This is a genomic window from Pseudomonas mohnii (assembly GCF_900105115.1).
Taxonomy (GTDB): Bacteria; Pseudomonadota; Gammaproteobacteria; order Pseudomonadales; family Pseudomonadaceae; genus Aquipseudomonas; species Aquipseudomonas mohnii.
The window spans coordinates 2380957-2438627 of sequence record NZ_FNRV01000001.1 but is presented as its reverse complement, the minus strand read 5'-3'; the positions used below and the strand labels follow the sequence as shown (position 1 = coordinate 2438627).

The window sequence follows — 57671 nt, the reverse complement described above, 5'->3', positions numbered from 1 at the left end:
GCGAGATCGTTTACCGCGACCAGTTGCGCTACAGCTATCCGACCTTGATCGAACGGGTCGCTCGGTTGGCCAATGTGCTGACAGAGGCCGGGGTCAAGCCTGGGGACACCGTGGCGGTGATGGATTGGGACAGCCATCGTTATCTGGAATGCATGTTTGCCATTCCGATGATCGGCGCGGTCATCCACACCATCAACGTGCGCCTGTCGCCGGAACAGATCCTCTACACCATGAACCACGCCGTGGACCGCTTTGTACTGGTCAACAGCGAGTTCGTGGGGCTGTACAACGCGATTGCCGGGCACCTGACCACGGTCGAGAAAACCCTGCTGCTGACCGACCTGCCGGAAAAGACCGCCGACCTGCCGAACCTGGTCGGCGAGTACGAGCAACTGCTGGCGGCCGCGAGCCCGCAATACGACTTCCAGGATTTCGACGAAAACTCGGTCGCAACGACTTTCTACACCACCGGTACCACCGGTAATCCCAAAGGCGTTTACTTCAGCCATCGACAACTGGTGCTGCACACCATGGGCGTGTCGACCATCATGGGCGCGATCGACAGCGTGCGCCTGCTGGGCACCAACGACGTGTACATGCCGATCACGCCGATGTTCCATGTGCATGCCTGGGGCCTGCCCTATGTGGCGACCATGCTCGGGCTCAAGCAGGTTTATCCCGGGCGCTATGACCCGGAGTTTCTGGTGGAGCTGTGGCGCAAGGAAAAGGTCTCTTTCTCTCATTGTGTGCCGACCATCCTGCAAATGGTCCTCAATGCCAAGGCAGCGCAGAACACCGATTTCGCTGGCTGGAAAATCGTCATTGGCGGCAGTGCACTCAATCGTGCCCTGTACGAAGCAGCGAAGGCCAAGGGCATTCAGTTGACGGCCGCTTATGGCATGTCGGAAACCGGGCCGCTGATCTCCTGCGCGCACCTCAACGACGAGTTGATGGCCGGCACCGAAGACGAGCGCACCACCTACCGGATCAAGGCTGGCGTGCCGGGGCCACTGGTGGAAGCGGCGATCATCGACGCCGACGGCAATTTCCTGCCCGCCGATGGCGAGACCCAGGGCGAGCTGGTGCTGCGTGCGCCCTGGCTCACCGAGGGGTATTTCAAAGAGCCGCAGAAGGGCGCCGAGCTCTGGGCCGGGGGCTGGCTGCACACGGGTGACGTGGCGACCCTGGACGGCATGGGCGTGATCGACATTCGCGACCGGATCAAGGACGTGATCAAGACCGGCGGCGAGTGGGTGTCCTCCCTGGACCTGGAAGACCTGATCAGTCGCCATGTGGCGGTACGCGAAGTAGCAGTGGTGGGCATTGCCGATCCGCAGTGGGGCGAGCGGCCGTTTGCCTTGCTGGTGGTCCGCGAAGGCCATGTTATCGATGCCCGGGAACTCAAGGAACACCTCAAACCGTTCGTGGAACTGGGGCACCTGAGCAAGTGGGCGATCCCGAGTCAGATCGCTCTTGTTACTGAAATTCCCAAGACCAGCGTCGGCAAGCTCGACAAGAAGCGAATTCGCGTCGATATCACCGAATGGCAAGCCAACAACAGTACCTTCCTTTCCACGCTTTAAGCGTGCTCCGGCGTGCCCACAAGGGCACGCCGGCCCCACCAAGCAAGCGCTTGGCTTGTCAAATCAGAAAATTAAGCCATCCTTGCCCTGCCGACGGGCGTCGGTCTGGCAAAAGGACTGTTCCAGAGTGGCTGACAGGTGCAAATCACACTTTAGAGGGATCAAGCACTACTACCTGCTGGCTATAGTCCGCTCAAGGATTTTTAAGAACGGAGCAAACGCACAAAACGGGGCGATGCAATTTTGGAATGACTTCGGGATGCCTTGGCTCCCCGTCATCCACAACGTTTTTAGAAGTGCTCACTGCCATAACAATAAAATGCACATGGAGTAGCGTCGATGACATCAGTAAATCAGTTCTGGCGCCGGGCGAAACTGCCTCTGGCCGTCAGTCTTGCCTCTACGCTCGCCGGGCCAGCATTCGGCGTCAGTTTCAACGTTGGTGAAATCGAAGGCCAGTTCGACTCGTCCCTGTCCATTGGTGCCAGTTGGTCTACCCAGCAGCCGAACAAGAACCTCATCGGCGTCAACAACGGCGGCCATGGCCTGTCCCAGACTTCCGATGACGGTCACCTGAACTTCAAGAGCGGTGAAACCTTCTCGAAGATCTTCAAAGGCATCCATGACCTGGAACTGAAGTACGGCGATACCGGCGTGTTCGTCCGGGGCAAATACTGGTACGACTTCGAGCTCAAGGACGAGAGCCGTCCGTTCAAGGACATCAGCGACGACAATCGCAAGGAAGGCGCCAAGTCCGCTGGTGGCCAGATCCTCGATGCCTTCGTTTATCACAACTATTCCATTGCCGATCAGCCAGGTTCCGTGCGTCTGGGCAAGCAGGTGGTGAGCTGGGGTGAAAGTACCTTCATCGGCGGCGGCATCAACTCCATCAACCCGATCGACGTGTCCGCGTTCCGTCGTCCGGGTGCCGAGATCAAGGAAGGCCTGATCCCGGTCAACATGTTCTACGTGTCCCAGAGCCTCACCGAAAACCTGTCGGCCGAAGCGTTCTACCAGCTGGAATGGGACCAGACCGTCGTTGACAACTGCGGCACCTTCTTCTCTCAGCCGGACATCATTGCCGACGGCTGCGACAACAACCTGCGTGTGCTGAACAAACGTTCGACCATTCCGGCCGCAGCCTTGCCTACGCTGACCCGACTGGGCGTCGACGTCGACAACGAAGGTGTGCTGGTGCGTCGTGCCGGCGACCGCGATGCACGGGACAGCGGCCAATGGGGCGCGTCCTTCAAGTACATGTTCGATCCGCTGGACACCGAATTCGGTGCCTATTTCATGAACTACCACAGCCGTGCGCCGATCTTCAGCGCCACCGGTGCTCCTGCGTCGACCTTTGCCGGGGTGAGGGCGTTGCCGGCGCAGTTGCAAGCACTGGCGCCGCTGATTGTCGCGGGTAACTCGAGCTACTTCGTCGAATACCCGGAAGACATTCGCCTGTACGGCTTGAGCTTCTCCACCACCCTGCCTACCGGTACGGCGTGGAGCGGTGAAGTCAGCTACCGTCCGAACGCACCGGTGCAGCTCAACTCCACCGACATCCTGTTCGCTGGCGTACGTCCTTTGGGCGGCGCGCTGGCCAACGCTTCGCTGCTTTCCGCACCACCGGGCACGGATCTGCACGGCTATCGCCGTAAGGAAATCACCCAGTTCCAGACCACCCTGACGCACTTCTTCGATCAGGTCATGGGCGCCAGCCGTCTGACCCTGGTCGGTGAAGTGGGCGTGACCCACGTCGGCGGCCTGGAAAGCACCTCCGACGTCCGCTACGGCCGTGATCCGGTCTACGGGCCTGGCGAGCTGCCTGCCACCGGCGGCCAGAACACCTGCGTGGCGCTCAACACCAGCACCATCAACGGTGCAGGTCCAGGTGCTGCAACCAACAACCGCAGCCGCAACTGCAACGATGACGGCTTCACTACCGCCACTTCCTGGGGTTATCGCGGTCGGGCCATCTGGGAATACAACGACGTATTCGCCGGCGTGAACCTCAAGCCCAACGTCGCCTGGTCCCATGACGTGAGCGGTTACTCCCCTGGCCCTGGCGGCAACTTCGAGGAAGGTCGCAAAGCGGTCAGCCTGGGTCTGGACGCCGAGTACCAGAACACCTACACCGCGAGCCTGGCTTACACCAACTTCTTCGACGGCAAGTACACCACCGTGGATGACCGCGACTTCGTTGCGCTCAGCTTCGGCGTGAACTTCTAAGCACTGTATTTTCAGGACGAACGCACATATGAAAATAACAAAGAGTCTGTTCCACGCCGGTGTTCTGGGGCTTTCGCTGCTGGCGACCAGTGTCATGGCGGCGGTCCCGGCAGCCGAGGCGGACAAGCTGGGCAAGAGCCTGACCCCCATGGGGGCCGAAATGGCGGGTAACGCCGACGGTTCGATCCCGGCCTGGAAACCCATGCCGAAGAACGCCGGTTCCGTCGACAGCAAAGGTTTCCTGTCCAATCCGTACGCCAGCGAAAAACCGCTGTTCATCATCACGGCGCAGAACGTCGAGCAGTACAAGGACAAGCTCGCCCCGGGCCAGTACGCGATGTTCAAGCGTTACCCGGAAACCTTCAAGATGCCGGTTTACCCGTCCCATCGTGGCGCTACCGTGCCGGATGACGTGTTCGCCGCCATCAAGCGCAACGCCACCAATACCAATCTGGTATCCGGCGGCAACGGTCTGGAAAACTTCGAAACCGCAGTGCCGTTCCCGATTCCGAAAAGCGGCGTTGAAGTCATCTGGAACCACATCACCCGCTATCGCGGCGGCAGCGTAACCCGCCTGGTCACCCAGGCTACGCCGCAGCCAAACGGCTCGTTCAGCCTGGTGTACTTCCAGGACCAGTTCGTGTTCCGCGACAAGATGAAGGACTACGACCCGAAAAACCCGGGCAACATCCTGTTCTACTTCAAGCAGAAAGTGACCGCTCCGGCACGTCTGGCCGGTGGTGTGCTGCTGGTTCACGAAACCCTCGACCAGGTTAAGGAGCCGCGTTCGGCCTGGGTCTACAACGCCGGTCAGCGCCGTGTGCGTCGTGCGCCGCAAGTGTCCTATGACGGGCCGGGTACCGCAGCCGATGGCCTGCGTACCTCCGACAACCTGGACATGTACAACGGTGCGCCGGATCGTTACGACTGGAAACTCGAAGGCAAGAAAGAGATGTACATCGCCTCCGACGCCTACAAGCTCGACGACCCGAATCTGAAGTACACCGACATCATCAAGGCCGGTCACATCAACCAGGACCTGGCGCGTTACGAGCTGCGCCGCGTCTGGCATGTGGTCGCCACCTTGAAGGAAGGTCAGCGCCATATCTATGCCAAGCGTGACTTCTACATCGACGAAGACACCTGGCAAGCAGCGGTGATCGATCACTACGACGGTCGTAACCAACTGTGGCGTGTCGCCGAGGCTCATGCCGAGAACTACTACGACAAGCAAGTACCGTGGTATGCGCTGGAAGCCTTGTACGACCTGCAATCGGGCCGTTACCTGGCATTGGGCATGAAGAACGAAGAAAAGTCCGCGTACGACTTCGGCTTTACGGCCACCACCAGCGACTTCACCCCGGCGGCCTTGCGTCAGGATGGTGTTCGCTAACGTGCACTGAACAGAGGCCGCATCCTCTAGAAACGCCCCGACTGGTTCGGGGCGTTTTTTTGTGCGTTGATAAAGCTGGCGGCCTCATTTCAACGTCGGCGCCATGGAGTGAAACGAGGCTGTGATCTTTTGTTCGTAGACTTTTTGTAGTCATTTGTAGCAACAACCTTCATAACCACTTCGTTTACCGCTAGTCTGCGGACATCTGCAACGCCGCCATCCGCAATTCAAACAAGAGCCGGCCATGACTGATCTGTTCCCTCCACCAGGTCCTGCAAGCGTTGCCGTCGCCACGCTGGCCGGGCGTTTTTTCCGGCCACCCTTGCCCGACGGCCATGTGCTGCGGCCTCGTCTTTGCGAGCGTCTGAGTACAGGGCTCAATGGTCGGCTGTTACTGGTCAGTGCACCGGCAGGGTTCGGGAAAAGTTCGTTGGCGGTGGAGTTCTGTCAGTCGCTGCCGGCCCATTGGCAAAGCCTTTGGCTGGGATTGAGCCCGCGAGACAGTGATCCGGGTCGATTCCTCGAACGCTTGCTCGAAGGCCTTCAGGACTATTTTCCACAACTGGGCAGGCAGTCCCTGGGGCTGTTGAAGATGCGCCAGCGGCATCAGCCGTTTGCTTTTGAGGAATGGCTGGACGGCTTGCTCGACGAACTGGCGGTGCACCTTTCGACAGCGACGCCGCTGTTACTCGTGCTCGATGACTATCATCTGGCCCAGGGGCCGGTGCTTGATCGCTGCCTGCAGTTTTTCCTCAACCATTTGCCCGACGGCTTGCTGGTCATGGTCACCAGTCGCCAGCGCCCTGACTGGCATCTGGCGCGGCTGCGCTTGTCGCGGCAACTGCTTGAGCTGAATGAGCAGGACTTGCGCCTGACCCACGACGAAGCCTTGACCTTGCTCGACCGGCACAGCAGCTCATTGCGCGGTGAGGCCCTGGAGAGCCTGATCCAGCGCAGCGAAGGTTGGGTGGCCGGGTTGCGCTTCTGGTTGCTGGCGGCCTCGGAGGCAGGCAGCCAAGGCGCATTGCCCCAGGCGCTGCACGGCGGAGAGGGACTGATCCGCGATTACCTGCTTGAAGAAGTGATCGATTGCCTGCCCGCCGAGGTTCAGTCGTTCCTTTACGACACGGCCCCCCAGGAACGTTTTTGCAGTGAGCTGTGCGACGCCATTCGCGACGCGCATGACAGCGCCGAGATCCTGCGTTTTCTGGCTGCACACCAGGTTTTTCTGGTGCCACTGGACGAACACGGCCACTGGTATCGTTATCACCATCTGTTCTCCGATCTGCTGCGCACGCGGCCTACTGCACAGCCAGTGGTGCCGGCCGCGAGCCTGCACCTGCGTGCCTGTCGCTGGTTCAATGCCCAGGGTTTGCTCGACGAAGCGGTGGAGCAGGCCTTGCGCGCCGGACACCTGGATGTGGCGGCGAACCTGGTACAAAACCTTTCCGAAGAGCAATTGCTGGCCGAGCAGAACGTCGGCATGTTGCTGCGCTGGAAAATGGACTTGCCCGACAGCTTGCTGATCAGCACGCCGCGCCTGATCGTCCTCTACAGCTGGGCGTTGGGGCTGGCCTGTCAACTGGATGCGGCCGAGGAGCTGTCGAGCCATTTGAGCCGCTTCCTGCCGGCCCCGTCGGCCACGGCGCAGAAATCCATGCTGGCGCAGTGGCTGGCACTGAGCGGGATCATCGCTCGCGGGCGCGGCAACCGCGAGCTAACGCTGCTCTATTGCAGCGAGGCGCTGGAAAGCCTTCCGTGCAAACGCTACGGGCAGCGTTTGATGTGCCTCTCGACCCTGTCCAATCTCGCCATCGCCGATGGCGACTTGTGGCGTGCACGCGAGTTGAACCGGGATTCTCTGGAGTTGGCACAGCGGGTTGGCAATCCGTTGTTCGAAGCGCTGGCCCACTACGACCGCGCCCGAGTGCTGCAGGCGCGCGGGGAAATCCTTCGTTCACTGGATGAAGTCCGTCAAGGGTTGCAACGTCTGCAAGGTTTATCGGCGCAACGGCTTTATGCGGTACGCGCGAGACTGGCCTTGTACGAAGGATTTCTGCTGGCGCAGCGCCTGCAACCACAAGCGGCGAAGGCGCGATTGCAGGTTGGGTTGAGCGAGGCACGTGCATGCCGCGACATCAGCGTGCTGATCGGCCACTGCGTGATCGCGCGGCTGGAAGGCAGCAGTGGCGAGTTCGCCAAGGCCTTTGCCGAGCTGGCCGAAGCCGAACGGCTGATGCACATTTGGGATGTGCCGCCCATCTACTATCTGGCGATGATCACGCTGGTCAAATGCGAACTCTGGCTGGCCCAGGGGCGCACCGATCTGGCCGAAGCATGGCTGACGAGATTGAGTCAGACCTACAACGGCGAACACCCGGCGGCGCCTCCTGAATTCCACCCGCAACTGCCACTGCACATCGAGCTGCAGCAAGCTTTGCTGGAGGTTATTCAGGGCCAACCGATGCTGGCCGAAGGGCGTTTGAATGCTCTGCTCGAACGTGGTCAGCAAACCGGTCGGCAGTTGCTCAGTACGATGGCACTGACGCAAATAACCTCGTTGTTGCTGAGCACTGGACGCGAACCCGAGGCTCGAAAGTCCTTGGGACAGGCCTTAGAGGCGGCTGCCGGTGGCGTGCTGCAACCGTTTGACAGGTTGTTGGCCGAGCACCCGGACTGGCTGCGTGGACAGCTTCAACTCTGCGCGCCGACGACCGTTTGCCAGGACCTGGCCGAGAAACTTCCGACGTCCGTGGTCCGCCCGGCGCTGGAATCCACCGCAGCGGCAGAACAGCTCAGTACGCGGGAACTGTCTGTGCTGCGCCTGATCGCCCAAGGCTGTTCGAACCAGGAAATCAGTGATCAGCTGTTTATTTCCCTGCACACGGTCAAGACCCACGCCAGCCACATCAACAGCAAGCTCGGGGTGGAGCGGCGTACGCAGGCGGTTGCACGGGCGAAGGAGTTGGGGGTGTTGGGTTAAGGGTGAAACTAAAGTTACACAGGGCGGTAAATTGCCGGGCGCCGATTTGTGCGAACATTACCCATCCCTGTTGATTGAGCCCTCTGCGATGTCCCCGCCAACCACCCTCATTCGAGAAACCTTCCCCGTCGGCCCTTTGCAGTGCAACTGCACGATCATCGGCGATCCGGTAACGAAAAAGGCCATTGTCGTCGACCCGGGAGGCAACCATGAGTTGATCCTGGCTCGGCTCGATGCATTGGGCCTCAAAGTGGTCAGCATCATTCACACTCATGCGCATCTCGATCACTTCCTGGCCTCCGGTCAGTTGAAGGAGAAAACCGGCGCCACCTTGCACCTGCACAAAGAAGATCAATTCCTCTGGGACAATCTGGAGATGCAGTGCCAGATGTTCGGCGTGCCCTACACGCCAGTGCCATCACCGGACCGTTGGCTGGCCGATGATGAAGAGTTGGCTTGCGGTTGCGGTGTGGCGCTGCACACGCCCGGGCATACGCCGGGATCCATGAGCTTCTGGTTTTCCGACGCGAAGCTGTTGATTGCCGGCGATACCCTGTTTCGCCGCGGAGTGGGGCGCACGGATTTGTGGGGCGGCGATCAGGCGACTATCGTGCGCTCGATCAAGCAGCGTCTGTACACCCTCGACGAGGAGGCCACGGTGGTGGCCGGCCATGGTCCCGACACCCGACTCGGCGATGAAATGCGCGAGAATCCTTTTGTTCGGGCTTGAATTGTAACGGGCGGAATTTTTGTCCGGCGAGACGATCCAACGCCCGCAATGGTTCGATGCTTAAGTTCGTTGCACCACAGAATGTAAAAAGTAGGAGCTCTACATGTTTACCACGCGTCGTTTGATTATTGTTGCTACAGCCGTGGCGCTGTTGTCCGGTTGTGCCTCGCCCAACCCGTACGACGGCCAGGGTCAGGCGGATAGCGGCTCCACGGGTATGAGCAAAACCGCCAAATACGGTGGTCTCGGCGCTCTGGCAGGTGCTGTGGCGGGTGCGGCCATCAACCACGATAACCGTGGTAAAGGGGCATTGATCGGCGCGGCGCTGGGCGGTGCCTCCGCTGCCGGTTATGGCTACTACGCCGACCAGCAGGAGAAAAAACTGCGGGCCAGCATGGCCAACACCGGTGTTGAAGTGCAGCGCCAGGGCGATCAGATCAAGCTGATCATGCCGGGTAACATCACGTTCGCCACCGATTCGGCGAACATCGCCCCGAGCTTCTACCAGCCACTGAACAACCTGGCCGGCTCGCTGAAAGAGTTCAACCAGAACCAGATCGAGATCGTCGGTTATACCGATAGCACCGGCAGCCGTCAGCACAACATGGACCTGTCCCAGCGTCGTGCGCAGAGCGTGGCGACCTACCTGACGTCGCAAGGCGTGAGCGGTGCCAACCTGAGCGCCCGTGGCGCCGGCCCGGATAACCCGATTGCCAGCAACGGCGACGTCAATGGCCGTGCGCAGAACCGCCGTGTCGAGGTTAACCTCAAGGCGATTCCGGGTCAGCAGTATGGCGGCCAGCAACAAGGCACCGTCCAGCAATACCCTTGATCGCCTGACTGAATCCCAGGCGTGAAAGAGCCGCCCGATCCTGAAAAGATCGGGCGGTTTTTTTTGTCGTTGAATCCGGCCCCATCGCGAGCAGGCTCGCTCCCACAGTTCAAGCGGCCCTTCTGTGGGAGCGAGCCTGCTCGCGATGGGGGCAGGCCGGGCAAAGAAGAGTTCAAAAACAAAAAAAGCCCTCGGACAATCACTCGTCCGAGGGCTTTTTCATACCTGAAACCAGATTACTTCTTCAGGCCGTAATGCTCGTCGAGCATGCCCGGTGCGTTCGGGGCTTTAGGCGCGTAGTCACGCGGTGGTTCCTGATTGCGCGGCGGCGTCAGGCGTTCCCGTGGAGCCTGCGCCGCGTCGGCGTGCAGGGAGGCCAGCAGGCGTTGGCGGGTCTGCTCGTCCAAGGCCAGGCGGTTGGCGCCTTCGGCGAGATGATCCTGCACTTCCTGGTAGCTCTGAGTCAGTTTCTTGACCAGTGTTGCAGTGCTGTTGAAGTGGGTCACCACCTCATTCTGATAACTGTCGAAACGTTCCTGAATATCGTCCAGCTGACGTTGCGTGCTGCTAGGCGCGGCATTCGGCGCAAGGCGAGCGATCAGGAATCCAATGGCGACACCCACAACCAGGGCAAGAGTCGGCAACAACCAAACTAAGAGCGAGTGTTCCACGAGTCCTTCCTCTATAAACGGCTTTGCTTTACGTTAACGGCTCGAACCTGCGCTGTATACCGCGATTCACTCGCAATAGACAGCGACAGACAATTTGCTAGACGAGTCGACCCGATTCGAGGTCACGGAGTTCCTTCCTTGCTTATGCGTGAAACCCCTGTAGTGATTGATGGCCCGGTCGGCCAACTGGAAGCACTTTACCTGGATAACGAGCAGCCGCGCGGCCTGGCGCTGATCTGCCATCCGAACCCGGTGCAGGGCGGCACCATGCTCAACAAAGTGGTCTCGACCCTGCAGCGCACCGCACGCGATGCCGGTTTGATTACCCTGCGTTTCAATTACCGTGGCGTCGGTGCCAGCGAAGGCACCCACGACATGGGCACGGGCGAAGTCGATGATGCCCAGGCCGTGGCCAAGTGGTTTCGGGCCCGGCACCCGGATTTGCCACTGAACCTCTTCGGTTTTTCCTTCGGCGGTTTTGTCGCCGCCAGTCTCGGCGGGCGGCTGGAAGCGCAAGGCGAGCGTCTCAAGCATCTGTTCATGGTCGCGCCGGCGGTCATGCGCCTGGGGGATCAGGATCAGCTGCCGCAGAACGGCGAACTGACCCTGATTCAGCCAGAAACCGACGAAGTCATCGATCCGCAGCTCGTTTACCAATGGTCCGACAAGCTCGAACGTCCCCATGAGCTGCTGAAAGTGGCAGAATGCGGACACTTTTTTCATGGCAAGCTGACCGATCTCAAGGATCTGATCCTGCCGCGTCTTTCGAAATGATTGCAGTCTGACAAGCGATTACCCATGACGACTCGTACCCGTATCCTCACCGGCATCACCACCACCGGCACGCCGCACCTGGGCAACTACGCCGGCGCCATCCGTCCGGCGATCGTCGCCAGCCGTGACAGCAATGCCGATTCGTTCTACTTCCTGGCGGACTACCACGCCCTGATCAAATGCGATGACCCGCTGCGCATCCAGCGCTCGCGTCTGGAAATCGCCGCGACCTGGTTGGCGGGTGGCCTGGATGTGGATCGCGTGACTTTCTATCGCCAGTCCGACATCCCGGAAATCCCTGAACTGACCTGGCTGCTGACCTGCGTTGCCGCCAAGGGCCTGCTCAACCGTGCCCACGCCTACAAGGCATCGGTGGACAAGAATGTCGAGACCGGCGAAGACCCGGACGCCGGTATCACCATGGGCCTGTACAGCTATCCGGTGCTGATGGCGGCGGACATTCTGATGTTCAACGCACACAAGGTGCCAGTCGGTCGCGACCAGATCCAGCACGTGGAAATGGCCCGGGATATCGGTCAGCGCTTCAACCACCTGTTCGGCCAGGGCAAAGAGTTCTTCACCATGCCCGAGGCATTGATTGAGGAAAGCGTTGCCACGCTGCCAGGCCTCGACGGTCGCAAGATGTCGAAAAGCTACGACAACACCATCCCGTTGTTCAGCAGCGCCAAAGAGATGAAGGACGCGATTTCGCGGATCGTCACTGACTCCCGTGCGCCGGGCGAAGCGAAGGATCCGGACAATTCGCACTTGTTCACATTGTTCCAGGCGTTCGCCACACCGGCGCAATCCGACGAGTTCCGCAGCGAACTGCTGCAGGGCCTGGGTTGGGGCGAGGCGAAGAACCGCCTGTTCCAGTTGCTGGACAATGAATTGGGCGAGTCGCGCGAGCGCTATCACCAGTTGATCGAGCGCCCGGCGGACCTGGAAGACATCCTGCAGCATGGTGCGAAAAAGGCCCGCTCAGTGGCGACACCGTTCCTCAACGAACTGCGTGAGGCGGTGGGTCTGCGTTCGTTCGTTGCCCAAACCCAGGTTGCAGCGACCACCAAGAAAAAAGCGGCAAAAGCTGCACGTTTTGTCAGCTTCCGCGAAGACGACGGCAGTTTCCGCTTCCGTCTGCTGGCGGCCGATGGTGAGCAACTGCTGCTGTCGCGCAACTTCGCTGACGGTAAAACCGCCGGCCAGGTGACCAAGCAGCTGCAATCGGGCCAGTCACTGGACGTTCGAAATGAAGACTTGAGCTTCAGCGTCTGGCTGGAAGGCGACTGTGTCGCCCATAGCCAGGCCTTCGCCGACAGCGCTGCGCGCGATGCTGCAATCGAAGCATTGCGGATCGCTCTGACGCCGGTTCAGGAATAATCAACGGCACGGCCCGACCAAGGGCTGATTGCCATTCCCACGGGCCATCGCTACAGTGACGGCCCGTTTTTGTTGCCTTGCTAACGAATTATGACGCCCCTAGAACGATATCAAGCTGATCTGAAACGCCCGGAATTCTTCCATGACGCTGCGCAGGAAACGGCTGTGCGTCATTTGCAGCGCCTGTATGACGATCTGGTCGCAGCCGAGCAGAACAAACCGGGCCTGCTGGGCAAACTGTTTGGCAAGAAGGATCAGACCCCGGTCAAAGGCCTGTACTTCTGGGGTGGCGTGGGTCGCGGCAAGACTTACCTGGTCGACACCTTCTTCGAGGCGCTGCCGTTCAAGGAAAAGTCCCGCACTCACTTCCACCGCTTCATGAAGCGCGTGCACGAAGAGATGAAGACCCTGGGCGGCGAGAAAAACCCGCTGACCATCATCGCCAAGCGTTTCTCCACCGAAGCCCGGGTGATCTGCTTCGATGAGTTCTTCGTTTCCGACATCACCGACGCCATGATCCTTGGCACCTTGATGGAAGAACTGTTCAAGAACGGCGTAACCCTGGTCGCGACCTCGAACATCGTGCCGGACGGCCTGTACAAGGACGGCTTGCAGCGCGCTCGCTTCTTGCCGGCCATTGCGCTGATCAAGCAGAACACCGAAATCGTCAACGTCGACAGCGGCGTCGATTACCGTCTGCGCCACCTCGAACAAGCGGAGCTGTTCCACTATCCGCTCGACGAAGCGTCCCACGAAAGCCTGCGCAAAAGCTTCCGTGCGCTGACGCCAGAGTGCACGGCAGCGATCGAGAATGATGTGCTGATGATCGAAAACCGCGAAATCCGTGCCCTGCGCACCTGCGATGACGTGGCCTGGTTCGACTTCCGCGAACTCTGCGACGGCCCGCGCAGCCAGAACGACTACATCGAACTGGGCAAGATCTTCCACGCTGTGTTGCTCAGCGGTGTCGAGCAGATGAGCGTCACCACCGACGACATCGCCCGACGCTTCATCAACATGGTCGACGAGTTCTACGACCGTAACGTGAAACTGATCATTTCTGCCGAAGTCGAGCTCAAGGATCTCTACACCGGCGGTCGCCTGAACTTTGAATTTCAGCGCACCCTCAGCCGCCTGCTGGAAATGCAGTCCCACGAATTCCTGTCGCGTCCGCACAAGCCGTAGGATATTTCGGAATACAAAAAGGGCCTGCACATGCAGGCCCTTTTTTATCGGCTGGAGATTCCCTGCGGGACTGAATAGGGTTTATGCAGTGTTGTTGAGGTAGCGCGCCAGCTCATTTTCTCGCTGGGAGCCGAGGAGCAACCAGAGCAGGATCCTGGCTTTGCGCGGGCAGAGAAAACCGGCCATCAATGCACCCTTGCGACTCAAGTCCACCTCACCGCCAATAAATCCGTACGACGATTGCGCGGTGGAGCCGGAGCCAGTACGGGTGGCGACTATCACAGGGATTCTTTGAGCGATGCGCTCAATGGCGCAGGCCCAATGCTCCGAGAGATGTCCGGCTCCGAAACCAGCGATCACGAGCCCGTCGTAGCCCAGTTCAAGGATGCTATCCAATAGCAGGGTATCGGCAGAAAGTGACGCCTCCAGCATCGCGACGTTTTGTGTGGTGTGTTGTGGCAGCGGCAAAAGCATGCGCGGCGTTGGCTGCCGTAGATAGCGAACGACGCCTTCGACGAGCAAACCTGTGGGTCCAAAGACCGGGGAGGAAAACGCATGCAGTGCCAGTGAATCGGTTTTTCGTACGTAGCGCGCTTCATGAATCTCTCCGTTCATGACGACCTGAACGCCGCGTTGTCGACTGTTGTCAGCCAATGCGACTCGGCAAGCGTCGAGCAGGTTTGCCGGTCCTTCGGCTCCCGCCTGCTTTGCCGAACGCATGGCGCCTGTCAGGACCAATGGTTCCTGGTGGTCCCACAAGTACTCGAAAAATAGGGCGGTTTCTTCGAGGGTGTCGGTGCCTTGGGTAATGACAACACCAATGACGCCTTGTGCAATCTGATCTTTCGCCCAGGAAAGGACGCCCAGCAAAAACTCGAAACTTAAGGATGCGCTTGGTAACAATCCAAGCGTTTCAACTGACACCCTGGCCAATGTCGTCAACTCTGGTACAGAGGCGAGCAGGGTTTCGCCGCTGACTGTCGGGATAACGGCTTCGCCGGCATTTCTGGCTTGCATGCTCACTGTGCCGCCGAGCGCCGCGATGGCAAGTTCAGGCAGATCCATGTGATACCTCGCGTGTTCGGGAAGAGAAGTGGCTGTACCCGGTTCGAGACGGATACAGCCGAAAGGTGGGTAGCATTTACTCCGCGATAAGAACGCCGATCAGCGGCACGATCAGCGCCGTGCTGATGGCCATGGATAGGACATTGCCGATGTAGGCATGCATGTCGGTCGGCAGTTGCTTGGTAATCGCTCTGGCCAGAGGGGGGGCGATTAACGCCCCCAGCAATGCACTTGAACCGATCACTAGCCAACTGCCACCATGGGTCAGGATCGCGGCTGGCACCACTGACACCAGGGGAACATAAGTGGGATACCAGCCGTGTAGCTTCCATTGTCGACGCCAGATCAGCACGCCGATGGCCGAGGTCAGTGCCTGTGCAGCGATAATGTGCAGCAACAGGCCTGAACCGTACGCCGGGCTCATCGGGTTCATGGTGTAAGCCAGCAGTACCCCCAGTAACAAGCCGAGGCTAGCCAGTTCGTTACCGAAAAATGGCGCTTCGGAAAAATCTGCCAGGACCCGGCGTATGCTCCAGATGACCCCGTAGTCCGGGGCATTGGTGGCGGGTGCAGGGGGCGAGGAGGGCGGTGTCTTGGGGTGTTCGGACTTCATCAGGCTCGGCCAGTAGCGGTAGAGCAGAAATGCCATGACACTGGCAACTGCCATCCCCAGAACATTTCCGATCACTGCCGGCAACCCCAGCGGGTTACACACGTAATTGACGATCAGCAGGCACATTGGTGTGACGAATACGGCACCCATGATTGCGCCGTTGATCGTGACCTTCCAGCCGCCGCCAAACATCAGCACCATAGCCGCTGGTAGCGAAACGAACGCGGCAAATGTCGGTTGCCAACTGGTGGTGGTCACTGTCCACCCCCACAGTGCGTTGCTCAGCAGTAACCCGAGTAGCGAACTGGTGATCAGCCACGGCCATAGCCCTGTGCCATAAGAAATGCTGAAGCCTTGCCAAGATCTCCTCGTTCGATTCGCCCAGTAGGCGAGATAGGCGCCCGCCAACAGTCCTATTGAGGCGAATTCGTGTTTATAGAATGCCACCTCGCTGATGTCGCCCATCAGCCAGCGCAGCCAGGCACTCGGCTGGGGAAGGCTCGATACCATATCGCTGTAACTCGGCCAATGGGCGGACCAGAACGAACGATAGGTGAGTGAAAGCCAGATAATCAGCAGTGTCGTGCCGATCATCAGCAGGAGGACGGCTACATCAAATGGTGATCTGGGGGCAGACTGGTTTTTATCGGTTGTGGTTACCATGAGTCAGGTCCCCCTCATCAGCGCGGGAGGCATGGGTGTTGGGTGTAACCGAGCATTTGATCGTAGAGATCGGCTCGACGATCACGATGCAAGTCGTTCAGGTTGTTCCAAATAGGGGCGCTGCGAGAGGCTGTCAGGTCAATATCGGCAAACAGGATTTCCTGCTGGTCTGCCGATGCTACCGCGCCAATCGGCCAACCATTGGTCCCGGCAATCAGTGAGCAGCCCAAGTAGCGGGCACCTCGTTCTTCACCGATTCGGCTGGCAGCTGCAATAAACACATTGTTGACGTGGGCTGCTGTCATCGTGAGGTACGACGCCATGCACTTGCCGGCATCATCGAACAGCGGCGGAGGTGTCCAGACCCAGTTGTTGAGACTGCAGATGATGTCGGCGCCCTGTTGGCTCAGAATGCGCGGCACCTCGGGGAACCAGATATCCCAGCAGATCAACATTCCGATACGGCCAATGGGTGTATCAAAAACCGGAAAACCGAGATCGCCCGGTGTGAACCAGAGTTTCTCCAGATTCCATAAATGGGCTTTTCGATACTTGCCGATAAAGCCGCCAGGGCCGACCAGCATTGCGGTGTTAAAGAGCTGCATGCCGTCGCGCTCCGCCAAGCCGGCTACGAGGTACACATTGTGCTCGGAGGCGAAGTCGATCCAGAGTTGTGCGCATGGCCCGCCGGGAATCAGCTGCGCGTGTTCAAAGGCATCCTGCCTATTGCTGAAGAAATAGCCGGTGCTGGATAGCTCAGGCAGAACGATGAGGTTCGCACCGCCGGTTACCGCCTCCAACGCCAACTCCTGGCTGCGACGCAGATTTGCATCACAATTCTCGATACCGACTTGTGGATCGAATTGCACGACTGCTACACGAACGGGGCTTGTTGGCTCGCTCATTTCGGGTGACCTCTTTTTATTGTTATTCACGCTGTTTAATTGCGTGTTTATAAGAGTCCAAAAGCCAGCTGGCGTAAGTCGGATGCTTCCGGTATGGCTGTAGCCTTTATCCGAAGATGTATGAGCGAGGCGTTTTTGTTCGTCGGCCTGGTCAGGGGGAAAAGCAGAGCCAAGCCAGACCTGCATGGCTCTAAACGGGGGGGATCAGGTTTTGAGTTTGTAGTGTGGATAGTCACTCATGGAAAAACCGCCATTGAAAATGGCTGCGGTTTTGTCACAGATGTGAATAACCGCATCAACAGCCGTCCGAAAGCAAGGTTCCGTCCAGCCAGCGTCGACTGAAAATGACTCACCAGAAAAATACAGGCCTGAAGTACGCGCAAAGTCCCTGTTGTACTTCATCAGGCTCACGGCATCGTAATAGGTCCCGGGCCGGTAGAGCTTTGCACAACCCAAGGCGTTTTTGTCCGTTATCCAGCGTTGAACCACTGCCTGCTCAATGCCAATGTAAGGGGAAATTTTCTCCTGAATATTGGTGGCGTTCATCAGGATGCGATCAAGCTCTTTGGCGCACTTGGTAACCAATTCCTTGTCGGTGAATGAGGCAAGTTTTGTTGCGTCATCCTCCCATGTATAACTCAACAGGATGCAGTCATAGCTGTAGTGATCGTTGTAGCGATAGGTGTAGACATCGTGGATAAAACTATCGGTAACGATGGTTTGCGGAATTTTGTGGTTTTTCGAAAGAAATGATTTTTTCAACGGTGCATAGACTTTGCAGCTGGTTTCCCAGTGTGCCGTTTTGTAGGCGTTGATTATCTCGAATGGCAGCATCTCCTGAGTGAAGTTTTTCAGTTCGATTCGAGTCTCTATTAACCAAGACGGTAGGGTCATGATGACCGAATCAAAGTCTTCGAAGCGCTCCTGGGTTTGCTCGGCCTGACTGTGTTTCCAGTTGAAGTAGACGCGTATCTTCTGATTAGTCAGTTTTTTTAGTTTTGTAACGGACGAATCTGTGAGGAGGCCATTGCTTCTTTCGAGACTGTGTTCATAAACGGATTTTCCGGTTTCGGCGGTTTTCAGGAACATCAGAGATTCGTCCAAAGCGGCGAGTCCGATGTAGCGCGGGGCATCGAAGCTCAATCCCGCCGAGTCAGAAACTGTGTTGCTGTGGAGGTAGGGTGAGGCTAGTGGGTCTCCGGCAGCGTTTACCCGACCGTGGATCAGTTGCAACTGACTGCTGAACCCAAAAATGGCAGTTCGCAGTGGATAAAGGCAGCAGACGTCATAAAAAGCTCCCCAGCTCCCGTCACCGATGCCGATTGCATAGAAAATCGCGGATTCTTCTGCAGACATTCCCATTCCGCCAAAGTCACCGGGCGAACGTTCATCCCAGGTTGTCAGGGCCGGCATACTGACCAGATCGCGAAATGAGACGCCCTCGTACTTTTTAACGATTGCAGCCCACATGCTTTCCCATTTCTGACTGGCGTAAATTTCTGCAACATGTTTTGTCATGCGATCGGCGAAATCCTTCCACTTGGCATAGACCTTCTGCAGATCCTCGCCGGGAGGTGGGGTCAAGCCATCGGCATTTTTCCAAATCAACATCTGCGGCGTCCCGCTGTTGCCCACGCTACCTTCTCTGAGATAGATGCCGGTCGAGCGAACCCACTGACTTCCAGGATTGGCAAAGTCTGAAAACGACAACTCAAACGCCTTGGCGTAGTAAGCCATTAGAGACCTGCCATCTGTTGGTGGCTCGTCTGCCCGGTTGAAAAAGGGCATGCGCATTGCCCCCAGTTCAAAGGGAGTATGACTTTCCGTGGAGTTAGGGCTTCCCGGGATGGTTAAGTGCCTGCCCCCTATGCGGCGGGATTGTTCTATGAGGGTGATATTGGTGAAACCGCAGCGATACAGTTCACGGGCGGCGGTTAGTCCGGTTACGCCTGCACCGATGATGCAAATTCGGTGATCGAGGGAAGTAGCCTTCGCTATTCCGTTTGCCTGTTCAACCAGTGATCGATAGTCGAAACACAAGTCTGGTGGATTGGGAAAGCGGGCAGCCCATTTGTTGTCAGTCGAGCGCTTTGTTCGAGTGGTTTCCTTGGCTGCGAATGAAGGGTAGTTGTAGCTTGAACCTATAGTCATTGTGATCTTCCCTGACAGTACTGATGTTTTTTGCAGGGACGATGTTGAAGTTTGGAGCGCGTAGCGTATATCAGCCAAGTCGGGTGCTGAGGTGCTCCGCTTTCCGCTTTTTTTGTAGGCAATGAATGTTCAATGAAAAAAGGGTCTGCGATGCAGACCCTTTTTTATCCAATTACGCCGCCTGCTGAAACTGCTGCCGATACTGGTTCGGCGACAGCTCAGTGTGCTGGCGGAACAGGCGTGCGAAGAAGCTCGCATCGTCGTAGCCGACTTCGTAGCTGATGGTCTTGATGCTCTTGCGGCTCCCGGACAGCAGCCCCTTGGCGGTTTCGATGCGCAGGCGTTGCAGGTAGTGCAGGGGCTTGTCGCCGGTGGCGGTCTGGAAGCGGCGCATGAAGTTACGGATGCTCATGCCGTGTTCGCGGGCGACATCTTCGAAGCGGAACTTGTCGGCAAAGTGTTCTTCGAGCCAATGCTGGATCTGCAGGATGATCACGTCTTGATGCAGCTTTTGTCCGCCAAAGCCGATGCGACCCGGTGAGTAGCTGCGCTGGACTTCATAAAGAATGTCCCGTGCCACGGCCTGGGACACATTGGCGCCGCAGAAACGCTCGATCAGATAGATATAGAGATCACACGCCGATGTGGTGCCGCCGGCGCAGTACAGGTTGTCAGCGTCGGTCAGATGTTTGTCCTGGTTGAGCTGGACCTGCGGGAAGCGTTCGGCGAAGGCATTGAAGAAGCGCCAGTAGGTGGTTGCTTCCTTGCCGTTTAACAGTCCGGCCTCGGCCAGCCAGAACACGCCGGTCGCTTCGCCGCAGAGCACCGCGCCACGGGCATGTTGCTGGCGCAGCCAGGGCAGGACCTGTGGATAACGTTTGCTCAGGGTGTCGAAATCGTCCCAGAAGGCCGGAATGACAATGATGTCGGCATTTTCCAGGCCGCCGTCTACCGGGATCTTCACATCACTGAACGTGTTGACCGACTGGCCGTCGGGGCTGACCAGGCGTGTTTCGAACGCCGGTGTCAGGCCGTGGCCCAGCTGTTTGCCGTAGCGCAGGCTGGCGAGGTGGAAGAAATCCTTGGCTTGCATGAGGGTGGAAGCGAAAACCCGGTCGATAGCCAGGATGCTGACGCGCCGCAGGGGCGTGGAGGCTTGGTTAGACATAATTCAACTTTATTCTTATAGGGGAAAGTGGTCACCAGACGGCTGGATCGTCTTATTTTTTGTCGGATGTGTCCAGTGTCCTGTATCGGACTCGGGGCTTAGTCTCTGAAGGTTCATTCCTGCCAATACCAAGAAAGGTGCCGCATGATTCCCAGAACCTTGTTCAGTTCCGAGCACGAACTTTTTCGTGACAGTGTGCGAACGTTCCTCGAAAAAGAGGCCGTGCCGTTCCACGGACAATGGGAAAAACAGGGCTACATCGACCGTCAACTGTGGAACAAGGCAGGGGAGGCGGGAATGTTGTGCTCGCATCTGCCGGAGGAATACGGCGGGTTGGGCGCAGACTTTCTCTACAGTGCGGTGGTGATCGAAGAGGTGGGGCGCCTGGGGTTGACCGGTATCGGTTTTTCCCTGCATTCGGACATCGTGGCGCCCTACATCCTGCATTACGGCAGTGAAATGTTGAAACACAAATACCTGCCGAAACTGGTTTCCGGGGAGCTGGTCACCGCCATCGCCATGACCGAACCTGGCGCCGGTTCCGACCTCCAGGGCGTCAAGACCACGGCTGTGCTGGACGGCGACGAATATGTGATCAACGGCTCGAAGACCTTTATCACCAACGGTTTTCTCGCCGATCTGGTGATTGTCGTCGCCAAGACCGATCCCAAGGCTGGCGCGAAAGGCACCAGCCTGTTCTTGGTAGAAGCCAATACGCCCGGCTTTGAAAAGGGCAAGCGCCTGGAAAAGGTCGGCATGAAGGCCCAGGACACCTCGGAATTGTTTTTCCAGGACGTGCGGGTGCCCAAGGAAAACCTGCTGGGCCAGGCCGGGATGGGGTTTGCGTACCTGATGCAGGAATTGCCGCAGGAGCGCCTCACCGTGGCCATCGGCGGCCTCGCGTCGGCCGAAGCGGCATTGCAATGGACGCTGGAGTACACCCGCGAGCGCAAGGCGTTCGGCAAGGCCATTGCGGACTTCCAGAACACCCGCTTCAAACTGGCGGAGATGGCGACAGAAATCCAGATCGGTCGTGTTTTTGTGGATCGCTGTCTGGAATTGCATCTGCAAGGCAAGCTCGACGTGCCAACAGCTGCGATGGCCAAGTACTGGGGCACTGACCTGCAATGCAAGGTCCTCGACGAGTGCGTGCAGTTGCATGGCGGTTACGGCTTCATGTGGGAATACCCGATCGCCCGGGCGTGGGCGGATGCGCGGGTACAGCGGATCTATGCCGGGACCAATGAAATCATGAAGGAGATTATTGCCAGATCGCTTTGATCGGCGTTGGCAGGGTAGACGCCATCGCGGGCAAGCGCTCCTACAGGCTCAATGACGCCGGTGGGATAGGCTTGCCCGTGATGGGTTCTACGAATCAATCAAGGCGCAGGGTTCGGCTGATCCTTGTGGATCGCTTCGATCCCTTCCAGCACTTCCTCCGACAGCTTCAGATCGAAACTGGCGATGTTGCTGTCCAGTTGCTCAAGTGTGGTCGCGCCAATGATGTTGCTGGTCACGAACGGCTGCTGTGTCACGAACGCCAGGGCCATTTGCGCCGGGTCCAGGCCGTGTTCTCGAGCCAGCGCCACATAACGGCAGCAAGCAGCTTCCGACTGCGGGTTGAAGTACCGGCTGAAGCGGCTGTAGAGACTCAAGCGACCTTTTGGTGGGCGCGCGCCTCCTTCGTATTTGCCGGACAGAAACCCGAACGCCAGCGGTGAATAGGCGAGCAGGCCGCACTGTTCACGAATGGCGATCTCCGCCAGGCCGACCTCGAAGCTGCGATTGAGCAGGTTGTAAGGGTTCTGGATCGACACCGCGCGTGGCCAGCCTCGTGCTTCGGCCAGGGCGAGGAAGCGCATGGTGCCCCAGGGTGTCTCGTTGGAGAGGCCGATGTGGCGGATCTTGCCGGCCTTGACCTGCTCGTCCAGTGCTTCGAGGGTGTCTTCCAGGGGCGTCAGGTTGGCTTCGATCTTGTGCTTGTAACCCAGTTGGCCGAAGAAATTGGTGCTGCGCTCCGGCCAGTGCAACTGGTACAGGTCGATGTAATCGGTCTGCAGGCGTTTCAGGCTGCCATCCACGGCTTCGGTGATGTGCTGTCGATTGTGCCGCAGGTTCTTGTCGCGGATGTAATCGATGGTGTTGCCCGGGCCGGCGATCTTGCTGGCCAGGATCCAGTCGGCACGGTCGCCGCGGCTTTTGAAGTAATTACCGATGTAGCGTTCGGTGGTGGCGTAGGTTTCGGCCTTGGGAGGCACCGGATACATTTCGGCGGTGTCGATGAAGTTGATCCCGGCACTCTTGGCCCGTTCAATCTGCGCGAAGGCTTCAGCCTCGCTGTTTTGCTCGCCCCAGGTCATGGTTCCGAGGCAGATGGCACTCACGTTGAGATTGGTCCGGCCTAACTGGCGATAGTCCATCGGGTGCTCCTTGGGCAAAACAATCATAAAAGCAGGTTGAATTATTTTTCGCAATCTGCATAATTGCGCACCTCTTTCTGCAGTGGAAGTGATGCGCCGCCGCCGAAGAATCTTGCCGTTGAACGGACGCGCCGACCCGAGCCCCCGAAAGCGTCTGTATCCGGCTGCCTTTGACTTGTCAAAGTACGCACTATTCAGTAAGATCCGCCGTCTAATTTACAGGGCGGCCCCTGAGGCTATAAAGAATGAAAACTTTTACTGCTAAACCGGAAACAGTAAAGCGCGACTGGTTTGTCGTCGACGCTGCTGGTCAGACCCTGGGTCGTCTGGCCACCGAAATCGCGAGCCGTCTGCGTGGCAAGCACAAGCCTGAGTACACTCCTCACGTTGACACCGGCGACTACATCGTCGTAATCAACGCTGAGCAGATCCGTGTTACCGGTGCTAAAACCACTGACAAAATGTACTACTCCCACTCCGGTTTCCCGGGCGGCATCAAGTCGATCAACTTTGAAAAGCTGATCGCCAAAGCCCCTGAGCGCGTGATCGAGACCGCGGTCAAAGGCATGCTGCCTAAGAACCCGCTGGGTCGCGACATGTACCGTAAGCTGAAAGTCTATGCGGGCGCTGCACACCCTCATACTGCTCAGCAGCCCCAAGAACTGAAGATTTAACGGAATAGTTCATTATGTCGGCGACTCAAAATTACGGCACTGGCCGTCGCAAGACCGCAACCGCACGCGTTTTCCTGCGTCCGGGTACTGGTAACATCTCCATCAACAACCGTTCGCTGGATAATTTCTTCGGCCGCGAAACTGCCCGCATGGTAGTTCGTCAGCCGCTGGAATTGACTGAGACTGTCGAGAAGTTCGACATCTACGTCACCGTGATCGGTGGTGGTGTAAGTGGTCAAGCTGGCGCAATCCGCCACGGCATCACTCGCGCTCTGATGGATTACGACGAGACTCTGCGCAGCGCTCTGCGTAAAGCCGGCTTCGTAACCCGCGATGCACGTGAAGTTGAACGTAAGAAAGTTGGTCTGCGTAAAGCGCGTAAGCGTCCGCAGTACTCGAAGCGTTAATTCGCTTCCACGTTCAAAAAAAGAACGCCCAGTTTCCTCACGGAGCTGGGCGTTTTTTTATGCGTGCGATTTATCAAAGAATTGCTCTGTGACAACTTGCCACACGCGCAGAGCCCCTATACTACAAGGCTTGGGAGTGGGGCCCTCAGGTAATTACCTTGTCAGAATTGGGGGTTTTCATTACCATTCGGCAAAATTTTTATAAGTACAGAGTTTTACTTAGTAGATGCCTGATTTAACAGGCCACAAAGCTGATGGGAGAGGACTGAATGAGCAATGACGGCGTGAATGCAGGCCGGCGTCGCTTCTTGGTAGCAGCCACATCCGTGGTGGGTGCTGCAGGAGCGGTGGGGGCTGCGGTCCCGTTCGTGGGGTCATGGTTTCCCAGTGCCAAGGCGAAAGCCGCAGGTGCACCGGTGAAAGTGAATGTCAGCAAAATCGAGCCAGGCCAGCAGATGATTGCTGAGTGGCGCGGTCAGCCGGTATTCATCGTCCGCCGTACGCAGGAAATCCTGGGGAATCTGAAGAAGATCGAGGGCCAGTTGTCTGACCCTACCTCCAAGAACTCGACTCAACCGACCTATGTAGATCCGGAAACCCGTTCGATCAAACCTGAGGTTCTGCTGCTGATTGGTATCTGCACGCACCTCGGTTGCTCGCCGACTTTCCGTCCGGAAGTCGCTCCCGCGGATCTTGGCAAAGACTGGGTAGGTGGCTATTTCTGCCCATGCCACGGCTCCCACTACGACCTGGCTGGCCGCGTCTACAAGTCGCAACCCGCGCCTTTGAACCTGCCAGTACCCCCGCATTCCTATGAGACCGATGACATCATTGTCATTGGCGTCGATACGGAGAAAGCGTGATGAGCAAGTTCATGGATTGGGTTGATGCGCGCTTTCCCGCGACCAAGATGTGGGAAGACCATCTCAGCAAGTACTACGCCCCGAAAAACTTCAACTTCTTCTATTTCTTTGGCTCCCTGGCCCTGCTCGTTCTGGTCAACCAGATCGTTACCGGTGTCTGGCTGACCATGAGCTACACCCCGTCGGCGGAAGAGGCGTTTGCTTCCGTCGAATACATCATGCGCGACGTCGAGTACGGCTCGATCCTGCGTCTGCTGCACTCCACCGGCGCTTCGGCGTTCTTCATCGTGGTCTATCTGCACATGTTCCGTGGCTTGCTCTACGGTTCGTACCAGAAGCCGCGTGAGCTGGTGTGGGTCTTCGGCATGCTGATTTACCTGGCGCTGATGGCTGAAGCCTTCATGGGTTACCTGCTGCCATGGGGTCAGATGTCCTACTGGGGTGCCCAGGTGATCATCTCGCTGTTCGGTGCGATCCCGGTCATCGGTAACGACCTGACCCAGTGGATCCGTGGTGACTACCTGATTTCGGGTATTACGCTGAACCGCTTCTTCGCCTTGCACGTGGTTGCCTTGCCGATCGTTATTCTCGGCCTGGTCGTGCTGCACGTTCTGGCATTGCACGAAGTCGGTTCGAACAACCCGGACGGCGTGGACATCAAGAAGCACAAGGACGAAAACGGTGTACCGCTGGACGGCATTGCCTTCCACCCGTACTACACCGTGAAAGATATCGTCGGCGTGGTGGTGTTCCTGTTCATCTTCTGTTCGATCGTGTTCTTCTTCCCGGAAATGGGTGGTTACTTCCTCGAGAAGCCGAACTTTGAACCGGCGAACGCTTTCAAGACGCCTGCGCATATTGCTCCGGTTTGGTATTTCACTCCGTTTTACGCGATCCTTCGGGCTGTTCCTGACAAGCTCCTGGGTGTAATCGCGATGGGGGCTGCCATTGCTGTGCTGTTCGTCCTGCCTTGGCTGGACCGTAGTCCGGTCAAGTCGATGCGCTACAAGGGCTGGCTGAGCAAGATCTGGCTCTGGGTGTTCTGCATCGCGTTCGTGATCCTGGGCGTTCTGGGTGTTCTGGCTCCAACCCCTGAGCGGACGCTGCTGTCGCAGGTATGTACCTTCCTGTACTTCGCCTACTTCATTCTGATGCCGTTCTACACCAGGCTTGAGAAGACCAAACCGGTTCCGGAAAGGGTGACTGGCTGATGAAAAAGTTATTTGCAGTTTTGATTCTTGCTGCGCTTCCTGTCGTGTCTTTTGCCAACGCTCTTGAGCCTGAGCTCGAAAAGGTTGAGATCGACGTTGCTGACAAAGTCGCCTTGCAAGATGGTGCGCGTACATTCACCAACTATTGCATGGGCTGTCACAGCGCGAAATACCAGCGCTATGAGCGAGTGGCCAATGATCTGGATATCCCTGCGGATCTGATGCAAAGCCATTTGATATTCACTGGCGCCAAGATTGGCGACCACATGAGCATCGGCATGCAGCCAGCTGACGCCAAGACCTGGTTCGGTGCGGCTCCGCCCGACCTGACGCTGGTTGCCCGCGTTCGTGGTACTGACTGGCTCTATGGCTACCTGAAGTCGTTCTACGAAGATCCGGCGCGCCCATGGGGTGTGAATAACAAGGTCTTCCCGAATGTTGGCATGCCAAACGTCCTGGTCGGCCTGCAAGGTCGTCAGGTTGTCGGTTGCAAACAGGTTCAGATCGTCGAAGACGGCAAGAAGCAATTTGATCCGCTCACCGGTACGCCGCTGACACATGAGGCGTGCGATCAGCTGACGATTGTGCCGAAAAGTGGTGCTTTGACCGAAGAGCAGTTCGATGAGAAGGTCAAGAATCTGGTAACCTTCCTGGCTTACTCGGCTAACCCGGTTAAGCTGCAGCATCAGCGCATCGGTACGTATGTATTGCTGTACCTGGCGTTCTTCTTCGTATTCGCCTACTTGCTCAAGCGCGAATACTGGAAAGATGTGCACTGATAAAGCTTTAAGCATTTGCTGTTAATCGCGCGCGCCCAAGGGCGTCTCTGAAGGTGTAACGAGTCTGGTGATCCAGGCGTTACGGGAGGCGCCCTCTGGGCGCGCTCGTTTTTCCGCTTCCGATAATTTCTACAAGCGAGGAGGATCGCCATGGGCGTGACCAATCGGTTGGCCTGTTACTCCGACCCCGCCGACCACTATTCCCACCGAGTGCGAATCGTACTGGCAGAGAAGGGTGTAAGCGCCGAGATCATTTACGTGGAAGCTGGCCGCCAGCCGCCTAAACTGATCGAAGTGAACCCTTATGGCAGCTTGCCCACCCTGGTCGATCGTGACCTGGCGTTGTGGGAGTCAACGGTGGTGATGGAATATCTGGATGAGCGTTATCCGCACCCGCCACTACTGCCGGTTTATCCGGTGGCGCGTGCCAACAGTCGTTTGCTGATTCATCGTATTCAGCGTGACTGGTGTGGTCTCGTGGATCTGATCCTGGATTCGCGGACCAAAGAGGCCGCTCGCGCCGTAGCGCGTAAAGAACTGCGCGAAAGTCTGACCGGCGTGTCGCCGTTGTTTGCCGACAAGCCGTTTTTCCTCAGCGAGGAACAAAGCCTGGTGGATTGCTGCCTATTGCCAATACTCTGGCGATTGCCGATTCTGGGTATAGAACTGCCGCGGCCCGCCAAGCCGCTGCTTGATTACATGGAGCGCCAGTTTGCGCGTGAGGCTTTCCAGGCGAGTCTGTCTGGTGTCGAACGCGATATGCGCTAAGGCTTAAGGAGCCGCTATGAACTCCAGTCGACCTTATCTGGTCCGTGCGCTCTATGAGTGGATTGTGGACAATGATTGCACCCCGCACATGCTGGTCAATTCCGAGTATCCGTCGGTGCAGGTGCCGCAGGGTTTTGCCAGTGATGGACAGATTGTCCTGAATGTATCGCCGCAAGCCGTGCGTCATTTGCACATGGATAACGAAGCGGTCAGTTTCGAGGGGCGCTTCGGCGGTGTACCACACACGCTGTACGTGCCTATCGCATCGATCCTGGGTATTTATGCCCGGGAGAATGGCCAGGGTATGGTGTTCGATCTGGAGTCGCCCATGGAAGACGATGAAGGGCTCGAGCCGGATGACGATATTCCGCCACCCGACAGCGAGCCGCCGCGTCCCAGCGGTCGACCTAGTTTGAAAGTGGTGAAATAAAAAAAAGGGTGATCCGCAAGGATCACCCTTTTTATTTCAGCGCCTTCAAACGATGTAGGAGCGAGCCTGCTCGCGATGGGCGTGAACGATAACGCGGGCTGTCTGAATGAACGTATTCACCGGACGTTTTTCGCGAGCAGGCTCGCTCCTGCAGGTCTTAATCGATGTATTCGAACAGCTTGACGATCTTCTGCACGCCAGAAACGCTTTGCACCAAATTGGTCGCCTGAGCGGCTTCCTGTTTGGTCAGAAGGCCCAGCAGGTAGACGATGCCGTTCTCGGTGACAACCTTGATGCGCGAGCCGGGGATGTTCGGATCGGTGAGCATCTGGGCCTTGATCTTGGAGGTCAGCCAGGTGTCGTTCTGGCGGGCAAGGAAACCGGAGGGTGGCAGGATCTGCAGTTCGTTGTGGACCGTCTTCACGCGCTGAACGGCGGCAGCGGCCTGTTCGGCCTTTGCCTTGAGGTCGGCACGCGGGGTTTGCCCGGCAAGCAGTACCACGCCGTTGAAGCTGGTGACGACGATATGCGAGTCGTTGTCCAGGGCCGGATCGGCCTTGGCGATGTTCACCCCGACCTTGGTGTCGATCAGCGAGTCATCGATCTTGCTGCCGAAGGTGCGGGTGCCGCGGTCATCTTCGATCGGTGCTTCACGGCTGGCATTCACCACAGAGGTGCAGCCGCTGATGCCGAGGCACAGGGTCAGGGCCAGTAGGCCGAGGCGATTAGGGGTCATTCTTCACTCCCGAACAGTTGGCTGTCGATCAAGTCGCATAGGCAATGGATCGCCAGCAGGTGGACTTCCTGGATACGTGCGGTGACGTTGGCCGGTACGCGAATCTCGACGTCCTCGGGCAATAGCAGCGACGCCATGCCGCCGCCATCGCGACCGGTCAATGCTACGACAATCATTTCGCGATCATGTGCGGCCTGGATCGCTTGAATAATGTTTGCCGAGTTGCCACTGGTGGAAATTGCCAGCAAAACGTCACCCGGCTGACCAAGGGCGCGGATCTGTTTGGAGAATATTTCGTTGTAGCTGTAGTCGTTGGCGATCGAGGTGATCGTCGAGCTGTCAGTGGTCAGTGCAATGGCTGGCAGGCTCGGGCGCTCGCGCTCGAAGCGGTTGAGCAGCTCGGACGAAAAGTGCTGGGCGTCGCCTGCAGAGCCGCCGTTGCCGCAGGAAAGCATTTTGCCTTCGTTCAGCAGGGCATTGACCATCACCTGGCTGGCTTGCTCGATGTGCGGTGCAAGTACGTCCATCGCCTGTTGCTTGGTGTCGATACTGGCCTGAAAAAGCTGGCGAATTCGGGATTGCATGTCCATCTGTGTGACCTTAATGAGCGCGGCTGTCCGGCACGTGAATGTGCAGCCCGCAAAACAAAGAGCAAAAATGTTGTCGGGTGTCCGGTTCGGAGCGTAAACGATCAGCCGTCGAAAGCATTCTGCAACCAGTTCAACTGATCGAGTTTACTGTCGATGGCAACCACGTCGAAACGGCAAGGGGAATTGGCCCAGCGCGACTCGCACTGAAGAAAATACTGCGCGGCAAAAATCAGTTTCTGCCGTTTGCGCTCATCGATGCTATCGAGCGCGCCACCCCATTGAGTGTTTTTTCTGTAGCGAACTTCAACGAATACTACTGTATCGCCATCAAGCATGACCAGATCAAGCTCGCCGCGTTTACACAACCAGTTCTGCGCCAGCAGGCGCAGACCTTGTTGTTGAAGATGCTCGAGCGCATGGCGCTCGGCATCCTTACCGCTTTGCTGGCGTGACCTGTCGGGCATCAGCGTGGAGTGTCCGGCAGGCGTTGAACCTGGCCATTGACGAACTGGGCCCATGGCAACTGCCTTACGATGCGCTGGTTCTGCGTCATGCCCAGGCTGCCCGATTGACCTTCGACACGGCTTTCAGGCAAGGCCTTGAGTTGGCCCAGGCGTGGGGCCAGGCGATAGGCGTCGACGCCCATCGCATACAGGCGCCCCAGGCTGCCGGCCGCCTGTGGCCATTGTGCGGTGACCTGGCGACGCAGCGGATCATTAGCCTCCAGCAGCCATGGGGTTTCGCAGAAGCGAATGCCGTTCATGTCGTTGTACTGGTTCACATCGCCGCTGGCACTGAAGACGTGGGAAGTGGCGTAAACCGGAACATCACCCGCGTACTGGAAGTTCAGGGTCGGTTTGATTTGTTGGGCTTGTTGCGGGGTGGCAGCCAGGAAGATGAATTCGATGTCCTGACGGCGGGAAGGTTGGGCGGCAACCTGCGAGCCTATGGTGCTTTGCAGGCTCTTGGCGCGACCTTCGCTCTGACGCAGCTGGAACATGTCGGCAATTTGCTGGGCCAGTTGCACTGGCTGGTCGACGCGTTCGGTGGCGACGACGCTGCCGCCGTTGGCTTGCCAGTCCTGGCTGAAAGCCTTGAGGACGCGATCGCCCCATTCACCTTTCGGCACCATGATGGCGGCGCGATGCAGGCCGTCGGCGCGAGCGCGGCGCGATACTTCGCGTGCCTCGTCTTCCGCTGCAAGACCAAACTGGAACAGTTGGGCCGGACCTTGCTCGCCTTCGCTGTAGTTCAGTGCCAGGGTGGTGATCGGCAGTTGTGGGCGAGTGCTGAGTTGTTTGACCAGTGGCTTTTCCAGTGGGCCGACGACCAGCTGCACGCCATCGGCCTGGGCCTTGCGGTAGAACTCGTCGAGATTGGTCAGGCGCGAACTGTCATAGAACTCGATGGCTGGCGGCTTTTGTCCGGCCTGTTGCGCCTGATAGTGGGCGGCCATGAAACCTTCACGCAGTGCCTTGCCAACCGACGCCAGCGGGCCGTCTTGAGGTAGCAGCAGGGCAATCTTGCTCAAGGGTTGGCTGGCCAGTTGCTTGAGGTTGGTCAATGGCAATGGCAGTTGGATAGCGGCGGGGTGCTTCGGGTTCTGGGCGCGCCAGTTGTCGATCGCGGCCTGCTGCTGTTCCAGGGTGCCGGCCGATTTTACGGCCAGTGCCAGCGCCATCCAGCCGCCGAGGTCATCGGTAGTGTTTGGCTGCAATTGATCGGTTGGCAGCGAAGCGATCAGTGTCCAGATGGCTTCGTGGTTTTTGCGAGCGGCGTCTCCGCTCAGCATCGGCGCGATGAAGATCCGTTCCTTTGCGGCGGCCAGCGTCTGACCATCGGCTTCAAGGGCGCGGGCGTGAACCGTTCCGGTGCGGACCTGTTGCTCGGCAGGCATTTCGCTCAGGCGCTGCAGGCTGGGGTGGCTCAAGGCGCTCAGCGCGGCTTTGGGCTGATTGCGGGTCATGGCCAGTTCCGCCGCCAGGGTGCTGGCGAAGATCTGTTGCCCCGGCTTGAGTTGTTCGACCTGAACCTGTTGCAGGATCTGCGCGGACTGGCCGGCATTGCCTTGGTGGTAGGCCAGGTCTGCTGCGCTCAGGCGAAACAGTGCAGCTTCTTCCGGTGTTTTGCTTTGAGCCGCTTTTTCAAGCAGTTGCTCAATGCTGGCATCCGGGGTTCGTGGGAGTTCGCCAAGGCTGGAGGAGGGCGAACTGGCGCAAGCGGCCAGCAAGGCAGCGAGGCAGAGGGCAGTGAACAGCCGCAGGCAAGCGATCATGTAAGCGTTCCTGATACTCGATCAAATTAGCGTGGAATTGTACCCAAGCGCTGGCCGGGGCGCGATGTTACTGGCGTGAATCGATCAATTTAGCTCGTACAAATGTTGCGCGAGGGCGCAAGAGGTCGCAAAGGCGAGTGTTCCTTGCGCGTATCGCGGGCGTCGCGACGCGTTACAATGGCGACTTTATCGATCATGAGGTGTGCGCTTTGACTGCTCCAGGTGCTTTGAATTCCGCTGCGGGCTCGCTTTATGTGGTGGCGACGCCCATCGGCAACCTGGACGACATCAGTGCGCGTGCGCTGAAGATTCTGCGCGAGGTCGCACTGATCGCCGCCGAAGACACCCGGCATTCCCAGAGGCTGATGCAACACTTCGGCATCGCGACGCCGCTGGCTGCCTGTCATGAGCACAACGAGCGGGATGAAGGTAGCCGCTTTATTACCCGGCTGCTGGCCGGTGATGATGTGGCGCTGATTTCCGATGCGGGAACGCCGCTGATTTCCGATCCTGGCTATCACTTGGTGCGTCAGGCTCGTGCGGCAGGCATTAACGTAGTGCCAGTGCCGGGTGCCTGTGCATTGATCGCAGCGCTGTCGGCGGCGGGGTTGCCATCGGATCGTTTCATTTTCGAGGGGTTTCTGCCGGCCAAGGCCGTGGGACGGCGCGCACGCCTTGAACTCGTCAAGGAGGAACCGCGTACGTTGATATTCTACGAGGCGCCACACCGTATCCTCGAATGTCTGCAGGACATGGAGCTGGTATTCGGTGGCGAGCGTCCGGCGTTATTGGCGCGTGAACTGACCAAGACCTTTGAAACACTCAAAGGCTTGCCATTAGCCGAGCTGCGTGAGTTCGTTGAGTCGGACAGCAACCAGCAGCGCGGCGAATGCGTAGTGCTGGTGGCGGGGTGGACGGCTCCCGAGAGTGAGGACGCTGTCAGCAGCGAGGCGATGCGCGTGCTTAACCTGTTGCTCGAAGAAATGCCGCTCAAGCGCGCTGCCGCATTGGCTGCGCAAATTACCGGCGAGCGTAAAAATGTTTTGTACCAGGTCGCGCTGGATAAACAGAAGGGCGAGTAAAACCCGACGCGCAGGCGCGGTAAAAGGCGTTTAGCGCTTGTTCTTCGGGCGCTCTGCCGTTAACCTTCGCGCCGGAGAGTCGATCGGACAGTCGCTGCCCTCTATGAAAATTAGGGGGGGGAGGAAAGTCCGGGCTCCATAGGGCGAAGTGCCAGGTAATGCCTGGGAGGCGTGAGCCTACGGAAAGTGCCACAGAAAATAACCGCCTAAGCGCTTCGGCGCCGGTAAGGGTGAAAAGGTGCGGTAAGAGCGCACCGCACGTCTGGCAACAGTTCGTGGCTAGGTAAACCCCACTTGGAGCAAGACCAAATAGGGTCCCAAGGCGTGGCCCGCGCTGGGACCGGGTAGGTTGCTAAAGATGTCCAGTGATGGCCATCGTAGACGAATGACTGTTCAAGACAGAACCCGGCTTACAGATCGACTCTCCACCTTTTTCTCCCCTCCTGCTTAAATCATTGAGCAGGGTGTGGATGGTGAAAATGTTGTCATGCGGCGTTGTCAGTAGAAGGGGTTGCGTGATATCAATTTGCCTGCGCTGGTGATGAACGCCTAAACTCGATGCAGCACCGATTTTCCCTCCTCTCAGAATCGTCAGCAGAAGCACTTTCGTAATACCGAAAAAATCTTACTCTTAATAAATTACTTTAACTTCCGAATGCAGCCTTCTGTGCTGGTTCAAGTTATCGGGCAGTTTCATCTGCCAGATTCTCGTTACCCCTCCTTTTATGCTCCTAAATCTCAGTTTCGTAAGGGTTTTCCTTTACTCCGCGCCTTGACGGTGTGGTGGGCGCATTCCTATAGTGTGCGCAAGTGGCGGAAAGTGGCATGAAGTGGGTTTTTTGAGCGCAAAACGCTAATATTTGGAGAAACGCTGACGTGTTTCGCGGAGCCAACGCTATCAGTCTCGATGCAAAGGGCCGTCTCGCCATGCCGAGCCGGTACCGTGACGAGCTTGTTTCGCGTAGTTCCGGTCAGTTAATCGTCACAATTGATGCCGTTGATCCGTGCTTGTGTGTTTACCCCCTCGACGAGTGGGAAATCATTGAAACCAAACTGCGCGCACTGCCTTCGCTACGCGAAGAGAACCGCCGCCTGCAACGTTTACTGATTGGTAATGCCGTCGACCTCGAGCTCGATGGCAGTGGTCGATTTCTGGTTCCGCCGCGTCTTCGTGAATATGCCAAGTTGGATAAACGCGCGATGTTGGTAGGCCAGTTGAACAAGTTCCAATTGTGGGATGAGGATGCCTGGGATGCGGTTTCTGCCGCTGATCTGGCTGCTATTCAAGAACCGGGCGCGATGCCTGACGAACTGCGTGATTTGATCCTGTGACTATAGATAGCGGCTTTAACCACATCACCGTACTGCTTGACGAAGCCGTAGAGGCTCTCGCCGTACGTCCTGATGGCTGCTATCTGGACGGTACGTTCGGGCGCGGCGGGCACAGCCGGTTGATCCTCAGTCAGCTCGGTCCCGATGGTCGGTTGCTTGGATTCGATAAAGATCCACAGGCGATTGCCACCGGGCAGACGCTAGCGGCCGAAGACGGCCGCTTTGTCGTTGTGCAGCGCAGCTTTGCCGAGCTCGGTTCGGAAGTCGCGGATCGCGGTTTGCACGGCAAGGTCAGCGGTGTTTTGCTCGATCTGGGCGTGTCTTCGCCACAGCTTGACGATCCTGAGCGTGGCTTCAGTTTCCTCAACGACGGTCCGCTGGACATGCGCATGGACCCGTCCCGCGGGATCAGCGCCGCCGAATTCGTCAATACCGCGCCGGTGGAAGAAATTGCCCGCGTGTTCAAGGAATATGGCGAAGAGCGTTTCTCCGGTCGCATGGCCCGTGCCGTGGCCGAGCGTCGCGATATCAAGCCTTTCGAGCGTACGGCTGACCTGGCCGAAGTCCTCAAAGTCGCCAACCCGGCGTGGGAAAAGGGCAAGAACCCGGCAACCCGCGCCTTTCAGGGTTTGCGTATTCACGTCAATAACGAACTGGGTGATCTGGAAGCTGGCCTCGAAGCCGCAATGGACTGCCTGGAAGTGGGCGGTCGTCTGGTCGTGATCAGCTTCCACTCGCTGGAAGATCGCATCGTCAAACTGTTCATGCGCAAACTGGTGAAAGGCGAAGCCGATAACCTGCCGCGCAACCTGCCGGTTCGGCATGTCGCTTTCGAACCGAAAATCAAAATCCATGGCAAAGCGCAGACGGCCTCCGATGCCGAGCTCAAGGCCAACCCACGTTCCCGTAGCGCTGTCATGCGTGTGGCGGAGAAGCTGCGGTGAGCAAGCTCTTCGCCAAGCCACTGCCCGGCGGAAGCTTTTTCATGCTGCTGCTGTTTATCGGCGTGCTCGTGTCGGCGATCGGCGTGTCCTATAGCGCGCACTGGAATCGTCAGCTGCTGAACTCGCTGTACAACGAGTTGAGCGTGCGCGACAAGGCGCAGGCCGAGTGGGGGCGGTTGATTCTTGAGCAAAGCACCTGGACTGCCCACAGCCGAATCGAAGTGTTGGCCACCGAACAACTGAAAATGCACATTCCCGGTGCCGCCGAAGTGCAGATGGTGGCGCCATGATGAAACTCGAAGGCGCACTCTTTCCGTGGCGATTCCGTGTGGTGCTGGGTTTGCTCGGCGTCATGGTGATTGCGATTTGCTGGCGCATCATCGATCTGCAAGTTGTCGACCGTGACTTCCTCAAAGGTCAGGGGGACGCTCGCAGCGTTCGTCATATTCCGATCCCGGCGCACCGCGGCCTGATCACCGACCGCAACGGCGAGCCATTGGCTGTCAGTACGCCGGTGACCACCCTGTGGGCCAACGCCAAGGAAATGCAGCTGGCCAAAGAGAAGTGGCCCGCGCTGGCCGCTGCCCTGGGGCAAGACCCGAAAGCCCTGGCCGAGCGTCTTGAGGCTCAAGCCAATAAAGAATTCATTTACCTGGTGCGCGGGCTGACGCCTGAGCAAGGTCAGGCAGTGCTCGATCTGAAAGTACCGGGTGTCTACGGCATTGAAGAGTTCCGGCGTTTTTATCCGGCCGGTGAAGTGACCGCCCATATGGTTGGTTTTACCGATATCGATGACCACGGTCGTGAAGGTGTCGAGCTCGCTTATGACGAATGGCTGGCCGGAGTGCCCGGCAAACGCCAGGTCATCAAGGACCGGCGCGGCAGGTTGATCAAGGATGTTCAGGTCACCAAAAACGCCAAGGCCGGAAAGCCCTTGGCGTTGTCCATTGACTTGCGCCTGCAATATCTGGCCAACCGCGAACTGCGCAACGCGATCATCGAGAACGGTGCGAAGGCCGGTAGCCTGGTGATCATGGACGTCAAGACCGGCGAGATCCTCGCCATGGTCAACCAGCCGACCTACAACCCGAACAACCGCCGCAACCTGCAACCGGCGATGATGCGCAACCGCGCGATGATCGACGTGTTCGAACCGGGTTCGACCATGAAGGCGATCTCCATGAGCGCCGCCATCGAAACCGGGCGCTGGAAGCCGAGCGATACCGTCGAGGTGTACCCGGGCTCCTTGCAGATTGGTAAGTACACCATCAAGGACGTATCCAAGACCGAAGGTCCGGTACTCGACCTGACCGGTATTCTGATCAATTCCAGTAACGTCGGCATGAGTAAGGTCGCGTTCGATATTGGCGGCGAGACGATTTTCCGGCTGGCACAGAAAGTCGGTCTCGGTCAGGACACCGGTCTGGGCTTCCCCGGCGAACGTGTCGGCAACCTGCCGAACTACCGCGAATGGCGCAAGGCCGAAACCGCCACGCTGTCCTACGGCTACGGTATTTCGGTGACGGCGATCCAGTTGGTTCACGCGTTTTCGGCACTGGCCAACAATGGCCGTCTCGCGCCACTGACCCTGATCAAAACCGACAAGGCTCCGCAAACGACCCAGGTGTTGCCGGAAGCGGTCGCGAAGACGATGCAAGGCATGCTGCAGCAAGTGATCGAAGCCCCGCGCGGTGTGTTCCGTGCTCAGGTGCCGGCGTATCACGTGGGCGGCAAATCGGGTACCGCGCGTAAAACATCGGTGGGTACCAAAGGTTATGCCGAGAACTCCTACCGTTCGCTGTTCGCCGGCTTCGGCCCGATGAGCGATCCGCGTTACGCCATCGTGGTTGTTATCGATGAGCCAACCAAGGCCGGTTACTTCGGTGGTCTGGTATCGGCGCCGGTGTTCAGTCGCGTGATGTCCGGCACCCTACGCCTGATGAACGTCACTCCGGACAACCTGCCGCCCACTCAACAAGCGAACGCAACGCCGGTTGTTCCACTGAAAGCCAATGGAGGGCGCGGCTGATGTCATTAAGTCTGAACAAGATTTTCCCCCACGCCGGCCACGATCTGTTGATCCGTGAATTGGCGCTGGACAGTCGTAACGTCCGCGCCGGTGACCTGTTCCTCGCGGTACCGGGCGGCAAATTCGACGGTCGTGCACACATCGCCGACGCTCTGGCGCGCGGCGCTGCCGCCGTGGCTTATGAAGTGGAAGGCGCCACCGTGCTGCCGATCACCGAAGTGCCATTGATTCCGGTCAAAGGCCTGGCGGCACAACTTTCGGACATCGCCGGGCGTTTTTACGGTGAGCCGAGTCATCATCTGAACCTGATCGGCGTGACCGGTACCAACGGCAAAACCAGTGTGACTCAGCTGGTTGCCCAGGCGCTGGACCTGCTCGGTCAGCACTGCGGTATCGTTGGCACCCTGGGTACCGGTTTCTACGGCGCGCTGCAAAGCGGCCTGCATACCACGCCGAATCCAATCGCCATGCAAGCCACCCTGGCTGACCTTAAAAAGGCCGGGGCCAAAGCCGTGGCGATGGAAGTCTCTTCCCATGGTCTGGATCAGGGCCGTGTGACTGCTTTGGCGTTCGATGTGGCCGTGATGACCAATCTGTCCCGGGATCACCTGGATTACCACGGCACCATGCAGGCCTACGGCGACGCCAAGGCCAAGCTGTTTGCCTGGAACGACTTGAAGTGCCGGGTCGTTAACCTTGATGACGACTTCGGCCGGCAACTGGCGGCCGAAAAACGTGAGTCGCGGTTGATCACCTACAGCCTCGAAGACTCCAGTGCCTATCTGTATTGCCGCGAAGCGCAATTCGACGACGAAGGTGTGCGCGCCACACTGGTGACCCCACAAGGCGAGCACCACCTGCGCAGCACGCTGCTTGGCCGTTTCAACCTGAGCAACGTGCTGGCGGCGGTTGGCGCCTTGCTCGGCCTGGATTACGCGCTGGACGAAATTCTCAAGGTTCTGCCGAAGCTCGAAGGTCCGGCCGGTCGCATGCAGCGCCTGGGCGGCGGCACTCAGCCGTTGGTCGTGGTCGATTATGCCCACACCCCGGATGCGCTGGAAAAAGTCCTGACAGCCCTGCGTCCGCATGTCAAAGGACGGCTGCTTTGCCTGTTCGGCTGTGGCGGCGACCGCGATCGCGGCAAGCGTCCGCTGATGGCTGAAGTGGTCGAGCGTCTGGCCGATGGTGTGCTGGTGACCGATGACAACCCGCGCACGGAAGACCCTTCGGTGATTTTCGATGACATCCGCGCCGGTTTCACGGCTGTGGATAACGTGACCTTCGTCGCCGGTCGTGGCCAGGCCATTGCCCAGCTGATTGCCAGTGCCTCGGCGGATGACGTGATCGTGCTGGCCGGTAAAGGTCACGAGGACTATCAGGAAATCAATGGCGAGCGTCACGCCTTCTCTGATCTGGTCGAGGCTGATCATGCCTTGACCGCGTGGGAGGTGGCCCATGCTTAAGGCCTTGAAACTCAGCGAACTGACTGGCGCGCTGAATGCTCGCCTGGTCGGTGCCGATGTCAGCTTCGACGGCGTCAGCATCGACAGTCGCGCGATCAAGCCGGGGCAACTGTTTATTGCGCTGACAGGCCCGCGTTTCGATGGTCATGACTATCTGAATGATGTCGCGGCAAAAGGCGCGGTGGCAGCACTGGTCGAGCGCGAAATCGCCCACAGCACGCTGCCGCAATTGGTGGTCAGCGATACCCGCCAGGCGCTGGGTCAACTGGGCGCGCTCAACCGTGCGGCCTACACCCATCCAGTCGCGGCCGTCACCGGTTCCAGCGGCAAGACCACGGTCAAGGAAATGCTCGCGAGCATCCTGCGTACCCGTGGTCCGGTGCTGGCAACCCGTGGCAACTTGAACAACGACCTCGGCGTACCGTTGACCCTGCTGGAACTGGCGCCGGAACACACGGCTGCCGTGATCGAACTCGGTGCTTCGCGTCTCGGCGAAATTGCCTACACCGTCGGCATGACCAAGCCGCATGTGGCCATTCTCAACAATGCCGGGACCGCCCATGTCGGCGAGTTCGGCGGGCCGGAAAAAATCGTCGAGGCCAAGGGCGAGATTATTGAAGGGCTCGATGCCGATGGCGTCGCCGTTCTGAATCTGGACGACAAGGCTTTCGACATCTGGAAGGCTCGCGCCGCTGGTCGCAAAGTGCTGACGTTTGCCCTGAGCAACGTTAACGCAGACTTCCATGCGAGCGACCTTGGCCATGATGCTCGCGGCTGCCCGGCATTCAATCTGCACAGCCCCGAAGGCGTGGAGCACGTTCAACTGAACCTGCTCGGCACCCATAACGTCGCCAATGCCATGGCCGCTGCGGCCGCCGCCCATGCCTTGGGCGTTTCGCTGTTCGGCATTGCGACAGGCCTCGGCGCGGTACAGCCGGTCAAGGGCCGGACCGTCGCGCAACTGGCCAGCAATGGCATGCGCGTGATCGATGACACTTACAACGCGAACCCCACCTCGATGTGCGCGGCGGTTGATATACTCGCCGGCTTTTCCGGTCGCACCGTTCTGGTGCTCGGAGATATCGGCGAGTTGGGCGACTGGGCGGAGCAGGGGCACCGCGACGTGGGCGAATACGCCCGTGGCAAGGTTTCTGCGCTGTACGCCGTCGGGCCGATGATGGTCCACGCCGTCAACGCCTTCGGTCCTCAAGCCTTTCACTTCAGCACGCAGGCTGAACTGATCAAGGCCCTGGACGCAGAGCAAGACACAAACACCACCATTTTGATCAAGGGCTCGCGCAGCGCCGCGATGGAAAACATCGTTGCCGCCTTGTGCGGGACCCGTCTGGAGAAACATTAATGCTGCTGCTGCTAGCGGAGTATCTGCAACAGTTCTACAAAGGCTTCGCGGTCTTCCAGTACCTGACCCTGCGCGGGATCCTCGGTGTGCTGACCGCGCTGGTTTTGTCGCTGTGCTATGGCCCGTGGATGATCCGCACCTTGCAGAACCGTCAGATCGGTCAATCCGTTCGCAACGATGGTCCGCAATCGCACCTGTCCAAATCGGGCACGCCGACCATGGGCGGTGCACTGATTCTTTCGTCCATCGGCGTCAGCACGCTGCTGTGGGCTGACCTGACCAACCGTTATGTCTGGGTGGTGTTGCTGGTGACGTTGCTGTTCGGCGCCATCGGCTGGGTCGACGACTACCGCAAAGTGATCGAGAAGAACTCCCGCGGCTTGCCAAGCCGCTGGAAGTATTTCTGGCAATCGGTATTCGGTCTCGGCGCGGCGATCTTCCTTTACATGACTGCCGCCACTCCGGTGGAAACCACCCTGATCCTGCCGATGCTCAAGGACTACAGCATTCCGCTGGGCGCAGGCTTCATCGTCCTGACCTACTTCGTGATCGTCGGATCGAGCAACGCGGTTAACCTGACCGATGGTCTCGACGGCCTGGCGATCATGCCGACCGTGATGGTCGGCGGCGGCCTGGGGATCTTCTGCTACCTGTCGGGTAACGTGAAGTTCGCCGAATACCTGCTGATTCCCTACGTACCGGGGGCGGGTGAGCTGATCGTCTTTTGCGGCGCGCTGATCGGTGCCGGCCTGGGTTTCCTCTGGTTCAACACCTATCCGGCCCAGGTCTTCATGGGCGACGTCGGCGCGCTGGCACTGGGCGCGGCCCTGGGCACCATCGCCGTGATCGTCCGTCAGGAGATCGTCCTGTTCATCATGGGCGGCGTGTTCGTGATGGAAACCCTGTCAGTCGTCATTCAGGTTGCCTCTTTTAAACTGACCGGTCGCCGTGTATTCCGCATGGCGCCGATTCACCACCACTTTGAACTCAAGGGCTGGCCCGAGCCGCGCGTGATCGTCCGTTTCTGGATCATCACCGTGATTCTCGTGCTGATCGGCCTTGCCACCCTGAAGCTGAGGTAGAACGAGTGTCTCTGATCGCTTCTGACCACTTCCGCATCGTTGTCGGCCTCGGCAAGAGCGGCATGTCCCTGGTTCGCTTCCTGGCGAACCGGGGCGTGGCCTTTGCCGTGGCCGATACGCGGGAAAATCCACCGGAACTGGCCACGCTCAAGCGTGACTATCCGCACGTGGAAGTGCGATGTGGCGAGCTGGACGTGGAATTCCTGTGCCGTGCCGACGAGCTTTACGTGAGCCCCGGCCTGGCGCTGGCGACCCCGGCCCTGCAGGCCGCCGCCGCCCGTGGCGTAAAATTGTCCGGCGACATCGAGCTGTTCGCGCGTAACGCGAAGGCACCGATCGTAGCCATCAGCGGTTCCAACGCGAAAAGCACCGTGACCACCCTGGTCGGCGAGATGGCGGCAGCGGCCGGCAAGCGTGTCGCCGTTGGCGGCAACCTTGGCACACCGGCGCTGGACCTGCTCAGCGATGACATTGAGCTGTACGTGATGGAACTGTCGAGCTTCCAGCTCGAAACCACCGACCAACTCGATGCTGAAGTGGCGACGGTACTCAACATCAGCGAAGACCATATGGACCGCTACAGCGGTCTGCCGGCTTATCACCTGGCCAAGCACCGGATTTTCCGTGGTGCCAGACAGTTCGTGGTCAACCGTCAGGATGCCTTGAGCCGTCCCCTGATGGGCGAGGGGCAGCCGTGCTGGACCTTCGGTTTGGGCAAGCCCGATTTCAAGGGCTTTGGTATCCGCGAGGAAAACGGCGAGAAGTACCTGGCCTTCGAATTCCAGAACCTGATGCCGGTGCGCGAGCTCAAGATTCGGGGCGCCCATAACCAGTCCAACGCCTTGGCGGCCTTGGCGCTGGGGCACGCCGTCGGTCTGCCCTTCGATGCCATGCTGTCGAGCCTGCGTACTTTCGCTGGCCTCGAGCACCGCTGCCAATGGGTCCGAGATCTCGATGGCGTAAGTTATTACAACGATTCCAAAGCCACCAACGTCGGCGCTGCACTGGCCGCGATTGAAGGTCTGGGCGCGGACATCGACGGTAAACTCGTGCTGATCGCCGGTGGCGATGGCAAGGGTGCCGAGTTCAAGGACCTGCGTGATCCCGTGGCGGCCAACTGCCGCGCCGTGATCCTGATGGGTCGCGATTCCGACAAGATCGGTGAGGCCATCGGCGATGCCGTGCCGCTGATTCGTGTCGGTTCGCTGATCGAAGCGGTCGAGCATTGCCGTGCTGTCGCCGAACCGGGCGACGCAGTGTTGCTGTCTCCGGCCTGCGCCAGTTTCGACATGTTCAAGAACTACGAAGACCGTGGTCACCAGTTCGTCCGCGCTGTGGAGGAACTGGCATGAGCCTGAGAAACATCATCAAGCCGTACCCGTCGCCGATCATCACCGGACGCGGAATCGACCTCGATTTTCCGATGCTCGCCGGCTGCCTGACATTGCTCGGTCTCGGGTTGATCATGATTGCCTCGGCATCGACCGAAGTGGCGGCGGTGCAGTCGGGCAGCGCTCTGTATTACATGATTCGCCACCTTATCTACGTCGTACTCGGCCTTGGCGCCTGCATCGTCACCATGATGATTCCGATCGCGACCTGGCAACGCCTGGGCTGGCTCATGCTGATCGGCGCGTTCGGTTTGCTGGTGATGGTGATCATTCCGGGCATCGGCCGTGAAGTGAACGGTTCGATGCGCTGGATCGGCTTCAGCTTCTTCAACGTTCAGCCTTCCGAGATCGCCAAGGTGTTCGTGGTGATCTACCTCGCCGGTTATCTGGTGCGTCGCCAGAAAGAAGTGCGTGAAAGCTGGATGGGCTTCTTCAAGCCATTCATCGTTCTGTTGCCGATGGCCGGCCTGTTGCTGATGGAGCCGGACTTCGGGGCCACTGTCGTGATGATGGGGGCTGCTGCGGCGATGCTGTTCCTCGGCGGAGTGGGGCTGTTCCGTTTCTCCCTGATGGTCGTGCTGGCCGTTGGCGCGGTGGTGTTGCTGATCCAGATGCAGCCTTATCGAATGGCGCGACTGACCAACTTTGCCGACCCGTGGGCCGACCAGTTCGGTGCCGGTTATCAGTTGTCCCAGGCATTGATCGCCTTCGGTCGCGGCGAATGGCTGGGTGTTGGCCTGGGCAACAGCGTGCAGAAACAGTTCTACCTGCCGGAGGCCCACACCGACTTCGTGTTCTCGGTTTTGGCCGAAGAGCTGGGTGCCGTGGGTTCGTTGTGCACGGTGGCGCTGTTCGTGTTCGTCTGTATTCGCGGTATGTACATCGGCTTGTGGGCCGAGAAGGCCAAGCAGTTCTTCGCGGCCTATGTCGCCTACGGTTTGTCGTTCCTGTGGATCGGTCAGTTCCTGATCAATATCGGCGTGAACGTCGGTCTGCTGCCGACCAAAGGCCTGACGCTGCCGTTCCTCAGTTATGGCGGCAGTTCGTTGGTGATCTGCTGTGCCTGTCTCGGCTTGTTGCTGCGCATCGAGTGGGAGAGTCGAACCCACCTGGGCAGCGAGGAGATGGAGTTCCATGAGAGCGACTTCGCCGAGGAGCCGAACCATGGGCGCTAACGTCTTGATCATGGCCGGCGGCACCGGTGGCCACGTGTTCCCGGCGCTGGCCTGTGCGCGTGAGTTTCAGTCTCGCGGTTACACCGTGCACTGGCTCGGTACGCCGCGTGGCATTGAAAACGATCTGGTCCCGGCGGCCGGCATCGAGCTGCATCGGATCAATGCCAGCGGCCTGCGCGGCAAGGGCAAGTTGTCGCTGCTCAAGGCGCCGTTCATGTTGCTCAAGTCGGTCTGGCAGGCACGAGCGATCATTCGCCGGTTGCGGCCGGTCTGTGTCGTCGGTTTTGGCGGCTTTGTGACCGGTCCCGGGGGCGTTGCCGCCAAGTTGGCCGGTGTTCCGGTGATCGTTCACGAGCAGAACGCCGTGGCAGGTACCGCCAATCGGTTGCTGGTGCCGTTGGCCGCCCGGGTCTGTGAAGCCTTCCCCGACACCTTTACCCTGTCGGGCAGCCGTCGGACCACCGGTAACCCGGTGCGCCCCGAGCTGTTCCTCGAAACACCGCGACCAGCCCTGGCCGGTCGCAAGGCGCGTTTGCTGATCCTGGGCGGAAGCCTGGGCGCAGAACCGTTGAACAAGTTGCTGCCTGAAGCCCTGTCGCAAGTCGCCGTCGACTTGCGACCGGAAGTGTTCCATCAGGCTGGCAAAAACCACGATGAAGTGACTGCAGAGCGTTATCGCGCGGCTGGCGTCGAGGCGCAAGTGCAGCCCTTTATCAAAGACATGGCCCAAGCCTATGGCTGGGCCGACCTGGTGGTGTGCCGCGCAGGTGCGCTGACCATCAGTGAACTGGCCGCCGCCGGTCTGCCCTCGATGCTGGTGCCTTTGCCCCACGCGATCGACGATCACCAGACCCGCAACGCCGATTATTTGGCCCGTGAAGGTGCAGCCTTCCTGATGCCGCAAAGAACGACTGGCGCAGCGGATCTTGCCGCGCGCCTGACAGAGGTCCTGATGCAACCACAACGACTCAACGATATGGCTACTGCGGCCCGCCGCCTGGCCAAACCCGATGCCACCCGTAACGTGGTCGATACCTGTCTGGAGGTGGCCCATGGTTGAGAATCAGAAAGCCATGCCACAACCGGAAATGCGCCGCATCCGTCGCATCCACTTCGTCGGGATCGGCGGCGTGGGCATGTGCGGGATCGCCGAAGTGTTGTTGAACCTGGGCTATGAAGTGTCCGGTTCCGACCTGAAGGCATCGCCAGTCACTGAGCGTCTGGAATCGTTTGGCGCGCATATTTTCATCGGCCATCGCGCCGAAAACGCGGCCACCGCCGATGTGCTGGTGGTGTCGAGTGCCGTGAACACGTCCAACCCGGAAGTCGCCACCGCGCTGGAGCGCCGCATTCCAGTGGTGCCTCGTGCAGAAATGCTGGCTGAACTGATGCGCTATCGCCACGGCATCGCCGTCGCCGGTACTCACGGCAAAACCACCACCACCAGCCTGATCGCTTCGGTGTTCGCGGCCGGTGGCCTGGACCCGACGTTCGTGATCGGTGGCCGTTTGAATGCCGCGGGCACCAATGCCCAGCTCGGCACCAGCCGTTACCTGATCGCCGAAGCCGACGAGAGCGACGCGAGTTTCCTGCACCTGCAGCCGCTGGTGGCCGTGGTCACCAACATCGACGCGGACCACATGGCGACCTACGACGGTGACTTCAACAAACTGAAGAAAACCTTCGTCGAGTTCCTTCACAACCTGCCGTTCTACGGTTTGGCGGTGGTGTGCCTGGACGATCCGGTGGTGCGTGAAATCCTGCCGCTGGTCAAACGTCCTACCGTCACCTACGGCTTCGGCGATGACTGCGATGTACGCGCTATCAACGTGCGCCAGCAAGGCATGCAGACTTTCTTCACCGTGCTGCGCCCCGATCGCGAGCCGCTGGATGTCTCGGTCAACATGCCGGGCAACCACAACGTGCTGAACGCGCTGGCCACCATCTGCATCGCCACCGACGAAGGTGTCAGCGATGAAGCCATCGTCCAGGGGCTGTCCGGGTTCCAGGGCGTTGGCCGGCGCTTCCAGGTCTACGGCGAACTGCCGGTAGAGGGCGGCAACGTGATGCTGGTGGACGACTACGGTCACCACCCGACCGAAGTCGCGGCGGTCATCAAGGCGGTACGCGGTGGCTGGCCGGAGCGTCGTCTGGTGATGGTTTACCAGCCGCACCGCTACAGCCGCACACGCGATCTGTACGACGATTTCGTCAATGTACTGGCCGACGCCAATGTGCTGCTGCTGATGGAAGTCTATCCGGCGGGCGAAGAGCCAATCCCGGGTGCCGACAGCCGCAAGCTGTGCAACAGCATCCGCCAGCGCGGCCAGCTCGACCCGATCTACATCGATCGCGGCGTGGACCTCGCGCCAATCGTCAAGCCGCTGCTGCGCGCCGGCGACATTCTGTTGTGCCAGGGTGCCGGTGACATCGGTGGCCTTGCACCAAAACTGTTGAAGAGTGAGTTGTTCGCTGGCGCCGTCGCGGCGTCGGTCGAGGGGAAGTTGAAATGACTGCTGCTTACGCCAACCTCGTCTCCACCGTCGAGCCGAAAGATTTCGGCCGGGTCGCCGTGCTGTTCGGTGGCAAGAGTGCCGAGCGCGAAGTGTCCCTGAAGTCGGGCAACGCCGTTCTCGATGCGCTGCAAAGTGCGGGTGTGGACGCGTTCGGTCTCGACGTGGGCGATGACCTTCTGCAGCGACTGATGAGCGAAAAAATCGATCGCGCCTTCATCATCCTCCACGGTCGTGGCGGTGAAGACGGCAGCATGCAAGGCCTGCTCGAATGCCTGGGCATTCCGTACACCGGCAGTGGCATCCTTGCTTCGGCACTGGCCATGGACAAGCTGCGCACCAAGCAGGTCTGGCACAGCCTGGGCATTCCGACGCCACGTCACGCGGTACTGAGCAGCGAGGCCGATTGTATTTCGGCGGCGACGGAACTGGGCTTCCCTTTGATCGTCAAACCGGCCCATGAAGGTTCAAGTATCGGGATGGCCAAAGTGACTTCCACGTCCGAGTTGATCGACGCCTGGAAAGCGGCCAGTACCTACGATTCGCAAGTGTTGGTCGAGCAATGGATTCAAGGTCCCGAGTTCACCATCGCCACCCTGCGTGACCAGGTGTTGCCACCGATTGCCCTGGGCACGACGCACAGTTTCTACGACTACGACGCCAAGTACATCGCCAACGATACCCAGTACCGCATTCCGTGCGGTCTGGACAGCGCTAAGGAAAAGGAACTCATGGACCTCACGGCGAAAGCCTGTGAGGCGCTGGGTATCGCCGGTTGGGGCAGGGCGGACGTGATGCAGGACGCCGAAGGGCAGTTCTGGTTCCTGGAGGTCAACACTGCACCGGGCATGACCGATCACAGTCTGGTTCCGATGGCGGCCCGTGCCGCCGGTCTGGATTTCCAGCAACTGGTTCTGGCCATCCTGGCTGCGAGCGTTGCCGGCAACACGGCTGGCAACCAAGAGTCGACGCGAGGTTAAGACCATGCAAGGCGCACAGCTAAGACATCAGCCACCCGCTCCCGGCCGCAAGCCGGTGCCGCGGGGTGCCAGCCGAATGGTGGCCAAAGAGCCGATGTCCGCGCGCCTGCCGAAAGCCAATTTTGGTTTTCTCAAAGCCTTGTTCTGGCCGGTGCTGCTGGTCGCATTGGGTTTCGGGACTTACGAAGGCGCGCAGCGTTTGTTGCCGTACGCCGACCGGCCGATCACCAAGATCAACGTGCAGGGCGACTTGAGCTACATCAGCCAGCAAGCCGTGCAGCAGCGGATCGCCCCGTACGTGGCGTCGAGCTTCTTCACCATCGACCTGGCGAGCATGCGCACCGAGCTGGAACAAATGCCATGGATTGCCCACGCCGAAGTGCGGCGGGTGTGGCCGGATCAAGTGGTGATCCGCCTGGAAGAGCAACTGCCGGTGGCCCGCTGGGGCGACGAGTCGCTGTTGAACAACCAGGGTCAGGCGTTCACTCCGCGCGAGTTGGCGAACTACGAACACTTGCCTCAGCTGTTTGGTCCACAACGGGCTCAACAGCAAGTGATGCAGCAATACCAGGTGTTGAGCCAGATGCTCAGGCCGCTGGGCTTTTCGATTGCACGCCTGGAGCTGCGTGAACGTGGCAGCTGGTTCCTGACCACCGGCCCCGGCAGTTCGGGCCCCGGTATCGAACTGTTGCTGGGACGCGGCAACCTGGTGGAAAAGATGCGCCGCTTCATTGCCATCTATGACAAGACGCTCAAAGAACAGATTACGAACATTGCGCGCATCGATCTGCGCTATGCCAACGGCCTCGCTGTTGGCTGGCGGGAACCTGTAGCGCCCACGACAGCCCAACCCGCTGTCGCGAAGAATTAAGAAGAGGCAGGACCCATGGCAAACGTGCAAAGCGGCAAAATGATCGTCGGTCTCGATATCGGCACCTCCAAGGTGGTGGCGCTGGTAGGCGAGGTTGCGGACGACGGCACGCTGGAAATCGTCGGGATCGGTACCCATCCGTCCCGTGGCCTGAAGAAAGGCGTGGTGGTGAACATCGAGTCCACCGTGCAGTCGATCCAGCGCGCGATCGAAGAAGCACAGCTGATGGCGGGCTGCCGTATTCATTCGGCGTTCGTCGGTGTAGCGGGCAATCACATCCGCAGCCTGAACTCCCACGGCATCGTGGCGATTCGTGATCGCGAAGTCAGCTCCGCGGACCTCGAGCGCGTACTCGACGCTGCCCAGGCCGTGGCGATCCCGGCTGACCAGCGCGTGCTGCACACCCTGCCGCAGGATTACGTGATCGACAACCAGGAAGGCGTCCGCGAGCCGTTGGGCATGTCCGGCGTGCGTCTGGAAGCCAAGGTTCATGTGGTCACCTGCGCCGTCAACGCCGCACAGAACATTGAAAAGTGCGTGCGCCGCTGCGGTCTGGAAATCGACGACATCATTCTCGAGCAACTGGCTTCCGCCTATTCGGTACTGACCGACGACGAGAAAGAACTGGGCGTGTGCCTGGTCGACATCGGCGGCGGCACCACCGACATCGCCATCTTCACCGAAGGCGCGATCCGCCATACCGCCGTGATCCCGATTGCGGGCGATCAGGTGACCAACGACATCGCCATGGCGTTGCGCACTCCGACCCAGTACGCCGAAGAAATCAAGATCCGCTACGCCTGCGCCCTGGCCAAACTGGCTGGCGCCGGTGAAACGATCAAGGTGCCAAGCGTTGGCGACCGTCCACCTCGCGAGCTGTCCCGTCAGGCCCTGGCCGAAGTGGTCGAGCCGCGTTACGACGAACTGTTCACGCTGATCCAGGCCGAACTGCGTCGCAGTGGCTACGAAGACCTTATCCCGGCCGGGATCGTGCTGACCGGTGGTACGTCGAAAATGGAAGGCGCCACCGAACTGGCCGAGGAAATCTTCCACATGCCGGTGCGCCTGGGCGTGCCGCATGGCGTCAAAGGCCTGGATGACGTGGTCCGCAACCCGATTTATTCCACCGGCGTTGGCCTGTTGATGTACGGCCTGCAGAAGCAATCCGACGGCATTTCGTTCTCGGGCATCGGCAGTCGCGACAGCTACAGCAACGAAGAACCGAAAGGCGCCTTGCTCGATCGCATCAAGAGCTGGGTCCAGGGCAATTTCTAAAAGCAGCTTCAAGCCACAAGCTTCAAGCGGCAAGAGCAGAGCAAAGTGGTAAAGCGGCAGGCAGCAAAAGCAGTAGGCGAAAAACTAGAGAACGTAAAGGAGAGGGAAAATGTTCGAACTCGTAGACAACATCCCCGCAAGCCCGGTTATTAAAGTTATCGGTGTTGGCGGTGGCGGCGGCAACGCCGTGAATCACATGGTCAAGAGCAACATTGAAGGCGTTGAGTTCATCTGCGCCAACACTGATGCCCAGGCGCTGAAAAGCATTGGCGCGCGGACCATCCTTCAACTGGGTACCGGCGTGACCAAGGGTCTGGGCGCTGGCGCCAACCCTGAAGTAGGTCGTCAGGCCGCTCTCGAAGATCGTGAGCGCATTGCCGAAGTCCTGCAGGGCACCAACATGGTGTTCATCACCACTGGCATGGGCGGCGGTACCGGTACCGGTGCTGCGCCGATCATTGCTGAAGTGGCCAAGGAAATGGGGATCCTCACCGTTGCGGTGGTGACCCGTCCGTTCCCGTTCGAAGGTCGCAAACGCATGCAGATCGCCGATGAAGGCATCCGTCTGCTTTCCGAAAGCGTCGACTCGTTGATCACCATTCCCAACGAGAAGCTGCTGACCATCCTCGGTAAAGACGCCAGCCTGCTGTCGGCTTTCGCCAAGGCTGACGATGTACTGGCCGGTGCCGTTCGCGGTATCTCCGACATCATCAAGCGTCCGGGCATGATCAACGTCGACTTCGCCGACGTACGTACCGTAATGAGCGAAATGGGCATGGCGATGATGGGCACTGGCTGCGCCAGCGGTCCGAACCGTGCGCGTGAGGCGACTGAAGCCGCCATTCGCAACCCGTTGCTCGAAGACGTGAACCTGCAAGGTGCACGCGGCATCCTGGTGAACATCACCGCCGGTCCTGACCTGTCCCTGGGTGAGTACTCCGACGTGGGTAGCATCATCGAAGCCTTCGCTTCCGAGCACGCAATGGTCAAGGTCGGTACCGTTATCGATCCGGACATGCGCGACGAGTTGCACGTGACTGTGGTTGCCACTGGTCTGGGCGCAAAAATCGAGAAGCCTGTGAAGGTTATCGACAATACCGTTCACACCTCGATGGCTTCGCAGCCACAACAGCAAGCCCCTGCTCGTCAGGAAGCTCCAGCGGTGAACTACCGTGACCTGGACCGTCCGACCGTCATGCGCAACCAGGCTCAGGCCGGTGCTGCGACTGCCGCGAAGATGAATCCGCAAGATGATCTGGACTACCTGGATATCCCGGCATTCCTGCGTCGTCAGGCCGATTGATGAAATGTATCAGGGCTATGAAGGTGATTGGTGTTCAGCAAAGGCGTGGTCTGCTATCATCGCCAGCCTTTGTTGATACCAGTTCGCAATTTGCGCTGAAGCGGCCCAAGCCATGATTAAACAACGCACACTGAAAAATATTATCCGTGCCACAGGTGTAGGTCTGCACTCCGGGGAGAAGGTCTATCTGACCCTCAAGCCTGCGCCTGTCGACACCGGCATCGTGTTTGTTCGTGCCGACCTGGACCCTGCGGTGCAGATCCCTGCCCGCGCGGAAAACGTTGGTGAAACCACGATGTCGACCACCTTGGTCAACGGTGACACCAAAGTGGATACGGTGGAGCACTTGCTCTCGGCCATGGCTGGCCTGGGCATCGATAACGCCTACGTCGAGCTCTCCGCGTCCGAAGTCCCGATCATGGATGGTAGCGCTGGACCCTTCGTATTTCTGATTCAGTCGGCTGGCCTGGAAGAACAGGACGCCGCCAAGAAGTTCATCCGTATCCTGCGTGAAGTGACAGTGGAAGACGGCGACAAGCGCGCCACTTTCGTCCCTTTCGAAGGCTTCAAGGTGAGCTTCGAGATCGATTTTGATCACCCGGTTTTCCGTGACCGCACACAAAGTGCAAGCGTGGATTTTTCCAGCACTTCGTTCGTAAAAGAAGTCAGCCGCGCCCGTACCTTTGGTTTCATGAGTGACATCGAGTACCTGCGCAAGCACAACCTCGCACTCGGCGGCAGCGTTGAAAACGCTATTGTGGTCGACGCGGATGGTGTACTGAACGAAGACGGCCTTCGCTATGAAGACGAATTCGTGAAGCACAAGATCCTCGATGCAATTGGTGACCTCTACCTGTTGGGCAATAGCCTGATTGGTGAGTTCAAGGGCTTCAAGTCCGGGCATGCATTGAACAACCAGCTGCTGCGCAAGTTGATTGAGCAGACAGATGCTTGGGAAGTCGTGACTTTCGAAGACGCCAGCACTGCACCGATCTCTTACATGCGTCCTGTTGCGGCCGTGTAAGTAAAAAATCTCTCTAGTTTTTTGAAGGCCACCTTTGGGTGGCCTTTTTTTATGCCCACAGGTTTTGCATGGCCTGGAAGAGCAAAACCACCATCAGTCAGTCGCCACCACCCGGTTGCGCCCACCTTCCTTGGCCTGATACAACGCTTTGTCCGCCGCAAACAACAGCTGCTCCAGCGTCATCTCGCTCGCAGCCGTCCAGGTGCTGATGCCGATGCTCACGGTCATCGTCACCTCTGCGCCCTCGACCTTGGGCATCTGCTCCACCGCCGCACGAATATGCTCGGCAATCTGCCGCGCACCGGCAACGTTGGTGTCGGCGAGGATCACCGAGAACTCTTCGCCACCATAACGCGCCACCAGATCCGCCGGGCGCCGCACGTTCGAAACGACGACCCTGGCCAGCTCGCGCAATGCCTGATCCCCGGCCTGATGCCCATGCCGATCATTGAATGCCTTGAAGTGATCCGCGTCGATCATCATCACCGACAACGGTTCGCCCGAACGTTGGGCGCGGAACCACTCGTGGCGCAGGGTTTGATCGAGCATCCGCCGGTTGGCCACGCCGGTCAGGCCATCGGTGGTGGCCAGTTGCGCCAGTTCTTTCTCGGCCTGTCGGCGCAGACGCAGTTCCCGGCAGAGTAACCAGGTCAGCCAGAGCAGGCTGATGCACAGTGCAAGGGTCGCCAGGCTGACCACGATTGCAGTGCGTCTCCATGACGCAAACACCTCATTGCTGGACTGCGCGACGATGACGATCAATGGCAAGTCGCCAACCTTGGAGAATGTGTACAAGCGTTCATCATGGGTGAGGCTTGAGATGCCGGTGAAACTGCCATCGCCTTCTCTGACAATGCGCTGGAAGTTGGGGCGATTACTGAAATCCTTGCCGACCAGTTCGTCCATCAGACGTGGCTCCTGGGCCAGAAGAATCCCGTCCTTGCTGATCAGATTCACCGAACTGTTACGCCCGATGTTCAGGCTGCTGAACAATTGGTCGAAGTAGCTCAGGCGCATTGCCGCTTCAGCGACGCCGAGGAATTCGCCCTGTTCGCCGCTGAGCCGGCGGCTGAAACTGATGCGCCACTCATGCCCGGCATGTCGGGAGCGGAAGGGGCGGCTGATGAACATCCCCAGGTCCGGGTTGTTGACGTGGGATTGAAAGTATTCGCGGTCGGCATAATTGCCATTGCGTGGCTGCACTGACGCGGAGTCCGCGATCACATTTGCCTGCGCATCAAGCAACAGAATGTCGCCCTTGTAGGGCACTGCAGTGGAGCGGTCGAACAAGGCCAAATGACGTATGGTTGGAGAAACCGCCTTGAGGTCGTCGCGGCGGGATGCAGCGATCAGGCCTTGCAATGTCAGATCATAGAGTTCGACGTTGCGCAGTACATCTGCATCGATCAACTGCACGATATTGGAGGCAGCACGCGTGGCGGATTCTTGTGCATTGCCGCGTTCACGGATCAGCAAGAAGGCGACAATGCTCAATATCGCCGTTACCAGCAACAAACTGCTGATCACCAGAAACCACTCAGACTGTATTGACCGGGTCGGTGATTGAGATGGCGTACTGCTCACACTCATGGTTCTGACTTCTGCTAAGGGGCCATTTTGAAGTTTTTCGAGAGTAAGGCAGAGTCTCAGAAACCGGTGACATTCAGAGCGACTATATAAATCCCAGACAAAAAAAAGGCCAGCAAAACGTGCTGGCCTTTTGCTCGTTGACGCTTAAAAGACAATGACGAACATTGAAATTCAAACTCGAACCTTCGATGGCCGGCGCATCGTCCTGTAGGCAATAGTCGCCATCGTTGCAGTGACTGTAATGAATGACGGATTGAAACCGAATGGGAAATGCACGCGCAGCCAAGCGCCCTGGTCCAGGTTGAACGTTAGTGTTTTTGCGGTGGGAGACGTCGCTTACAGAAGAAATCGAGCGTGTCGTTTAAACAACGCGACGAAAAAAAGCCGCTGATAGCAGCGGCTTTGAAGACAACTTTTCAAAGGGAAGAGCCGATGAAAAGCGTCGAGGGAAAGAGGTGTGGCGCGCAGCAATCAGCTGTCTTTCCGGGCTTCAGGCTGGGTCTTGGAACTCGCTGCTTGAGGGGCCTGGTTGGCTTTCTGGGCTTTCGCGGTCATTTCGCCCTGATGCTCTTCAAACGCTGCGGCGCGTGCGGAATTCTGTGCGACGAAGGCGTGCGACTCTTCAGCCATGGCGAACGGAGACACGAACAAAGAGGACAAAACGAAAGCGCTGGCAATACCCATACTGTTGGACATCTTTAAAACCTTCTTGCTTGGCAAGTGCTATTTAGTGCGGGCAAAGATAAGGATCTTGAGCGCCGAGAAACAGACCTGATTCAAGAAAGGACTATTGCGTATTAAGCAATAGTTCGTGTTCCTGAAGGCAACAGGACTTTGTGGCGAAGGAGCTTGTCGGAACGCCGCCCGGAGCAAGCTCGCTCGCCACAGGGATAGGGTCAGACAGGCAGGTGAATCCCGAAGGTATTCATCCCATGGTCGCTGCGCACGAACACATCGCCGCCATGCATCAGGGCAATCGCCTTGACGATCGCCAACCCCAACCCATGGTTATTGCCGCTGTTGCTGCGCGAAGCATCGACGCGGTAGAAGCGCTCGAACAAACGCGGCAAGTGCTCGCTGGCGATGGGCGAGCCGGGGTTGGCCACGCCAATGCTAACCAGATGCTCTTCGGCCTCGATCATTACCTGAATGACCTGCCCGGGCGCGGTGTGCTGCACGGCGTTGCTCAACAGGTTGATCAACGCCCGGCGCAGATGCGCGATCTCGATTCGCACCTGCGCATCGCCGCTGACCTGCACCTGAACCTGGGCATCCTCGAGAATGAAATCCAGGTATTCCAGGGTCGTCGCCACTTCGTCCGCCAATGAGGTGGAGGTCAATTTGGTCGCCTTGCTGCCTTGGTCGGCGCTGGCGAGGAACAGCATGTCGTTGATGATCGAACGCAGTCGCTCCAGCTCTTCGAGATTCGATTGCAGCACCTCGAAATAATGCTCGGCCGAACGTCCGCGGGTCAGGGCGACCTGGGTCTGGCCGATCAGGTTGGTCAGGGGCGAGCGCAGTTCGTGGGCGACGTCGGCATTGAATGACTCAAGGCGCGAGTAGGCCTGCTCGACCCGTTCCAGCGTGGAATTGAACGAGTTGACGAACTGATTCAATTCCGGCGGCAATGACGACATCTGCAGACGCCCCGAGCGCAATGGCGGAGCCAGACGCTGGGCCTCCTGGGACAGCTTGATCAAGGGTTTGAGACCGATCCGCGCCACCCAATAACCCAGCGCCGACGCCAGCAGCACCCCGATAATCGCCAGGCTGACCAAGGCGATCAGCAAGTGGTGTTGGGTCTGGAGAAAGGTTTCGGTGTCGATGCCGATCATGAAGCGCAGTGGCGGGCGTTGGTCCTTGGCCGGGAACTCACTGACCAGCACTTTCAGTGGATAAGGCTGATCCGGCAGTTGCAGGTCGCGCATGCCCAGCGGCCCTTCGGCGAAAGCGCGGATTTGCGGGGTGAGGTTGCCGTATTCGTAGTGCGGATCGCCACTGGTGATCCAGAAGCTGATGCGCTTGTCCTCTTCGCCGAGCAGCTTGAGCTTGTTGTTGATCTTTACCCAGTGCTCGGGCGTGCCATAGCGGCCGACGGTGGATTCGAGCACGCTGTAGCGCGCATCCAGTTCGGCCTCGGGCAACAGTCCCAAGCCTTTATCCACCTGCTGGTACAGCGCCCAGCCGATCAGCAGGAACACCAATAGCGCCACCAGCGTGAACATGCCGCTCAGGCGCAGGGCAATCGAATTACTGGACACCCCGGCTCTCCAGCACATAACCCATGCCACGAATGGTGTGCAGCAGTTTCTCTTCGAACGGCCCGTCGAGCTTGGCCCGCAGGCGTTTGATCGCGACTTCGACGACGTTGGCGTCGCTGTCGAAATTGATGTCCCAGACCATCTCGGCAATCGCCGTTTTCGAGAGGATTTCCCCTTGCCGGCGGGCCAGCACGCTGAGCAGCGAGAACTCCTTGGCGGTCAGGTCCAGGCGTGTACCGGCGCGGGTGGCTTTGCGGCTGATCAAATCTATCCACAGGTCGGCGATGCTCACTTGCACCGGTTCATGGCCACCGCTGCGCCGGGTGAGCGCTTGCAGGCGCGCCACCAGTTCAAGGAAGGAAAACGGCTTGCCGAGGTAATCATCGGCACCGTCGCGCAGGCCTTTGATCCGGTCTTCGACACGCTCCCGGGCGGTGAGCATGATCACCGGGGTTTGCTTGCGCGCACGCAGGGCGCGCAGTACGCCGAAGCCGTCGAGGCCCGGCAGCATCACGTCGAGGACGATCACCGCGTAGTCGCTTTCCAGCGCCAGGTGCAGGCCTTCCACGCCATCGCGTGCCAGGTCCACGGTGTAACCCTGTTCCGTCAGGCCGCGGTGCAGATAGTCTGCGGTTTTTTCCTCGTCTTCGATAATCAGAACGCGCATGACCCCGCCTCAGTCTGTGGTTGCCAGCGCCGGTGTGGGCGGAGGCGCTGGTGAGAGAGAGTGCCTATGAAATAAACGCTCCAGCCATAAGTATATGACCGGCGTGGTGAACAGCGTCAGCGCCTGGCTCACCAGCAAACCGCCAACCACCGCGATCCCCAGGGGTTGGCGCAGTTCGGCGCCGGTGCCGTAGCCGAGCATCAGCGGCAGGGCGCCGAGCAGAGCGGCGAGGGTGGTCATGATGATCGGCCGGAACCGCGTGATGCAGGCCTGGAAGATCGCTTCTTCCGGTGGCAAGCCACCTTTGCGCTGCGCGTCGAGGGCGAAGTCGATCATCAGGATGCCATTCTTCTTCACGATACCGATCAGCAGCACCAGGCCGATCAGCGCCATGATCGAAAAGTCCTGGCCGCAAATCCACAGCATGATCACCGCGCCAAGACCTGCCGATGGCAGGGTCGAGATGATCGTCAGCGGATGCACGAAGCTTTCATAGAGCACACCGAGAATGATGTACACCGCCACCAGCGCGGCCAGGATCAGCCACGGCTGGCTGGCCAGCGAACTCTGGAATGCCTGGGCCGCGCCCTGGAAATTGCCGCTGATGGCTACCGGCATGCCGATGTCGAGCTTGGCCTGGTTGAGCATGATCACCGCATCGCCCAACGCCACACCGGGCGCCAGGTTGAACGACAGGTTGGCCGCCGGGAACATCCCGTCATGGGCGATGGACAGCGGGCCGATGGTCGGCGCATCGAATTTCGCCAGGGCCGACAACGGCACCATCTCGCCGCTCAGCGGGGAGCGCAGGTAGAAGTAGTTGAGGCTTTCCGCCTTGCCACGTTGCTTGATGTCCAGTTCCAGGATCACGTTGTACTGGTTGATCTGGGTCTGGAATTCGTTGATCTGGCGCTGGCCGAAGGCGTCGTAAAGTGCCTCGTCGACATCGCTGGCGGTCAGGCCGAAACGTGCCGCCGCGCTGCGGTCGATCGTGATATGGGTGATGCTGCCGCCCAGTTGCAGGTCGTTGGACACATCGCGGAATGCCGGGTTGCCACGCAGTTTTTCCGTCAGGCGCTGGGTCCAGGTGCTCAGGACCGCGCCATCGTTGCTCTTGAGCACGTATTGGTACTGGGCGCGGCTCGGGCCGGAACTGAGGTTGATGTCCTGGCCGGCGCGCAGGTACAGCACGATGCCCGGCACTTTCATCAGTTGCGGGCGAATCCGGTCGATGAACTGACTGGCCGAAACATCGCGATCACTGCGTTTTTTCAGGGAAATCCAGAAGCGTCCGTTGGCGATGGTCTGGTTGCTGCCCGACACCCCGACCGAGTGGGAAAAGGCCGCGACCGCCGGATCCGCCGCGACAATTTCAGCCATCGCCAGGTGTTTTTTCACCATGTCGCTGTAGGAGATATCCGCAGCGGCCTCGGTGGTGCCGAGGACGAAGCCGGTGTCCTGCACCGGGAAGAAACCTTTGGGGATGAAAATGTACCCGGCAATCGCCAGCCCGAGGGACAGGCCGAACACCCCGATCATCAATTTCTGATGCGCCAGGGCGCGGCGCAGGCCTTTTTCATAGAGGGCCAGCAAACGATCACCGAAGGTCGGTGTGTTGTGGGCATGGTGCGCGGGGGCGCGCATGAACAGCGCGGCCAGGGTCGGGGCCAATGTCAGCGACACCACCACCGAAATCATGATGGTTGAGGTGGCGGTTAACGCGAACTCCTTGAACAGTCGCCCGACCACGCCGCCCATGAACAGCAGGGGAATGAACGCCGCCACCAGCGAGAAACTGATCGACACCACGGTGAAACCGATCTCGCCGGCTCCTTTGATTGCCGCTTCGCGCAT

General features: G+C 59.0%; 50 protein-coding genes and 1 other RNA gene (2 of these 51 only partly in view). 35 read left to right on the top strand and 16 right to left on the bottom strand.

Annotated elements, in window-relative coordinates; translation table 11 throughout:
• From BLV61_RS11375 to BLV61_RS11350, 6 genes are all read left to right on the top strand, one after another.
• Positions 1-1583, top strand: the 3' portion of a protein-coding gene (locus BLV61_RS11375; protein ID WP_090464980.1) for a fatty acid--CoA ligase. It extends 100 nt beyond the left edge of the window; only the last 1583 of its 1683 coding nucleotides appear in the window; its start codon lies beyond the left edge, outside the window; it ends in the stop codon at positions 1581-1583.
• Between the two features lie 339 nt (positions 1584-1922).
• Positions 1923-3809 carry a DUF1302 domain-containing protein gene (locus BLV61_RS11370; RefSeq protein WP_090464977.1) on the top strand — a complete coding sequence of 629 codons (1887 nt, stop codon included), beginning with the start codon at positions 1923-1925 and terminating at the stop codon, positions 3807-3809.
• Positions 3810-3837: 28 nt separating this feature from the next.
• The gene (locus tag BLV61_RS11365; RefSeq protein WP_047533054.1) at positions 3838-5202 is read left to right on the top strand and encodes a DUF1329 domain-containing protein; all 1365 of its coding nucleotides are present in this window, start codon (positions 3838-3840) and stop codon (positions 5200-5202) included.
• A gap of 244 nt (positions 5203-5446) precedes the next feature.
• Positions 5447-8185, top strand: coding sequence for a winged helix-turn-helix domain-containing protein (locus BLV61_RS11360; RefSeq protein WP_090464974.1), 2739 nt, complete (start codon positions 5447-5449; stop codon positions 8183-8185).
• Between the two features lie 88 nt (positions 8186-8273).
• Positions 8274-8915: an MBL fold metallo-hydrolase gene (locus BLV61_RS11355; RefSeq protein WP_047533048.1), complete on the top strand. Its 642-nt coding sequence runs from the start codon at positions 8274-8276 to the stop codon at positions 8913-8915.
• 103 nt (positions 8916-9018) lie between these two features.
• Positions 9019-9747, top strand: coding sequence for a YiaD family glycine zipper/OmpA-like lipoprotein (locus BLV61_RS11350; protein WP_047533045.1), 729 nt, complete (start codon positions 9019-9021; stop codon positions 9745-9747).
• Positions 9748-9983: 236 nt separating this feature from the next.
• Here BLV61_RS11350 and BLV61_RS11345 read toward each other — a convergent pair whose 3' ends face one another.
• On the bottom strand, positions 9984-10418 hold the full coding sequence (locus tag BLV61_RS11345) for a Z-ring associated ZapG family protein (RefSeq protein ID WP_047533043.1): 435 nt from the start codon (positions 10416-10418) through the stop codon (positions 9984-9986).
• A 144-nt stretch (positions 10419-10562) separates the two neighbouring features.
• Here BLV61_RS11345 and BLV61_RS11340 point away from each other — a divergent pair, with 144 nt between their 5' ends.
• The 3 genes from BLV61_RS11340 (at position 10563) to zapE (ending at position 13757) form a co-directional block, all read left to right on the top strand.
• A complete protein-coding gene (locus BLV61_RS11340) occupies positions 10563-11192 on the top strand; it encodes an alpha/beta hydrolase (protein ID WP_090464972.1) in 630 nt (209 codons plus the stop codon).
• 24 nt (positions 11193-11216) lie between these two features.
• Positions 11217-12572, top strand: coding sequence for a tryptophan--tRNA ligase (locus BLV61_RS11335; RefSeq protein ID WP_090464969.1), 1356 nt, complete (start codon positions 11217-11219; stop codon positions 12570-12572).
• A 90-nt stretch (positions 12573-12662) separates the two neighbouring features.
• On the top strand, positions 12663-13757 hold the full coding sequence (zapE, locus tag BLV61_RS11330; protein WP_090464966.1) for a cell division protein ZapE: 1095 nt from the start codon (positions 12663-12665) through the stop codon (positions 13755-13757).
• A gap of 81 nt (positions 13758-13838) precedes the next feature.
• On the opposite strand, the gene BLV61_RS11325 is transcribed toward zapE, so the two are convergent.
• The 5 genes from BLV61_RS11325 to BLV61_RS11305 form a co-directional block, all read right to left on the bottom strand.
• A complete protein-coding gene (locus BLV61_RS11325) occupies positions 13839-14822 on the bottom strand; it encodes an asparaginase (RefSeq protein ID WP_090464963.1) in 984 nt (327 codons plus the stop codon).
• A 76-nt stretch (positions 14823-14898) separates the two neighbouring features.
• On the bottom strand, positions 14899-16098 hold the full coding sequence (locus BLV61_RS11320) for a threonine/serine exporter family protein (protein ID WP_090464960.1): 1200 nt from the start codon (positions 16096-16098) through the stop codon (positions 14899-14901).
• Positions 16099-16115: 17 nt separating this feature from the next.
• Positions 16116-17003 carry a nitrilase family protein gene (locus BLV61_RS11315; protein ID WP_090464956.1) on the bottom strand — a complete coding sequence of 296 codons (888 nt, stop codon included), beginning with the start codon at positions 17001-17003 and terminating at the stop codon, positions 16116-16118.
• Between the two features lie 204 nt (positions 17004-17207).
• Positions 17208-19154, bottom strand: coding sequence for a flavin monoamine oxidase family protein (locus tag BLV61_RS11310; RefSeq protein WP_090464952.1), 1947 nt, complete (start codon positions 19152-19154; stop codon positions 17208-17210).
• A gap of 172 nt (positions 19155-19326) precedes the next feature.
• Positions 19327-20247 carry a GlxA family transcriptional regulator gene (locus BLV61_RS11305; protein WP_174552506.1) on the bottom strand — a complete coding sequence of 307 codons (921 nt, stop codon included), beginning with the start codon at positions 20245-20247 and terminating at the stop codon, positions 19327-19329.
• Positions 20248-20466: 219 nt separating this feature from the next.
• Between BLV61_RS11305 and BLV61_RS11300 the strand changes: the two genes are divergently transcribed.
• The gene (locus tag BLV61_RS11300; RefSeq protein WP_047533029.1) at positions 20467-21603 is read left to right on the top strand and encodes an acyl-CoA dehydrogenase family protein; all 1137 of its coding nucleotides are present in this window, start codon (positions 20467-20469) and stop codon (positions 21601-21603) included.
• A 98-nt stretch (positions 21604-21701) separates the two neighbouring features.
• Here the strand turns inward: BLV61_RS11300 and BLV61_RS11295 are convergent, their stop codons facing one another.
• Positions 21702-22742: an NADP(H)-dependent aldo-keto reductase gene (locus BLV61_RS11295; protein WP_090464949.1), complete on the bottom strand. Its 1041-nt coding sequence runs from the start codon at positions 22740-22742 to the stop codon at positions 21702-21704.
• Between the two features lie 245 nt (positions 22743-22987).
• Between BLV61_RS11295 and rplM the strand changes: the two genes are divergently transcribed.
• From rplM to BLV61_RS11260, 7 genes are all read left to right on the top strand, one after another.
• The gene (gene rplM, locus BLV61_RS11290; RefSeq protein WP_003228062.1) at positions 22988-23416 is read left to right on the top strand and encodes a 50S ribosomal protein L13; all 429 of its coding nucleotides are present in this window, start codon (positions 22988-22990) and stop codon (positions 23414-23416) included.
• A gap of 14 nt (positions 23417-23430) precedes the next feature.
• Positions 23431-23823: a 30S ribosomal protein S9 gene (gene rpsI, locus BLV61_RS11285; RefSeq protein WP_003228056.1), complete on the top strand. Its 393-nt coding sequence runs from the start codon at positions 23431-23433 to the stop codon at positions 23821-23823.
• 269 nt (positions 23824-24092) lie between these two features.
• Entirely contained in the window at positions 24093-24686 is a 594-nt protein-coding gene (gene petA, locus BLV61_RS11280) for a ubiquinol-cytochrome c reductase iron-sulfur subunit (protein WP_047533009.1), read from the top strand.
• Entirely contained in the window at positions 24686-25897 is a 1212-nt protein-coding gene (locus tag BLV61_RS11275) for a cytochrome b (protein WP_047533006.1), read from the top strand. The genes petA and BLV61_RS11275 overlap by 1 nt, the downstream gene beginning before the upstream one ends.
• The gene (locus BLV61_RS11270) at positions 25897-26676 is read left to right on the top strand and encodes a cytochrome c1 (protein WP_090464945.1); all 780 of its coding nucleotides are present in this window, start codon (positions 25897-25899) and stop codon (positions 26674-26676) included. The genes BLV61_RS11275 and BLV61_RS11270 overlap by 1 nt, the downstream gene beginning before the upstream one ends.
• Before the next feature lie 150 nt (positions 26677-26826).
• Complete coding sequence (locus BLV61_RS11265; RefSeq protein WP_007972581.1) at positions 26827-27444, top strand: glutathione S-transferase N-terminal domain-containing protein; 618 nt, start codon at positions 26827-26829, stop codon at positions 27442-27444.
• 16 nt (positions 27445-27460) lie between these two features.
• On the top strand, positions 27461-27874 hold the full coding sequence (locus BLV61_RS11260) for a ClpXP protease specificity-enhancing factor (RefSeq protein ID WP_047532998.1): 414 nt from the start codon (positions 27461-27463) through the stop codon (positions 27872-27874).
• A 157-nt stretch (positions 27875-28031) separates the two neighbouring features.
• Here the strand turns inward: BLV61_RS11260 and BLV61_RS11255 are convergent, their stop codons facing one another.
• The 4 genes from BLV61_RS11255 to BLV61_RS11240 all read right to left on the bottom strand — a co-directional run bounded on the left by BLV61_RS11255 (position 28032) and on the right by BLV61_RS11240 (position 31475).
• Positions 28032-28610 carry a BON domain-containing protein gene (locus BLV61_RS11255; protein ID WP_047532995.1) on the bottom strand — a complete coding sequence of 193 codons (579 nt, stop codon included), beginning with the start codon at positions 28608-28610 and terminating at the stop codon, positions 28032-28034.
• Positions 28607-29200, bottom strand: coding sequence for a phosphoheptose isomerase (locus BLV61_RS11250; RefSeq protein ID WP_007904374.1), 594 nt, complete (start codon positions 29198-29200; stop codon positions 28607-28609). Before BLV61_RS11250 ends, BLV61_RS11255 begins: the two co-directional genes overlap by 4 nt.
• A gap of 101 nt (positions 29201-29301) precedes the next feature.
• On the bottom strand, positions 29302-29664 hold the full coding sequence (locus BLV61_RS11245) for a YraN family protein (protein WP_081997945.1): 363 nt from the start codon (positions 29662-29664) through the stop codon (positions 29302-29304).
• Positions 29664-31475 carry a penicillin-binding protein activator gene (locus tag BLV61_RS11240; protein ID WP_090464942.1) on the bottom strand — a complete coding sequence of 604 codons (1812 nt, stop codon included), beginning with the start codon at positions 31473-31475 and terminating at the stop codon, positions 29664-29666. The genes BLV61_RS11245 and BLV61_RS11240 overlap by 1 nt, the downstream gene beginning before the upstream one ends.
• 209 nt (positions 31476-31684) lie before the next feature.
• On the opposite strand from BLV61_RS11240, the gene rsmI reads away from it, so the two are divergent.
• The 18 genes from rsmI to lpxC all read left to right on the top strand — a co-directional run bounded on the left by rsmI (position 31685) and on the right by lpxC (position 51299).
• The gene (gene rsmI, locus BLV61_RS11235) at positions 31685-32557 is read left to right on the top strand and encodes a 16S rRNA (cytidine(1402)-2'-O)-methyltransferase (RefSeq protein WP_047539058.1); all 873 of its coding nucleotides are present in this window, start codon (positions 31685-31687) and stop codon (positions 32555-32557) included.
• 75 nt (positions 32558-32632) lie between these two features.
• An RNA gene (gene rnpB, locus BLV61_RS11230) (RNase P RNA component class A) lies at positions 32633-32986 on the top strand.
• A gap of 447 nt (positions 32987-33433) precedes the next feature.
• Positions 33434-33889 (top strand): division/cell wall cluster transcriptional repressor MraZ, encoded by a 456-nt coding sequence (gene mraZ / locus BLV61_RS11225; protein WP_047532982.1) that lies wholly within the window; start codon positions 33434-33436, stop codon positions 33887-33889.
• Positions 33886-34833 (top strand): 16S rRNA (cytosine(1402)-N(4))-methyltransferase RsmH, encoded by a 948-nt coding sequence (gene rsmH, locus BLV61_RS11220; protein ID WP_167361792.1) that lies wholly within the window; start codon positions 33886-33888, stop codon positions 34831-34833. Before mraZ ends, rsmH begins: the two co-directional genes overlap by 4 nt.
• Positions 34830-35123 carry a cell division protein FtsL gene (gene ftsL / locus BLV61_RS11215; protein ID WP_047532978.1) on the top strand — a complete coding sequence of 98 codons (294 nt, stop codon included), beginning with the start codon at positions 34830-34832 and terminating at the stop codon, positions 35121-35123. Before rsmH ends, ftsL begins: the two co-directional genes overlap by 4 nt.
• Entirely contained in the window at positions 35123-36862 is a 1740-nt protein-coding gene (locus BLV61_RS11210; RefSeq protein ID WP_177329359.1) for a peptidoglycan D,D-transpeptidase FtsI family protein, read from the top strand. Before ftsL ends, BLV61_RS11210 begins: the two co-directional genes overlap by 1 nt.
• A complete protein-coding gene (locus BLV61_RS11205; protein WP_090464939.1) occupies positions 36862-38325 on the top strand; it encodes a UDP-N-acetylmuramoyl-L-alanyl-D-glutamate--2,6-diaminopimelate ligase in 1464 nt (487 codons plus the stop codon). Before BLV61_RS11210 ends, BLV61_RS11205 begins: the two co-directional genes overlap by 1 nt.
• Entirely contained in the window at positions 38318-39685 is a 1368-nt protein-coding gene (locus tag BLV61_RS11200) for a UDP-N-acetylmuramoyl-tripeptide--D-alanyl-D-alanine ligase (RefSeq protein WP_047532971.1), read from the top strand. Before BLV61_RS11205 ends, BLV61_RS11200 begins: the two co-directional genes overlap by 8 nt.
• Complete coding sequence (gene mraY / locus BLV61_RS11195) at positions 39685-40767, top strand: phospho-N-acetylmuramoyl-pentapeptide-transferase (RefSeq protein ID WP_008016698.1); 1083 nt, start codon at positions 39685-39687, stop codon at positions 40765-40767. The genes BLV61_RS11200 and mraY overlap by 1 nt, the downstream gene beginning before the upstream one ends.
• A gap of 5 nt (positions 40768-40772) precedes the next feature.
• Positions 40773-42119: a UDP-N-acetylmuramoyl-L-alanine--D-glutamate ligase gene (gene murD, locus BLV61_RS11190; RefSeq protein WP_090464936.1), complete on the top strand. Its 1347-nt coding sequence runs from the start codon at positions 40773-40775 to the stop codon at positions 42117-42119.
• On the top strand, positions 42116-43333 hold the full coding sequence (ftsW, locus tag BLV61_RS11185; protein WP_047532961.1) for a putative lipid II flippase FtsW: 1218 nt from the start codon (positions 42116-42118) through the stop codon (positions 43331-43333). Before murD ends, ftsW begins: the two co-directional genes overlap by 4 nt.
• Positions 43323-44393, top strand: coding sequence for an undecaprenyldiphospho-muramoylpentapeptide beta-N-acetylglucosaminyltransferase (murG, locus tag BLV61_RS11180; protein WP_090464934.1), 1071 nt, complete (start codon positions 43323-43325; stop codon positions 44391-44393). Before ftsW ends, murG begins: the two co-directional genes overlap by 11 nt.
• Entirely contained in the window at positions 44386-45846 is a 1461-nt protein-coding gene (gene murC / locus BLV61_RS11175) for a UDP-N-acetylmuramate--L-alanine ligase (protein WP_047532955.1), read from the top strand. The genes murG and murC overlap by 8 nt, the downstream gene beginning before the upstream one ends.
• Entirely contained in the window at positions 45843-46826 is a 984-nt protein-coding gene (locus BLV61_RS11170) for a D-alanine--D-alanine ligase (RefSeq protein WP_047532952.1), read from the top strand. The genes murC and BLV61_RS11170 overlap by 4 nt, the downstream gene beginning before the upstream one ends.
• Positions 46827-46830: 4 nt before the next feature.
• On the top strand, positions 46831-47697 hold the full coding sequence (locus tag BLV61_RS11165; protein ID WP_047532949.1) for a cell division protein FtsQ/DivIB: 867 nt from the start codon (positions 46831-46833) through the stop codon (positions 47695-47697).
• 15 nt (positions 47698-47712) lie between these two features.
• Positions 47713-48972, top strand: coding sequence for a cell division protein FtsA (gene ftsA, locus BLV61_RS11160; RefSeq protein WP_047532946.1), 1260 nt, complete (start codon positions 47713-47715; stop codon positions 48970-48972).
• A 109-nt stretch (positions 48973-49081) separates the two neighbouring features.
• Complete coding sequence (ftsZ, locus tag BLV61_RS11155; RefSeq protein ID WP_047532942.1) at positions 49082-50275, top strand: cell division protein FtsZ; 1194 nt, start codon at positions 49082-49084, stop codon at positions 50273-50275.
• Positions 50276-50387: 112 nt separating this feature from the next.
• Positions 50388-51299 carry a UDP-3-O-acyl-N-acetylglucosamine deacetylase gene (gene lpxC / locus BLV61_RS11150; protein WP_034149517.1) on the top strand — a complete coding sequence of 304 codons (912 nt, stop codon included), beginning with the start codon at positions 50388-50390 and terminating at the stop codon, positions 51297-51299.
• 93 nt (positions 51300-51392) lie between these two features.
• Here the strand turns inward: lpxC and BLV61_RS11145 are convergent, their stop codons facing one another.
• The 5 genes from BLV61_RS11145 to BLV61_RS11125 form a co-directional block, all read right to left on the bottom strand.
• Complete coding sequence (locus BLV61_RS11145; RefSeq protein WP_090464931.1) at positions 51393-52889, bottom strand: sensor domain-containing diguanylate cyclase; 1497 nt, start codon at positions 52887-52889, stop codon at positions 51393-51395.
• A 471-nt stretch (positions 52890-53360) separates the two neighbouring features.
• Positions 53361-53585 carry a hypothetical protein gene (locus BLV61_RS11140; RefSeq protein ID WP_047532933.1) on the bottom strand — a complete coding sequence of 75 codons (225 nt, stop codon included), beginning with the start codon at positions 53583-53585 and terminating at the stop codon, positions 53361-53363.
• A gap of 200 nt (positions 53586-53785) precedes the next feature.
• A complete protein-coding gene (locus BLV61_RS11135; RefSeq protein WP_047532930.1) occupies positions 53786-55150 on the bottom strand; it encodes a heavy metal sensor histidine kinase in 1365 nt (454 codons plus the stop codon).
• Positions 55140-55817, bottom strand: coding sequence for a heavy metal response regulator transcription factor (locus tag BLV61_RS11130; protein ID WP_033056445.1), 678 nt, complete (start codon positions 55815-55817; stop codon positions 55140-55142). Before BLV61_RS11130 ends, BLV61_RS11135 begins: the two co-directional genes overlap by 11 nt.
• 9 nt (positions 55818-55826) lie before the next feature.
• Positions 55827-57671, bottom strand: the 3' portion of a protein-coding gene (locus tag BLV61_RS11125; RefSeq protein WP_090464928.1) for a multidrug efflux RND transporter permease subunit. 1269 nt of this gene lie beyond the right edge of the window; only the last 1845 of its 3114 coding nucleotides appear in the window; its start codon lies off the right edge, out of view — the gene reads right to left on this strand; its stop codon occupies positions 55827-55829.

What these genes read in the sequence shown, in the direction of transcription:
- BLV61_RS11165 (WP_047532949.1), top strand. Translation starts at nt 46,831, where the DNA reads ATGCAAGGCGCACAGCTAAGACATCAGCCACCCGCTCCCGGCCGCAAG.
- zapE (WP_090464966.1), top strand. Translation starts at nt 12,663, where the DNA reads ATGACGCCCCTAGAACGATATCAAGCTGATCTGAAACGCCCGGAATTC.
- BLV61_RS11365 (WP_047533054.1), top strand. Translation starts at nt 3,838, where the DNA reads ATGAAAATAACAAAGAGTCTGTTCCACGCCGGTGTTCTGGGGCTTTCG.
- ftsW (WP_047532961.1), top strand. Translation starts at nt 42,116, where the DNA reads ATGAGCCTGAGAAACATCATCAAGCCGTACCCGTCGCCGATCATCACC.
- petA (WP_047533009.1), top strand. Translation starts at nt 24,093, where the DNA reads ATGAGCAATGACGGCGTGAATGCAGGCCGGCGTCGCTTCTTGGTAGCA.
- BLV61_RS11355 (WP_047533048.1), top strand. Translation starts at nt 8,274, where the DNA reads ATGTCCCCGCCAACCACCCTCATTCGAGAAACCTTCCCCGTCGGCCCT.
- BLV61_RS11140 (WP_047532933.1), bottom strand. Translation starts at nt 53,585, where the DNA reads ATGTCCAACAGTATGGGTATTGCCAGCGCTTTCGTTTTGTCCTCTTTG.
- BLV61_RS11315 (WP_090464956.1), bottom strand. Translation starts at nt 17,003, where the DNA reads ATGAGCGAGCCAACAAGCCCCGTTCGTGTAGCAGTCGTGCAATTCGAT.
- BLV61_RS11360 (WP_090464974.1), top strand. Translation starts at nt 5,447, where the DNA reads ATGACTGATCTGTTCCCTCCACCAGGTCCTGCAAGCGTTGCCGTCGCC.
- BLV61_RS11255 (WP_047532995.1), bottom strand. Translation starts at nt 28,610, where the DNA reads ATGACCCCTAATCGCCTCGGCCTACTGGCCCTGACCCTGTGCCTCGGC.
- BLV61_RS11145 (WP_090464931.1), bottom strand. Translation starts at nt 52,889, where the DNA reads ATGAGTGTGAGCAGTACGCCATCTCAATCACCGACCCGGTCAATACAG.
- BLV61_RS11305 (WP_174552506.1), bottom strand. Translation starts at nt 20,247, where the DNA reads ATGCAAGCCAAGGATTTCTTCCACCTCGCCAGCCTGCGCTACGGCAAA.
- BLV61_RS11335 (WP_090464969.1), top strand. Translation starts at nt 11,217, where the DNA reads ATGACGACTCGTACCCGTATCCTCACCGGCATCACCACCACCGGCACG.
- mraY (WP_008016698.1), top strand. Translation starts at nt 39,685, where the DNA reads ATGCTGCTGCTGCTAGCGGAGTATCTGCAACAGTTCTACAAAGGCTTC.
- BLV61_RS11205 (WP_090464939.1), top strand. Translation starts at nt 36,862, where the DNA reads ATGTCATTAAGTCTGAACAAGATTTTCCCCCACGCCGGCCACGATCTG.
- BLV61_RS11340 (WP_090464972.1), top strand. Translation starts at nt 10,563, where the DNA reads ATGCGTGAAACCCCTGTAGTGATTGATGGCCCGGTCGGCCAACTGGAA.
- BLV61_RS11265 (WP_007972581.1), top strand. Translation starts at nt 26,827, where the DNA reads ATGGGCGTGACCAATCGGTTGGCCTGTTACTCCGACCCCGCCGACCAC.
- ftsZ (WP_047532942.1), top strand. Translation starts at nt 49,082, where the DNA reads ATGTTCGAACTCGTAGACAACATCCCCGCAAGCCCGGTTATTAAAGTT.
- lpxC (WP_034149517.1), top strand. Translation starts at nt 50,388, where the DNA reads ATGATTAAACAACGCACACTGAAAAATATTATCCGTGCCACAGGTGTA.
- BLV61_RS11325 (WP_090464963.1), bottom strand. Translation starts at nt 14,822, where the DNA reads ATGGATCTGCCTGAACTTGCCATCGCGGCGCTCGGCGGCACAGTGAGC.
- ftsA (WP_047532946.1), top strand. Translation starts at nt 47,713, where the DNA reads ATGGCAAACGTGCAAAGCGGCAAAATGATCGTCGGTCTCGATATCGGC.
- rpsI (WP_003228056.1), top strand. Translation starts at nt 23,431, where the DNA reads ATGTCGGCGACTCAAAATTACGGCACTGGCCGTCGCAAGACCGCAACC.
- rplM (WP_003228062.1), top strand. Translation starts at nt 22,988, where the DNA reads ATGAAAACTTTTACTGCTAAACCGGAAACAGTAAAGCGCGACTGGTTT.
- BLV61_RS11270 (WP_090464945.1), top strand. Translation starts at nt 25,897, where the DNA reads ATGAAAAAGTTATTTGCAGTTTTGATTCTTGCTGCGCTTCCTGTCGTG.
- murC (WP_047532955.1), top strand. Translation starts at nt 44,386, where the DNA reads ATGGTTGAGAATCAGAAAGCCATGCCACAACCGGAAATGCGCCGCATC.
- BLV61_RS11350 (WP_047533045.1), top strand. Translation starts at nt 9,019, where the DNA reads ATGTTTACCACGCGTCGTTTGATTATTGTTGCTACAGCCGTGGCGCTG.
- BLV61_RS11295 (WP_090464949.1), bottom strand. Translation starts at nt 22,742, where the DNA reads ATGGACTATCGCCAGTTAGGCCGGACCAATCTCAACGTGAGTGCCATC.
- BLV61_RS11170 (WP_047532952.1), top strand. Translation starts at nt 45,843, where the DNA reads ATGACTGCTGCTTACGCCAACCTCGTCTCCACCGTCGAGCCGAAAGAT.
- BLV61_RS11250 (WP_007904374.1), bottom strand. Translation starts at nt 29,200, where the DNA reads ATGGACATGCAATCCCGAATTCGCCAGCTTTTTCAGGCCAGTATCGAC.
- BLV61_RS11245 (WP_081997945.1), bottom strand. Translation starts at nt 29,664, where the DNA reads ATGCCCGACAGGTCACGCCAGCAAAGCGGTAAGGATGCCGAGCGCCAT.
- BLV61_RS11130 (WP_033056445.1), bottom strand. Translation starts at nt 55,817, where the DNA reads ATGCGCGTTCTGATTATCGAAGACGAGGAAAAAACCGCAGACTATCTG.
- BLV61_RS11210 (WP_177329359.1), top strand. Translation starts at nt 35,123, where the DNA reads ATGAAACTCGAAGGCGCACTCTTTCCGTGGCGATTCCGTGTGGTGCTG.
- BLV61_RS11200 (WP_047532971.1), top strand. Translation starts at nt 38,318, where the DNA reads ATGCTTAAGGCCTTGAAACTCAGCGAACTGACTGGCGCGCTGAATGCT.
- BLV61_RS11370 (WP_090464977.1), top strand. Translation starts at nt 1,923, where the DNA reads ATGACATCAGTAAATCAGTTCTGGCGCCGGGCGAAACTGCCTCTGGCC.
- BLV61_RS11320 (WP_090464960.1), bottom strand. Translation starts at nt 16,098, where the DNA reads ATGGTAACCACAACCGATAAAAACCAGTCTGCCCCCAGATCACCATTT.
- BLV61_RS11310 (WP_090464952.1), bottom strand. Translation starts at nt 19,154, where the DNA reads ATGACTATAGGTTCAAGCTACAACTACCCTTCATTCGCAGCCAAGGAA.
- BLV61_RS11260 (WP_047532998.1), top strand. Translation starts at nt 27,461, where the DNA reads ATGAACTCCAGTCGACCTTATCTGGTCCGTGCGCTCTATGAGTGGATT.
- BLV61_RS11240 (WP_090464942.1), bottom strand. Translation starts at nt 31,475, where the DNA reads ATGATCGCTTGCCTGCGGCTGTTCACTGCCCTCTGCCTCGCTGCCTTG.
- BLV61_RS11300 (WP_047533029.1), top strand. Translation starts at nt 20,467, where the DNA reads ATGATTCCCAGAACCTTGTTCAGTTCCGAGCACGAACTTTTTCGTGAC.
- BLV61_RS11275 (WP_047533006.1), top strand. Translation starts at nt 24,686, where the DNA reads ATGAGCAAGTTCATGGATTGGGTTGATGCGCGCTTTCCCGCGACCAAG.
- murG (WP_090464934.1), top strand. Translation starts at nt 43,323, where the DNA reads ATGGGCGCTAACGTCTTGATCATGGCCGGCGGCACCGGTGGCCACGTG.